58 protein-coding genes, 2 tRNA genes and 1 pseudogene are annotated in these 55013 nt (G+C 63.9%); 45 read left to right on the top strand and 16 right to left on the bottom strand.

Annotated elements, in window-relative coordinates:
* Positions 1-77: 77 nt before the first annotated feature.
* Positions 78-1016, top strand: a complete 939-nt coding sequence (locus ASG57_RS08005) for a dihydrodipicolinate synthase family protein (RefSeq protein WP_057196008.1) — start codon at positions 78-80, stop codon at positions 1014-1016.
* A gap of 115 nt (positions 1017-1131) precedes the next feature.
* Here ASG57_RS08005 and ASG57_RS08000 read toward each other — a convergent pair whose 3' ends face one another.
* The 3 genes from ASG57_RS08000 to ASG57_RS07990 are packed head-to-tail and all read right to left on the bottom strand — an operon-like array spanning position 1132 to position 3707.
* Positions 1132-1830 (bottom strand): DUF1045 domain-containing protein, encoded by a 699-nt coding sequence (locus tag ASG57_RS08000; RefSeq protein WP_024339088.1) that lies wholly within the window; start codon positions 1828-1830, stop codon positions 1132-1134.
* Positions 1831-1848: 18 nt separating this feature from the next.
* Positions 1849-3042 (bottom strand): alpha-D-ribose 1-methylphosphonate 5-triphosphate diphosphatase, encoded by a 1194-nt coding sequence (locus ASG57_RS07995; RefSeq protein ID WP_024339087.1) that lies wholly within the window; start codon positions 3040-3042, stop codon positions 1849-1851.
* Positions 3039-3707, bottom strand: coding sequence for a transferase hexapeptide repeat family protein (locus ASG57_RS07990; protein WP_057196007.1), 669 nt, complete (start codon positions 3705-3707; stop codon positions 3039-3041). The genes ASG57_RS07995 and ASG57_RS07990 overlap by 4 nt, the downstream gene beginning before the upstream one ends.
* A 173-nt stretch (positions 3708-3880) precedes the next feature.
* On the opposite strand from ASG57_RS07990, the gene phnC reads away from it, so the two are divergent.
* The 4 genes from phnC (at position 3881) to phnE (ASG57_RS07970) (ending at position 7484) form a co-directional block, all read left to right on the top strand.
* Positions 3881-4690 carry a phosphonate ABC transporter ATP-binding protein gene (gene phnC / locus ASG57_RS07985; RefSeq protein WP_057196006.1) on the top strand — a complete coding sequence of 270 codons (810 nt, stop codon included), beginning with the start codon at positions 3881-3883 and terminating at the stop codon, positions 4688-4690.
* Positions 4691-4753: 63 nt separating this feature from the next.
* Positions 4754-5683 (top strand): phosphonate ABC transporter substrate-binding protein, encoded by a 930-nt coding sequence (gene phnD / locus ASG57_RS07980; protein ID WP_024339084.1) that lies wholly within the window; start codon positions 4754-4756, stop codon positions 5681-5683.
* A 71-nt stretch (positions 5684-5754) separates the two neighbouring features.
* A complete protein-coding gene (gene phnE / locus ASG57_RS07975; protein WP_057196005.1) occupies positions 5755-6639 on the top strand; it encodes a phosphonate ABC transporter, permease protein PhnE in 885 nt (294 codons plus the stop codon).
* Positions 6636-7484 (top strand): phosphonate ABC transporter, permease protein PhnE, encoded by an 849-nt coding sequence (phnE, locus tag ASG57_RS07970; protein WP_024339082.1) that lies wholly within the window; start codon positions 6636-6638, stop codon positions 7482-7484. The genes phnE (ASG57_RS07975) and phnE (ASG57_RS07970) overlap by 4 nt, the downstream gene beginning before the upstream one ends.
* Before the next feature lie 121 nt (positions 7485-7605).
* Here phnE (ASG57_RS07970) and phnF read toward each other — a convergent pair whose 3' ends face one another.
* A complete protein-coding gene (phnF, locus tag ASG57_RS07965; protein WP_057196004.1) occupies positions 7606-8334 on the bottom strand; it encodes a phosphonate metabolism transcriptional regulator PhnF in 729 nt (242 codons plus the stop codon).
* 105 nt (positions 8335-8439) lie between these two features.
* Between phnF and phnG the strand changes: the two genes are divergently transcribed.
* The 9 genes from phnG to ASG57_RS07920 are packed head-to-tail and all read left to right on the top strand — an operon-like array spanning position 8440 to position 15402.
* Positions 8440-8904, top strand: coding sequence for a phosphonate C-P lyase system protein PhnG (phnG, locus tag ASG57_RS07960; protein WP_024339080.1), 465 nt, complete (start codon positions 8440-8442; stop codon positions 8902-8904).
* 4 nt (positions 8905-8908) lie between these two features.
* Positions 8909-9517, top strand: a complete 609-nt coding sequence (phnH, locus tag ASG57_RS07955) for a phosphonate C-P lyase system protein PhnH (protein WP_024339079.1) — start codon at positions 8909-8911, stop codon at positions 9515-9517.
* 3 nt (positions 9518-9520) lie between these two features.
* Entirely contained in the window at positions 9521-10624 is a 1104-nt protein-coding gene (locus ASG57_RS07950) for a carbon-phosphorus lyase complex subunit (RefSeq protein WP_024339078.1), read from the top strand.
* Positions 10621-11505, top strand: coding sequence for an alpha-D-ribose 1-methylphosphonate 5-phosphate C-P-lyase PhnJ (locus ASG57_RS07945; RefSeq protein WP_024339077.1), 885 nt, complete (start codon positions 10621-10623; stop codon positions 11503-11505). Before ASG57_RS07950 ends, ASG57_RS07945 begins: the two co-directional genes overlap by 4 nt.
* Positions 11498-12295 carry a phosphonate C-P lyase system protein PhnK gene (phnK, locus tag ASG57_RS07940; RefSeq protein WP_024339076.1) on the top strand — a complete coding sequence of 266 codons (798 nt, stop codon included), beginning with the start codon at positions 11498-11500 and terminating at the stop codon, positions 12293-12295. The genes ASG57_RS07945 and phnK overlap by 8 nt, the downstream gene beginning before the upstream one ends.
* Positions 12296-12303: 8 nt before the next feature.
* The gene (gene phnL, locus ASG57_RS07935; RefSeq protein ID WP_024339075.1) at positions 12304-13002 is read left to right on the top strand and encodes a phosphonate C-P lyase system protein PhnL; all 699 of its coding nucleotides are present in this window, start codon (positions 12304-12306) and stop codon (positions 13000-13002) included.
* A 10-nt stretch (positions 13003-13012) separates the two neighbouring features.
* Entirely contained in the window at positions 13013-14170 is a 1158-nt protein-coding gene (locus ASG57_RS07930; RefSeq protein ID WP_057196003.1) for an alpha-D-ribose 1-methylphosphonate 5-triphosphate diphosphatase, read from the top strand.
* Entirely contained in the window at positions 14167-14763 is a 597-nt protein-coding gene (gene phnN, locus ASG57_RS07925; RefSeq protein ID WP_057196002.1) for a phosphonate metabolism protein/1,5-bisphosphokinase (PRPP-forming) PhnN, read from the top strand. Before ASG57_RS07930 ends, phnN begins: the two co-directional genes overlap by 4 nt.
* A 27-nt stretch (positions 14764-14790) precedes the next feature.
* Positions 14791-15402, top strand: coding sequence for a pyridoxamine 5'-phosphate oxidase family protein (locus ASG57_RS07920; protein WP_057196001.1), 612 nt, complete (start codon positions 14791-14793; stop codon positions 15400-15402).
* 56 nt (positions 15403-15458) lie between these two features.
* Here ASG57_RS07920 and ASG57_RS07915 read toward each other — a convergent pair whose 3' ends face one another.
* From ASG57_RS07915 to ASG57_RS07895, 5 genes are all read right to left on the bottom strand, one after another.
* A complete protein-coding gene (locus ASG57_RS07915) occupies positions 15459-16190 on the bottom strand; it encodes an SDR family NAD(P)-dependent oxidoreductase (RefSeq protein ID WP_057196000.1) in 732 nt (243 codons plus the stop codon).
* 81 nt (positions 16191-16271) lie between these two features.
* Positions 16272-16775, bottom strand: a complete 504-nt coding sequence (locus ASG57_RS07910) for a DUF6496 domain-containing protein (protein ID WP_057195999.1) — start codon at positions 16773-16775, stop codon at positions 16272-16274.
* A gap of 68 nt (positions 16776-16843) precedes the next feature.
* Positions 16844-17626 carry an alpha/beta fold hydrolase gene (locus tag ASG57_RS07905; RefSeq protein ID WP_057195998.1) on the bottom strand — a complete coding sequence of 261 codons (783 nt, stop codon included), beginning with the start codon at positions 17624-17626 and terminating at the stop codon, positions 16844-16846.
* A gap of 4 nt (positions 17627-17630) precedes the next feature.
* On the bottom strand, positions 17631-18926 hold the full coding sequence (locus ASG57_RS07900) for an O-acetylhomoserine aminocarboxypropyltransferase (protein ID WP_057195997.1): 1296 nt from the start codon (positions 18924-18926) through the stop codon (positions 17631-17633).
* A gap of 132 nt (positions 18927-19058) precedes the next feature.
* The gene (locus ASG57_RS07895; protein WP_024339067.1) at positions 19059-19862 is read right to left on the bottom strand and encodes an IclR family transcriptional regulator; all 804 of its coding nucleotides are present in this window, start codon (positions 19860-19862) and stop codon (positions 19059-19061) included.
* A gap of 127 nt (positions 19863-19989) precedes the next feature.
* On the opposite strand from ASG57_RS07895, the gene ASG57_RS07890 reads away from it, so the two are divergent.
* From ASG57_RS07890 to ASG57_RS07865, 6 genes are read left to right on the top strand one after another with little or no spacing between them, the layout of a single operon-like run.
* The gene (locus ASG57_RS07890) at positions 19990-20955 is read left to right on the top strand and encodes a Bug family tripartite tricarboxylate transporter substrate binding protein (protein WP_057196081.1); all 966 of its coding nucleotides are present in this window, start codon (positions 19990-19992) and stop codon (positions 20953-20955) included.
* Between the two features lie 3 nt (positions 20956-20958).
* Complete coding sequence (locus ASG57_RS07885) at positions 20959-21576, top strand: flavin reductase family protein (protein ID WP_057195996.1); 618 nt, start codon at positions 20959-20961, stop codon at positions 21574-21576.
* Between the two features lie 52 nt (positions 21577-21628).
* Positions 21629-22489: a fumarylacetoacetate hydrolase family protein gene (locus tag ASG57_RS07880; protein WP_024339064.1), complete on the top strand. Its 861-nt coding sequence runs from the start codon at positions 21629-21631 to the stop codon at positions 22487-22489.
* A 3-nt stretch (positions 22490-22492) separates the two neighbouring features.
* Positions 22493-23296 carry a 2-oxo-hept-4-ene-1,7-dioate hydratase gene (hpaH, locus tag ASG57_RS07875; RefSeq protein WP_057195995.1) on the top strand — a complete coding sequence of 268 codons (804 nt, stop codon included), beginning with the start codon at positions 22493-22495 and terminating at the stop codon, positions 23294-23296.
* Between the two features lie 24 nt (positions 23297-23320).
* Positions 23321-23716 carry a RidA family protein gene (locus ASG57_RS07870; RefSeq protein WP_057195994.1) on the top strand — a complete coding sequence of 132 codons (396 nt, stop codon included), beginning with the start codon at positions 23321-23323 and terminating at the stop codon, positions 23714-23716.
* 13 nt (positions 23717-23729) lie between these two features.
* Positions 23730-24605 (top strand): amidohydrolase family protein, encoded by an 876-nt coding sequence (locus tag ASG57_RS07865; RefSeq protein WP_057195993.1) that lies wholly within the window; start codon positions 23730-23732, stop codon positions 24603-24605.
* A 39-nt stretch (positions 24606-24644) separates the two neighbouring features.
* Here the strand turns inward: ASG57_RS07865 and ASG57_RS07860 are convergent, their stop codons facing one another.
* Entirely contained in the window at positions 24645-25649 is a 1005-nt protein-coding gene (locus ASG57_RS07860) for an LLM class flavin-dependent oxidoreductase (RefSeq protein WP_024339060.1), read from the bottom strand.
* A gap of 252 nt (positions 25650-25901) precedes the next feature.
* Here ASG57_RS07860 and ASG57_RS07855 point away from each other — a divergent pair, with 252 nt between their 5' ends.
* From ASG57_RS07855 to ASG57_RS07845, 3 genes are read left to right on the top strand one after another with little or no spacing between them, the layout of a single operon-like run.
* Positions 25902-26405 carry a peptidase associated/transthyretin-like domain-containing protein gene (locus ASG57_RS07855; protein ID WP_057195992.1) on the top strand — a complete coding sequence of 168 codons (504 nt, stop codon included), beginning with the start codon at positions 25902-25904 and terminating at the stop codon, positions 26403-26405.
* A gap of 12 nt (positions 26406-26417) precedes the next feature.
* Entirely contained in the window at positions 26418-27056 is a 639-nt protein-coding gene (locus ASG57_RS07850; RefSeq protein ID WP_057195991.1) for a ferric reductase-like transmembrane domain-containing protein, read from the top strand.
* A gap of 54 nt (positions 27057-27110) precedes the next feature.
* Positions 27111-27587, top strand: coding sequence for a cyclic nucleotide-binding domain-containing protein (locus ASG57_RS07845; RefSeq protein ID WP_024339057.1), 477 nt, complete (start codon positions 27111-27113; stop codon positions 27585-27587).
* Positions 27588-28507: 920 nt separating this feature from the next.
* Here ASG57_RS07845 and ASG57_RS07840 read toward each other — a convergent pair.
* A complete protein-coding gene (locus ASG57_RS07840; protein ID WP_156402611.1) occupies positions 28508-28858 on the bottom strand; it encodes a RidA family protein in 351 nt (116 codons plus the stop codon).
* A 64-nt stretch (positions 28859-28922) separates the two neighbouring features.
* Positions 28923-28997: transfer RNA gene (locus tag ASG57_RS07835), tRNA-Thr, on the bottom strand.
* A 329-nt stretch (positions 28998-29326) separates the two neighbouring features.
* On the opposite strand from ASG57_RS07835, the gene ASG57_RS07830 reads away from it, so the two are divergent.
* The 14 genes from ASG57_RS07830 (at position 29327) to ASG57_RS07765 (ending at position 39813) form a co-directional block, all read left to right on the top strand.
* Entirely contained in the window at positions 29327-29509 is a 183-nt protein-coding gene (locus tag ASG57_RS07830) for a hypothetical protein (protein ID WP_057196079.1), read from the top strand.
* Between the two features lie 34 nt (positions 29510-29543).
* On the top strand, positions 29544-31259 hold the full coding sequence (locus tag ASG57_RS07825) for an FAD-dependent oxidoreductase (protein ID WP_200948536.1): 1716 nt from the start codon (positions 29544-29546) through the stop codon (positions 31257-31259).
* A gap of 208 nt (positions 31260-31467) precedes the next feature.
* On the top strand, positions 31468-31776 hold the full coding sequence (locus ASG57_RS07820) for an EthD family reductase (protein ID WP_024339053.1): 309 nt from the start codon (positions 31468-31470) through the stop codon (positions 31774-31776).
* Between the two features lie 189 nt (positions 31777-31965).
* The gene (locus tag ASG57_RS07815) at positions 31966-32475 is read left to right on the top strand and encodes a hypothetical protein (protein ID WP_057195990.1); all 510 of its coding nucleotides are present in this window, start codon (positions 31966-31968) and stop codon (positions 32473-32475) included.
* Between the two features lie 130 nt (positions 32476-32605).
* Positions 32606-33430, top strand: coding sequence for an alpha/beta fold hydrolase (locus ASG57_RS07810; protein ID WP_057196077.1), 825 nt, complete (start codon positions 32606-32608; stop codon positions 33428-33430).
* Between the two features lie 382 nt (positions 33431-33812).
* On the top strand, positions 33813-34751 hold the full coding sequence (locus ASG57_RS07805; protein ID WP_024339050.1) for an SDR family oxidoreductase: 939 nt from the start codon (positions 33813-33815) through the stop codon (positions 34749-34751).
* Between the two features lie 24 nt (positions 34752-34775).
* Positions 34776-35435 (top strand): Rossmann-fold NAD(P)-binding domain-containing protein, encoded by a 660-nt coding sequence (locus tag ASG57_RS07800; RefSeq protein ID WP_024339049.1) that lies wholly within the window; start codon positions 34776-34778, stop codon positions 35433-35435.
* A 79-nt stretch (positions 35436-35514) separates the two neighbouring features.
* On the top strand, positions 35515-35958 hold the full coding sequence (locus ASG57_RS07795) for a DUF2948 family protein (protein WP_057195989.1): 444 nt from the start codon (positions 35515-35517) through the stop codon (positions 35956-35958).
* Between the two features lie 153 nt (positions 35959-36111).
* A complete protein-coding gene (hisD, locus tag ASG57_RS07790; protein WP_024339047.1) occupies positions 36112-37407 on the top strand; it encodes a histidinol dehydrogenase in 1296 nt (431 codons plus the stop codon).
* Positions 37404-37901 (top strand): UPF0262 family protein, encoded by a 498-nt coding sequence (locus ASG57_RS07785; protein WP_024339046.1) that lies wholly within the window; start codon positions 37404-37406, stop codon positions 37899-37901. The genes hisD and ASG57_RS07785 overlap by 4 nt, the downstream gene beginning before the upstream one ends.
* 72 nt (positions 37902-37973) lie before the next feature.
* Positions 37974-38441, top strand: coding sequence for an arsenate-mycothiol transferase ArsC (locus tag ASG57_RS07780; protein WP_057195988.1), 468 nt, complete (start codon positions 37974-37976; stop codon positions 38439-38441).
* A gap of 156 nt (positions 38442-38597) precedes the next feature.
* Positions 38598-39227, top strand: a complete 630-nt coding sequence (locus ASG57_RS07775) for a Maf-like protein (RefSeq protein WP_024339044.1) — start codon at positions 38598-38600, stop codon at positions 39225-39227.
* A 143-nt stretch (positions 39228-39370) separates the two neighbouring features.
* Positions 39371-39553 (top strand): DNA gyrase inhibitor YacG, encoded by a 183-nt coding sequence (yacG, locus tag ASG57_RS07770; RefSeq protein WP_024339043.1) that lies wholly within the window; start codon positions 39371-39373, stop codon positions 39551-39553.
* A gap of 184 nt (positions 39554-39737) precedes the next feature.
* Positions 39738-39813 (top strand) — tRNA-Phe (locus tag ASG57_RS07765).
* Positions 39814-40326: 513 nt separating this feature from the next.
* Here ASG57_RS07765 and ASG57_RS39940 read toward each other — a convergent pair.
* The 3 genes and pseudogenes from ASG57_RS39940 to ASG57_RS36175 form a co-directional block, all read right to left on the bottom strand.
* A pseudogene (locus ASG57_RS39940) lies at positions 40327-41484 on the bottom strand (recombinase family protein); the annotation flags it as partial.
* Positions 41485-41579: 95 nt separating this feature from the next.
* Positions 41580-41948, bottom strand: coding sequence for a hypothetical protein (locus ASG57_RS07755; RefSeq protein WP_156402608.1), 369 nt, complete (start codon positions 41946-41948; stop codon positions 41580-41582).
* Positions 41941-42276 (bottom strand): hypothetical protein, encoded by a 336-nt coding sequence (locus ASG57_RS36175; protein ID WP_156402607.1) that lies wholly within the window; start codon positions 42274-42276, stop codon positions 41941-41943. The genes ASG57_RS07755 and ASG57_RS36175 overlap by 8 nt, the downstream gene beginning before the upstream one ends.
* Positions 42277-42741: 465 nt before the next feature.
* On the opposite strand from ASG57_RS36175, the gene ASG57_RS37570 reads away from it, so the two are divergent.
* The 5 genes from ASG57_RS37570 to ASG57_RS07735 all read left to right on the top strand — a co-directional run bounded on the left by ASG57_RS37570 (position 42742) and on the right by ASG57_RS07735 (position 46483).
* Positions 42742-42885 (top strand): hypothetical protein, encoded by a 144-nt coding sequence (locus tag ASG57_RS37570; protein ID WP_156402606.1) that lies wholly within the window; start codon positions 42742-42744, stop codon positions 42883-42885.
* Positions 42879-43016 (top strand): DUF3363 domain-containing protein, encoded by a 138-nt coding sequence (locus ASG57_RS36545; RefSeq protein WP_082528903.1) that lies wholly within the window; start codon positions 42879-42881, stop codon positions 43014-43016. The genes ASG57_RS37570 and ASG57_RS36545 overlap by 7 nt, the downstream gene beginning before the upstream one ends.
* Before the next feature lie 220 nt (positions 43017-43236).
* Complete coding sequence (locus tag ASG57_RS07745) at positions 43237-44379, top strand: nucleotidyltransferase family protein (RefSeq protein WP_057195985.1); 1143 nt, start codon at positions 43237-43239, stop codon at positions 44377-44379.
* 572 nt (positions 44380-44951) lie between these two features.
* The gene (locus ASG57_RS07740) at positions 44952-45527 is read left to right on the top strand and encodes a metallophosphoesterase (protein ID WP_156402605.1); all 576 of its coding nucleotides are present in this window, start codon (positions 44952-44954) and stop codon (positions 45525-45527) included.
* Positions 45528-45586: 59 nt separating this feature from the next.
* Entirely contained in the window at positions 45587-46483 is an 897-nt protein-coding gene (locus tag ASG57_RS07735; protein ID WP_162250040.1) for a metallophosphoesterase, read from the top strand.
* A 134-nt stretch (positions 46484-46617) separates the two neighbouring features.
* Here the strand turns inward: ASG57_RS07735 and mobF are convergent, their stop codons facing one another.
* The gene (gene mobF, locus ASG57_RS07730; RefSeq protein WP_057196076.1) at positions 46618-49284 is read right to left on the bottom strand and encodes a MobF family relaxase; all 2667 of its coding nucleotides are present in this window, start codon (positions 49282-49284) and stop codon (positions 46618-46620) included.
* Positions 49285-49493: 209 nt separating this feature from the next.
* Here mobF and ASG57_RS07725 point away from each other — a divergent pair, with 209 nt between their 5' ends.
* The 3 genes from ASG57_RS07725 (at position 49494) to ASG57_RS07715 (ending at position 54121) form a co-directional block, all read left to right on the top strand.
* Positions 49494-50933, top strand: a complete 1440-nt coding sequence (locus ASG57_RS07725) for a hypothetical protein (protein ID WP_057195982.1) — start codon at positions 49494-49496, stop codon at positions 50931-50933.
* 114 nt (positions 50934-51047) lie between these two features.
* Entirely contained in the window at positions 51048-51737 is a 690-nt protein-coding gene (locus ASG57_RS07720) for a hypothetical protein (RefSeq protein ID WP_156402603.1), read from the top strand.
* A gap of 404 nt (positions 51738-52141) precedes the next feature.
* Positions 52142-54121, top strand: coding sequence for a ParB/RepB/Spo0J family partition protein (locus ASG57_RS07715; protein WP_057195980.1), 1980 nt, complete (start codon positions 52142-52144; stop codon positions 54119-54121).
* The last annotated feature ends 892 nt before the right edge of the window (positions 54122-55013 follow it).

The raw sequence follows: 55013 nt of genomic DNA, 5'->3' as shown, positions 1-55013 counted from the left end.
CGCGCGGCAGGTACATCTGTGCCGCCACAGCTCGCTAGCGGCACCAGACAGAAGACACGTCAGGGATGGAGAGTTCGATGCCGGTCACCCCACACAAGGCCCCGCGTCCCTATCGCGGCGTGTTCCCCGTCGCGCCCACCATTTTCGACGAGCGCGGTGAACTCGACCTCGAAGGCCAGCGCCGCTGCATCGATTTCATGATCGATGCCGGCTCCCACGGCGTCTGCATCCTCGCCAATTTCTCCGAGCAATTCGTGCTCACCGATGCGGAACGAGAGGCCGTGATGCACGCCGTGCTGGAGCATGTCGCAGGCCGGGTTCCCGTGATCGTCACCACCACGCATTTCAGCTCGGCCGTCTGCGCGGCCCGCAGCAAGCAAGCGGAGGCGGCGGGCGCCGCTATGGTGATGGTGATGCCGCCCTATCACGGCGCGACGTTCCGGGTCCCCGAGAAAGGCATCATCGAATTCTTTAAGGTCCTCTCCGGCGCGATCGACATTCCCATCATGATTCAGGACGCACCCGTTGCCGGCACGCCGCTGTCGGTCGAGCTGCTCGCGCGACTGGCGCGCGACTTCTCCAACATCCGCTACTTCAAGATCGAGGTGGCCGGCGCGGCCGCAAAGCTCCGCAGCCTGATCGAGGCCGGCGGCAAGGACATCGAAGGCCCATGGGACGGCGAGGAGGCAATCACGCTGCTGGCCGACCTCGACGCCGGCGCCACCGGCGCGATGACTGGCGGCGGCTATGCCGACGGCATCCGGCAGATCGTGGACCCCTATTTCGCCGGCGATCGCGAAAAGGCCAAGGCCGCCTACGAGCGCTGGCTGCCGCTGATCAACTACGAGAACCGCCAATGCGGCCTGATCGCCTGCAAGGTGATGATGCAGGCCGGCGGGATCATCAAGTCGGATGCGGTGCGCCATCCGCTCCAGCCGCTGCATCCGGCAATGCGGGCGGGCCTGCTGGAGCTTGCGAAGGAGCGCGACGCACTGGCGCTGCGGTGGGGAAAGTAGCTCTCTCCGCCGTCATTGCGAGGAGCGCAACCGAGGAAGTAATCCAGAGCACCTTGCGGAGACAATCTGGACTATCTGGATTGCTTCGCTGCGCTCGCAATGACCAGTTTGGAGGTTACTCGGCCAGCAGCCACTCGCCAATGACGCGGAAGCGCGCCTTGGCATCATCTTGCCTGAACAGCGCGATACGGTCGATCATCAAGCTCTCGAGCTTCAGCCCTGCAAATCGCCCCCGCAGCATCTCGAGGATCGGCCCGCGCCGCTCGACATCCAGCCGCCCGGTCAGCGTCATGTGGAAGCGGAACTCCTCCATCACGTAAGGGTAGCCCCAGCGGTCGAGATAATCGCGCTGCCGCTGGCTCAGCTTCTCGGGCCGTCGACGTGCGCGATCCTCCGCCGTCAGCGCGGCGCGAAACGGATCGAAATCGCGCACGCAATCGGCGGCGAGCTGTTGCAGTGCATCGACCGGTTCGGCCGGAATGACGGCAATGAATCCGCTGATGGAATCCACAATCGGCCGAATCACGGGGCGCGGTCGTGACCTGCCGGCGAATGCCGCGCAGGCGGCCATCAGCTCCACCTCGGTCTTGCCGGACGCTAGCACCATCGGCGCTTTCAGCGTCGCGTGAAAACCGTACTTGCGGGGGTCGGCGGTGACGTCGCTCCAGTCCGCAGCGAGCTGCAAAGCGTCGGCGGGAAAGGCTAGTTCGTTGCCGGTGCAGGCATCATAGCCGAGCAGCTCCGCGCCGAAGCGGGAGAGGGCGCTGTTGCGGCCTGCGGCAAAATAGATCGCGTAGCGGGGAAGACCTGTCATCGCCTCAGCATAGCCAATTTAGGCGGCCACGATAGCCTGGCGCGGCGCCGCTGCCGCGGTGAGCAGCCGAGTTGCATCGCTGAGATGCACGAGCTTGCCACCTGAGATCACCGCGATCAGCCGCGGGCGTAGCGCCATGCTGCCGTCGACGAGGAGAATGTCGGCGCGGCATCCTTCCGCGAGCATGCCGCGATCGGCAAGGCCGGTCGCGCGCGCGGGGCCGGCGGAGACCAGGTCCCAGGCCTTCGCCAGCGGCAGCACGCCGTCGGCAGCGAGCCGGAACGCGGCGAGCAGCTGCGCGGGATAATAATAGTCCGACGCCAGCACCGAGCAGAGGCCCTTGGCGATCATGTCCGATGCTCTGGTCCAGCCGGTGTGGCTGCCGCCGCGCACGACGTTGGGCGCGCCGTAGACGATGGCGTCACCGGCATCCGCAGCAGCGCGCGCCGTCTCCTCGTTGATCGGAAACTCCGCGATGTGAGCGCCGAGTTCGCGAAAATGCCGGCGCATCGCCGGCGTCGCATCGTCATGCGAAAGCATTCGCACCCCGGCAGCGCGGGCGACCGCAGCCAGCCGCGATACCGAGGCCGGCACAGCGTCGGCGCGCGAAACCACGCGCTCGACCAGCCGATCGAACTCGTCGATCGAAAGGCAGGTCCGCTCCACCATGCGGTTGCGCTTGCGGGGCTTGGCCATGTCGGCGACGGTCCCGTCCATGTGGTCGTTGAAGGCGAACAGGTCGACGCGGCCGTCAGCGAGCCACTGGCTGATCTCGGCCTCGGCGTCGAGATTGTAGGTTTCGTGGCGCAGGTGGAAGCGGGTATCGGCAGCGAATTGCGGGCGCTGCCGCTCGATGGCTTCCAGCAGTCCGCGCGCATTGTCGGCGCTGCGCAGGCCCGGCTCCCAGGAACAGGTCGTGGCGTGAAACACCGTGGTGATGCCGTTGCTGATCGCCTGGCGATCGCTGTCGGCAAGCGCGACGTCGATTGGGAAATTGACGCCTGCGCGGGGCATCATCTGCCGCTCGAAGGCATCGCCGTGCAAATCGACGATGCCCGGCAGCACCAGCAGGTCGCGGGCATCTAGCGCCAGCCGCGCACGGCCTCGAGAAGCATCGACCTGGGCGATATCCGTTCCGGATACCAGAAGTGAGGTTTCGACGAACTCGGTGCCGATCAGGGCCCGGCCGCTTTCGAGGACTATGTCTGTCACGCGATCGCGCTTCGTTTGCCGGCGGGAGAATTGGTGAGAGGGCTCGCCTGTGCTTCGTATGTCGCAAGAAAATCTTCAATCCCGAGCTTGCGAAAATCCGGCAGCGCCCGGCGCAACTTGTCGTGATCCCAGTCCCACCACGCGAGCCTGGCAAGCCGCCCAGCGATCTCCTCCGAGAAGCGCCGCCGCACGATCCGGGCCGGATTGCCGGCAACGATGGTGTAGGCCGGCACGTCCTTGGTGACGATGGCGCCGGCGGCAATCACAGCGCCGGTGCCGATGTTGCGACCCGGCAGCACGACGGCGCCGTGGCCGATCCAGACGTCGTGGCCGATATGGATGTGATGCTGGCGCCGCCACTCGAAGAATTCGGCATCGTCGCTCTCGCCCTCGAAATAGGCGCTGGAGCGGTAGGTGAAATGCGCCTGTGTCGCGCGGTGCATCGGATGGTTGCCCGGATTGATGCGCGTCATTGCCGCGATCGAGCAGAACTTTCCGACAGTGGTGTAGGTGATCTGCGAATCGTTCACGACATAGGAGTAATCGCCCATCGCCACTTCATGCAGGATGGTGCGTGCGCCGACCTCGGTATAGGCGCCGAGCCGGGTCTCATGCAGCACGGCCGAAGGGTCGATGGTCGGCTGAACCGAGAGAATTTTGGCCATGTCGTATCCCTGGTGCGAAGGCGGGCGTTCCTCTTCGAGCGGCTTGATGACAATGTCATGACGTCGAGATGACGGGGGATGAACCGCACAGGATCGCCGCACCGCAACGGTACTGTCACACAAGTGTTAAGCACCGACGTTAGCGGTTGGGCCCAGCAAATCTGGAGCCTGGCATGCTGGTGGTGGATGGTCTGACGTGTCGCTTCGGCACAAAAGCCGCTGTGGACGACACCTCGTTTCAAGTGTCCCCCGGCGGCTTCGTCGGTGTGATCGGGCGATCCGGCGCCGGCAAGTCGACCTTGCTGCGGAGCATCAATCGACTGGTGACGCCGACCGAGGGACGCATCCTGTTCGATGGCGTCGACGTCACCGCATTGCGCGGCAAAGAGTTGCGCCAATGGCGGGCGCGGTCAGCGATGATCTTCCAGCAGTTCAATCTGGTCGGCCGGCTCGATGTCCTCACGAACGTCCTGATGGGACGGCTAGCGACCATGCCGGCCTGGCGCTCACTGTCCCAAATTTGGCCGGAGCAGGACAAGGCGCTGGCGATGTCCGCGCTGGAACAGTTCGATATCGCGTCGCTTGCCGCCCAGCGCGCCGACCAGCTCTCCGGCGGTCAGCAGCAGCGCGTGGCGATCGCGCGCGCCCTGGTGCAACAGCCCGATATTATTCTGGCCGACGAGCCGATTGCCTCGCTCGACCCGCGCAACACCAAGGTCGTGATGGATGCGCTTCTGCGCATCAACAAGCATTTCGGCATCACCGTGCTCTGCAATCTGCATTCGCTCGATCTCGCCCGCAGCTACTGCGACCGCCTGATCGGCATGGCCGCGGGCCGCGTGGTGTTCGACGGCGCGCCGTCGATGCTGACCGATCAGGTCGCGCGCGAGCTCTACGATCTCGAAGCCAACGAGGTCATGGGTGGCGCGCCGGCCGCCGCGCCCGAGGGTGTTCCGGCGCTCGGCAGCGCTGCCGCCGCCTGAGCGGCGGGAGCGCACACTCAACGTCTCGCGTTAAACGAACTCCAGCTGAAGAAGAGGGGTATCATGATTACTCGTCGATTGGTTCTTGCCGGTGCCGCGGCCCTGGCCTTCACCACCTCCGCCTCCGCCGAAGACTGGCGGAAGAAATACCCGGAGATCACTCTGGCCGTCGTTCCGGCGGAGAATGCCTCCGGTGTGACCGAGCGGTTTACGCCCTTCATCAACTATCTGTCGAAGGAGCTCGGTACGAAGGTCACGCTGCGCGTCGCCAACGACTATGCCGCCGTGATCGAAGGCCAGCGCGCCGGAAACATTCACATCGGCTATTACGGCCCTGCAGCCTTTGCCCGCGCCCGGCTGACCGGTGTCAAGACCGATGCGTTTGCGATCGAGGTCAATGCTGACGGCTCGAAGGGCTACTACTCGGTCTTTTACGTGCTCGCGAAATCGCCCTACCAGAAGATCGAGGACCTCAAGGGCAAGAACCTCGGGTTGGTCGACCCGAACTCGACGTCGGGCAACAACATGCCCCGCTTCAAGCTGAACCAGATGGGCGTCGATCCCGAGGCCTATTTCTCCAAGGTCGTCTTCACCGGGAGCCATGAAAACGCGGTGCTGGCGCTGGCGCAAGGCACTGTGGACGTCGCCGCCAACTGGTGGAACGCCGAGGATGATTCCAACCTGACCCGCATGCTCAACAAGGGCATGGTGAAGAACGCCGACGGCGCGCCGATGAAGAAGGAGGACTTCCGCGTCATCGTGAAATCGGACATGATCATCAATTCGCCCGTTGCCTATCTCAGCGACCTTCCGGACGACATGAAAACCGCGATCAAGAAGGCTTTCCTGGACGCCGCGCAGAAGGACCCCGAAGCCTTCAAGAAGCTCTCCGACGGCAAGAACAAGCCCTGGGATCCGGTCACCAACGAAGAGTACAACAAAACGATCGAGCTGATTAAGTTCGTCGACCATCTGCGCAAGAAGGCGTCCTGATCGTAGGGACACATCGCCCAAGCCGGGTCAATCGACCCGGCTCTTTCCATGATCGGCTCGCCTCCCACCGAATGACAATTGCGGTTTCGATCCTTCCCGAGCAGCAGCTGACTGTGCTGAATGCGGTCTATCGCAAGGCGGTCGCACGCAAGCGGTTACGGCTGCTGCTTGGCACTGTGCTGTTCATCGCCGCGCTGCTTGTCGCTGCGGTCGGCGCCGAAGTGAACTTGCGCACCTTATTCACCCATTTCGGCAATTTCGTCAGCTACTTCGATCGTATTCTCACGCTCGACACTGGCCAGCGCGTCTGGACCGATCTCGGCGAGTGGTTCTGGGGCTGGCGCAAATGGCTGAAGCTGCTCGCCGAAACGCTTCTGGTGAGCTATGTCGGTACGTTGATCGGGGCTATCCTCGCCTTCGGCTTGAACTTCTTTGCGGCCGCGAACACCGCGCCGGCGCGCTGGCTGCTCTTCGTCGTGCGTCGCCTGCTTGAATTCGCCCGCACCGTGCCGAGCATCGTATTCGCGTTGATCTTCGTCATTGCCTTCGGCCTCGGACCGATGGCGGGCGTGCTGGCGATCGCCATCCACTCGACCGGCGCGCTCGGCAAATTGTTCTCCGAGATCGTCGAGAATGCGGACATGAGGCCGGTCGAAGGCGTGCGCTCGACCGGGGCAAGCTGGCTGTCCTGCATGCGCTTTGCCGTGCTGCCGCAGGTGATCGCAGGCTATGCCAGCTACGCGCTGCTGCGCTTCGAGATCAATGTACGAGAAGCCTCGGTGATGGGCTTTGTCGGGGCCGGCGGCATCGGACAGGAGCTGATTGTTGCGATCCGCAAGTTCTACTATTCGGACGTCAGCGCGATCCTTCTGACCATCATCGTCACGGTCTTCCTTATCGACATCGGCACCGGCTGGCTGCGCGGCCGCCTGTTCGGCAGCGAGGCGCGGACATGAGCCGCCACCCCGAGGTCGATACGGTACAGCTTCGCGCGCGCCACCCGAATGTCTTCAACCGGCCGGCGTCGGCGCGGCTCGCGACGCCGGCGATGCTTGCCGCCGCGCTCGCGCTCCTGGTGTTCGGGCTGGTCGACCTCGACTTTTCGCCGTCGCGTTTCGTTGCCGGCGTCAATCAGCTTGGCTGGATCACGATGATGATGATCCCGCCCGATCCCGGCTCGTCGCTGCCGCTCTATCTGAAGGCGCTCGGAGAGACGCTGTCGATCGCGCTGCTCGGTACCACGCTCGCCGCCCTGTTCGCACTCCCGGTGAGCCTGCTTGCCGCGCGCAACATCGTGCCGTCGGGCTTCTTCCGTTTCCCGGTCCGGCGCTTCCTCGATTCGATTCGCGGCGTCGACACGCTGATCTGGGCGCTAGTCTGGATCAATGTCGTGGGTCTCGGGCCGTTTGCCGGGGTGCTGGCGATCGCGGTGTCGGATTTCGGCGCGTTCGGCAAATTGTTCTCGGAAGCGATCGAGGCCGCCGACCAGAAGGAGGTCGAGGGCATCCGTGCCTCCGGCGGCAGTGCCCTGCACGAGATCCGTTTCGGTCTGATGCCGCAGGTGCTGCCCGTCATCGCCGGCCAGGTGCTCTACTATATCGAATCGAACACCCGATCGGCCACCATCATCGGCATCGTCGGCGCCGGCGGTATCGGCCTGCAACTAGCCGAGCAGATCCGCGTGCTGGAATGGCAGAAAGTCTCGTTCCTGATCCTGATGATCCTGATCGCAGTCGCCGCGATCGATTTCATCTCGGGCAAGCTGCGCTTTGCGATCATCGGGCGAAGGCCGGTGGTGTAGAAGATCCTTTCCGTCATGGCCGGGCTTGACCCGGCCATCCACGCTCTTTTTGTGGGATCGGAACGGAGAATGCCCGGCTCAAGCCCGGGTATGACCGGAACGTGGAACTGGCTGCGGCCGCCTACGACTCCACCAAGAACTCCACCCGCTCCGCCGCGAAGCGCGAATGCTTGGTCAGCAGCGCCTTGCCCGCGAGATCGTGGTCGGTGGCGTCGACCACGAGAATCGGCCGACCCAGCGCCAGATCGAGCCGTACGGCATCGGTCGCGTCGACAATGCCGGCGGTGATTCGGGTCGCGCCGCGGCGGTAGTCGCGCACGCCGTAATGCGCGAGCAGCTTGGTCATGGAGTGCGTGGCTGCGAACACGGCGCCCGCGTCCGGAAACAGTTCCGCCGAGAGCCAGGTGGTCGAGACGCAGATCGGCGTGCGATCAGCGAGGCGGATCGCCTCGATTCGCACCAGCGGTGCGCCGGTCTTCAACCCCAGCTCCCGCGCGAGCTCGCGCGTCGCGATATCATCGCTTGCCTCGATCAGACGCCCATGCGGCTCCCGTCCTCCGGCGCCGACGATCTCGGAAAATCGCGTGCGCGAGCGCAAGGGATAGGCGAGCTTCTGCGCCTCGACATAGGTTCCGCTGCCGCGCTCGGCGCGCACGAGACCGCGCTCGGCGAGCGCAGCCAGCGCGCGCCGCACGGTGTGACGGTTGACGCGATAGGCCTCGGCGATCTCCACCTCACCGGGAAGCTTGTCGCCCGCCGCAAAGCGGCCGTCCGCGATGCCGCGCTCGATGCCGTCGGCGACGAGACGCCAGAGCGCGACGCCCGAAGAGGCTGTGTCCTGCATGCTCATGTCGCGGAAGCCTACTCCAGAAATCACATCATTGTCACGAAACGGTCATGGCGCGTCCGTATGAAGTTGTCTATTATCATAGACAACTTCGGCGCGGCAAGTTCGGTGGAGCAGGTGACGCAGCACAACAATCAGCAAGCCCAGCGCAGGGCCGCGATGGCGGTGCTGGCGCACGCGGAGGCGGGCGAGATCGCCGCTCGCCTCCGCAACCTGGCACTCCCGGCCCATCAGGATCTGCGCGCGCCCGAAAACGGCCTCGTCATGCTGCGCGGCAGGGTCGGGGGCGACGGAGCACCGTTCAATCTCGGCGAAGCCACGGTGTCGCGCGCCGCGGTGCGGCTTGCGACCGGCGAGATCGGCTTCGGCTATACGCTGGGACGCGACGGTGAGAAGGCGCGGCTGATCGCGCTATGCGATGCGCTGGTGCAATCCCGTGAATTCGGCAGCGCGCTGGAGCGCGACGTGATTGCCCCGTTGCGCGACCAGCTCATGATCAAGCGTCAGCGGGCCGCGGAAGAGACCGCTGCGACGAAGGTTGATTTCTACACCATGGTGCGCGGTGAGGGGTGAGATCATGACCACGATTGCAGAACTGCCGCCCGGTTTCGTAGACAAGGTGTTGTCGGCACAGTCGACCTTCCGCTCGGTCATGGATGCGATGGCGCGGCCGGGTTCGGTCCGGCGCATTGTGCCGGGAGCGGGGACGCCAGGGCCGATGATGCGGGGCACCGCTGCGATCGCGCTGACGCTGTTCGATCACGACACGCCGCTCTGGCTCGACGCGCGGATGGCGGAGAGCTCGGACGTGGTGAAGTGGCTCAAGTTTCACACCGGCGCCCCGGTGGTGCAGGACACGTCCATTGCAGGCTTCGCGCTGATCGGCGATGGCGCAGCTTTGCCCTCGCTGGAGCGTTTTGCGCTCGGCACCAGCGAATATCCGGATCGATCGACCACGGTGATTCTCCAGGTCGATTCGCTCGATGCCGGGCGCGGCTTCGAGCTGCGCGGCCCCGGCATCGACGGTGTCGCGACGCTCAAGGCGTCGATCACGCCTTACGATCTATTCGAGCGCCTGCATGTCAACGAGGCGCTGTTTCCGCGCGGCATCGATGTGGTGCTGGTCGCGGATGATGCCGTGGTTGCGATCCCCCGCACTACGCGCGTCGTGAGCAAGGAAAGCTGAAAAATGTATGTCGCAGTCAAGGGCGGCGAACGCGCCATCGAGAACGCCCACCGCCTGCTCGCCCATAAGCGGCGCGGCGACCAGGGCGTTCCGGAGGTCACGCTCGCCCAGATCTCCGAGCAGCTCGGTCTCGCCGTCGACCGCGTCATGAGCGAAGGCTCGCTCTACGACCGCGAGCTTGCGGCGCTCGCGATCAAGCAGGCGCGTGGCGACCTGATCGAAGCGATCTTCCTGGTTCGCGCTTTCCGCGCCACGATGCCGCGCTTCGGCAGCAGCGAGCCGGTGGACACCGGCACCATGCGAGTACGGCGGCGGGTATCGGCCACGTTCAAGGACATTCCCGGCGGGCAGATTCTCGGGCCGACCTTCGACTACACGCATCGCCTGCTCGATCCCTTGCTTGCCGAAGGCCTTGCGCCGGAAGCGCCGGCGACGGCCGACGCGCACACCGCGCCAACGCCGCGCGTGACGGACATTCTCGGGCGCGATGGGCTGATCGAATGTTCGCCGCCGGCCGACGACGGCGCAAGCGTCGGCGATCTTACCCGCGAGCCGCTGAACTTTCCGGCGGATCGTGATTTGCGGCTGCAGAACCTCGCGCGCGGCGACGAGGGTTTCCTCCTTGCGATGGGCTATTCCACCCAGCGCGGCTATGGCCGCAATCACCCCTTCGTCGGCGAGATTCGCTTCGGTGAGGTCGAGGTCGAACTGTTCGCCGAGGACGCCGGCTTTGCGGTGCCGCTGGGCTCGATCGAGCTGACCGAGTGCCAGATGGTCAACCAGTTCAAGGGCTCCGCGACCGAAGCGCCGTGCTTCACCCGCGGCTATGGCCTCGCCTTCGGTCAGAGTGAGCGCAAGACCATGTCGATGGCGCTGGTCGACCGGGCATTGCGTGCCCGTGAGCTCGGCGAAGAGGTGCGTGCACCGGCCCAGGACGAGGAGTTCGTGATGTCGCATTCGGACAACGTCCAGGCGACCGGCTTCGTCGAGCATCTGAAGCTGCCGCATTATGTCGACTTCCAGTCCGAGCTCGGCCTGTTGCGCAAGCTGCGTCAAGAGTTTGCCGATGCCAGCACGCCCGATGCCATGAAGGAGGCCGCGGAATGAACGCGCCCGCCTACAATTTCGCCTATCTCGACGAGCAGACCAAGCGGATGATCCGTCGCGCCATCCTGAAGGCGATCGCGATCCCCGGCTACCAGGTGCCGTTCGCCAGCCGCGAGATGCCGATGCCCTATGGCTGGGGCACCGGCGGCGTACAGGTGACGGCTGCGATCCTCGGGCCCGAGGACGTGCTGAAGGTGATCGATCAGGGCTCCGACGACACCACCAACGCGATCTCGATCCGCAAGTTCTTCGCCAAGACCGCCGGTGTCGCCACGACGACGGCGACGAATGAAGCTACCGTGATCCAGACCCGTCACCGCATTCCGGAAACGGCGCTGCACGAGAACCAGGTGCTGGTCTATCAGGTGCCGATCCCCGAGCCGCTGCGTTTCCTCGAACCGCGCGAGACCGAGACGCGGCGCATGCACGCGCTCGCCGAATACGGCCTGATGCACGTGAAGCTCTACGAGGACATCGCCCGCTTCGGTCACATCGCGACGGCCTACGCCTATCCCGTGAAGGTCAACGCCCGTTATGTGATGGATCCGTCGCCGACCCCTAAATTCGACAATCCCAAGATGGACAATTGCCCGGCGCTGCAATTGTTCGGCGCCGGCCGCGAGAAGCGGATTTACGCGATCCCGCCTTACACCCAGGTGGTCTCGCTCGATTTCGAGGATCATCCGTTCGAGCCGTACCGTTTCAACGCGCCCTGTGCGTTGTGTGGCGCAGAGAACTCCTACCTCGACGAGATCGTCACCGACGACAAGGGAGGACGGATGTTCGTCTGCTCGGACACAGACTATTGCGAAGGCCGTCAGGCCACCGGCCATCACGGCAGCCTCAGCGCCGCGCCGTACAAGGAGAAGGCGCATGGTTGATCAAGCCGCGCTTGAAAGCGACCAGCCGCTGCTGACGGCGAAATCCCTCGGCAAGTCCTTCGGCCGCATCGCCGCCTGCCGCGACGTTTCCTTCGCGCTCTATCCCGGCGAGGTGCTGGCGATTGTCGGCGAGTCAGGGTCGGGTAAGTCGACGCTGTTGCAGATGCTGTCGGGCCAGCTGGCGCCGAGCGCCGGCCATGTGTCCTACCGCATGCGCGACGGCGTCACCCGTGATCTCACGACGCTCGGTGAAGCCGAGCGACGTTTCCTGTTTCGAACCGATTGGGGGTTCGTACACCAGGATCCCGCGCAGGGCCTGCGCATGGCGGTCTCGGCCGGTGCCAATGTCGGCGAGCGTCTGATGGCGGTGGGCTGGAATCACTACGGCCGCATCCGCGACACGGCGTCCGATTGGCTTAGCCGGGTCGAGATCGACGTCGCGCGCATCGACGATGCTCCGCGCACCTATTCCGGCGGCATGCGCCAGCGTCTTCAGATCGCCCGCAACCTCGTCACCGAGCCGCGGCTGGTATTCATGGACGAGCCGACCGGCGGCCTCGACGTCTCCGTGCAGGCGCGGCTGCTCGATCTTGTGCGCAGCCTGGTCGCCGAGCTGCATCTGGCCGTCATCATCGTCACGCATGATCTTGCCGTGGCTCGCCTTTTGTCGCACCGGGTGATGGTGATGAAAGGCGGGCGCGTCATCGAGACCGGCCTCACGGACCAGGTGCTCGACGATCCCCGAGAGCCCTATACGCAGCTCCTTGTCTCCTCCATTCTGCCACCATGAGTGCTTCGATGACCGCGATGATCGACGTTGCCAATGCCCAGAAGACCTTTACGATGCACTTGCAGGGCGGCATCGAGCTGCCCGTCGTGCGCGGCGTGACCTTCCACGTCAATCCTGGCGAATGCGTCGTCCTCTCCGGGCCGTCAGGCGCCGGCAAATCGTCCATCCTGAAGATGATCTTCGGCAATTACCGCTGCGATAGCGGCCGCATCGGCATCCGCCATCGCGGCGTGGTCATCGACCTTGCCACTGCCGAGCCGCGGCAGATCCTCAATGTGCGGCGTGCCACGATCGGCTATGTCAGCCAGTTCCTGCGGGCGGTGCCGCGCGTTGCCACCATCGACGTCGTCGCCGAGCCGCTGATCGCCGGCGGCATGACACGCGCCGAAGCGCAGCAGCGTGCCGGCGCGCTTCTGCAGCGTCTCAACATCCCCGAGCGGCTCTGGCAGCTGCCGCCCGCCACCTTCTCCGGCGGCGAGCAGCAGCGCGTGAACATCGCGCGCGGTTTCATCTCGGATCTGCCGATCCTGCTGCTGGACGAGCCGACCGCCTCGCTCGATGCAGCCAATCGCGCCGTGGTGGTCGAGTTGGTCGCCGCGAAAAAACGCCAAGGTGTCGCCATGGTCGCCATTGTCCATGACGACGAAATCCGTCATCTGATCGCCGACCGCATCGTCGACGTCACCAGCTTTGCCGCCGCGGCCTGAGGAAATGGAAATGAATGCCAAGCCGAAAGAAGCCGTGATCGGCAATGCCAGGATCGTGCTGGGCGACGGGGTGATCGAGCAGGGGTGGCTTGCTCTTGCCGACGGACGCATCGCCGAAATCGGTGAGGGCAGGGCTCCCGTCGGTGCGGAGGATGCCGGCGGCGATCTGATCATGCCGGGCCTGGTCGAGCTCCACACCGACCATCTCGAAGCGCATTACGTACCGCGGCCGAAAGTGTTCTGGAACCCGGTTGCGGCCGTGGTCTCGTATGACGGCCAGCTCGCGACGTCGGGCATCACAACGGTTTTCGATTCGCTACGGGTCTGGCGCGAGGACGGCGCCGAGGAGGTCGATGGCCGCGCCGGCGTGCTCGCTGCCGCGATCACCACGGCGCGCGAGGCCAGCCTGCTGCGCGCGGACCATTTCCTGCATCTGCGCTGCGAGATCCCGATGCCGAGCGTGGTCGAGGAAGCCAAGGAGCTGATCGACCGCCCCGACGTCAAGCTGATGTCGCTGATGGATCACACGCCGGGACAGCGTCAGTTCCGGGACGAGGTCAAGCTGCGTGACTATTATCGCGGGAAGGGGGGCGGCAAGACCGACGCCGAGCTCGACGAGCTGTTCGCAAAGCGCTTCGAGTACCAGAAGCAATATGCGGCGGCCAACATGCGCCAGATCGTGGCGCTGGCGCACAAGTACAACATTCCGCTGGCAAGCCACGACGACACTACCGAGGAGAACGTCGCCGACGCCGTGCGCGATCGTGTCTCGGTTGCGGAGTTTCCGACGACGCTCGAAGCCGCGCGCGGCCTGCATCAGGCCGGCATCGACATCCTCATGGGTGCCCCCAATGTCGTGCGCGGCGGCTCGCACTCCGGCAACATCGCCGCGGTCGATCTCGCGCGCGAGGGTCTGCTCGACATTCTCTCCTCAGACTACATCCCGTCGAGCCTCCTGATGGCCGCGCTGCAATTGCCGGAGCATGTACCGGCGATCAGCCTTCCCGCGGCGGTGCGCACCGTGACGAAGGCGCCTGCCGAGGCGGTCGGCCTCACCGACCGCGGCGAAGTCGCGATCGGCAAGCGCGCGGACCTGATCCGCGTGCATGTCGCGGGTCACATTCCCGTGGTGCGCAGCGTCTGGCGCGAAGGAAGTCGCGTTGCATGAGCGAGATGGTCGCAACCGCACGGGACGAGGCGGGCGCGATCGGCCCCGGCCGGCTCGTGCTGGTGGTCGGCCCCAGCGGCGCCGGCAAGGATACGTTGCTGCGGCTGGCACAAGCAGCCTGCATCGATGACCCCGATATCGTCTTCCCGCGCCGCGTCGTGACACGAGAGTCCTCCGATGCGGAGGACAATATCGCCGTGAGCCCCGACGAGTTTCGTCGCGCGCGCGAACAGGGCGATTTCGCAGTGTACTGGGACGCCCATGGGCATTCCTACGCGCTGCCGCTCGATATCAACGACGATATCCGCGCGGGGCGCACTGTTGTCGTCAACGTCTCGCGCACCGTGATCGCCGCCTTGCGCCGGGCCTATGTCAATGTCGTCGTGGTCGCGATTACGGCGCCGCCGGACGTGCTGGTGCAGCGGCTTGCCGCCCGTGCCCGGCAAAGCGACGGCAACATCGTCGAGAGGCTGTCGCGCAGTGTCGGCGACGTGCCGGCGCAGGCCGATGTCACCATCCTCAATTCGGGGAGCGCGGACTATCACAGCCGCCAGCTGGTGCGCGCGATCAGGAATGAATGCTGGCAAGAGTAGCCGCCGGTACGACAAGGAGAGAGCGGAATGACGGTGATCGAGACGGTCGAACAGCTGGAAGAGATCTACGGCCCCACCAATGATGCCTCGACCGTGAAAGTCGCCGACCATGTCACTCCGCTCTATCGCATCTTTATCGAGAAGGCGCCGTTCGCCGCGCTCGCGACGATTGGACCCGAAGGTATCGACTGCTCGCCGCGCGGCGATCTTCCCGGCTTCGTCCGCATCCATGATCCCAGGACGCTGATGCTGCCGGACCGTCGCGGCAACAACCGGGTCGATTCCCTGCGCAATATCGTGCGCGACCCGCGCGTGTCGCTGATGTTCCTGATTCCGGGCTCCGGCAATGCGGTCCGTGCCAACGGCCGCGCTTATCTTTCGATCGACCCGGAACTCCTGGCCTCGTTCAAGGTGGAGGGCAAGGCGCCGCGCAGCGTCATGGTGATGAACGTGGAAGAAATCTACTTCCAGTGCGCCCGAGCCATCGTCCGTTCCGACCTCTGGAATCCCGACAAGCGGGTCGATCCGAAGATGTTGCCGACGCCCGGACAGATCCTCGCCGAGATGAGCGAGAACAAGGTCGGCGGGGCGGAGTACGACCGCATCTGGCCGGAACGCGCAGCGGCGACGATGTGGTGAGCCCGCTCGCGCCTTTCCCTCTCCCCGGAGGCGGGGAGCGGTGAGGAGCGCGCGCCCTAATTGAACGCCATCCCGCCGCTCAGCGCGACCGTCTGCCCGGTCATGTAGGCGTTGTCGACCAGCAGCATTACGGCTTTCGCTACCTCCTCGGGCGTCCCGAAGCGGCCGAGCGGGATGCGGCTGACGAGCTGTGGTTGATCGCGCATCATGTCGGTCTCGATCAGTGACGGCGCGACCGCATTGACGGTGATGCTCTCCTTCACGAGGCGGGCCGCATAGCCTCGCGTGAGGCCCTCCATGCCGGCCTTGGATGCGTTGTAGTGGGGCCCGATCGAGCCGGCGCCGCGCGCCGCGCCCGAGGAGATGTTGACGATCCGGCCCCATTTTCGGGCCCGCATCGATGGCAGCACCGCCTGCGTGCAGAGGAAAGCGGATTTCAGGTTGACCAGGATCGTTCGGTCGAAATCCTCCTCCGTGAGATCGTCGATGCCGCGCGGGATGGCGATACCGGCGTTGTTGATGAGGATGTCAATGGGCCCGAGTTCGGCTGTGACGTCCTCCACCATGGCAGCCACTTGCTCGCGCTGCGACACGTCGGCAGTGACGACAATGGCTCGGCCGCGCTGCTTGCCGATCTCGCGGGCCAACTGCCCGGCCTCCTCTATCCGCTCGCGGCAATTGATCGCCACGGCCGCGCCGGCTTCCGCAAACGCGCGACAGACGGCGGCGCCGATCCCGCGTGAACCGCCGGTAACCAGCGCCGTGCGCCCCTTGAGTGTCCCTGACATGAATGCTCCGCTTGATCAGACGAGGCGGGGATCGTCAGGCGGCCGCCGCGCGCATTCAATTCACAAGCTCGCTACACGAGATCAGCCTCTGCGCCTCGCTCTGGTGCGCGCCGCCTTCTTCGCGGCCGCGGAGCGGGACCTGGCTCCCTTGGTGCGGCTCGCCTTTCGGGCTGCGGCCGAACGCGATGCGGCGGTTCGCCGGCTCGCCGCACGCTTGCCTTGCTTCGACAGCGCGCTGCGCGATGCAGTCGAACGTGGCTCTTTCTTCAGAACGTTCGCGACAGCGCGCGATACTTTCGGCCGGCGCTTCGGCGTACGTTTGCCCTGGCCGACCTCGTACGCGTATTTGGCACTGCGGCGCGTTGACTTCTTGGTCCGCCCTTTTCGCGGTGGCGGTAGGTCGACGCCGGCGCGGCGCGCCTCGGAGAGGCCGATGGCAATGGCTTGCTTGGTCGACCGCGCACCATGCTTGCCCTTCCGGATCCTGTCGATCTGGTCCTTGACGAATTCGCCGGCCTGCGTGCTCGCCGATTTGCCAACTCGTTTGTCCCGCCTGGCTTTGCGAACAACTTCCTGTCTTGGCATGGGTCGAACTCCCCTTCCTAGTTCGAGGAATATCTGACCGCAACGCGCAAGACAGAAGATCGATCCGTCTAGCTCCTCAGCGCCGCCAGCAACTCATCCGGACGCTCGGCCATGATCATGTGACCGGCGCCCGGCACGATGACTGTTTTCGCATGCGGGATCGCAGCCGCGAGCGCCTTGCCGGCCTTGGCGGGCGTCATCATGTCCCGCTCGCCGAGGATCAGCGTCGTCGGCACCTTCACGCTCGCGGCGGCTTGAAGTGCGTTCGTATAGGAATTGCACGCGGACAGATCCCTGAACAGCACGCCCGGCTCGCAAGCCTTCAGCACCGCCTGCGCGCTGCCATGCATCCACAGGCCCGGCGCAAGGCTGCCGCCGAGTTCGGCCCTGAAGCCGAGGCCCCAGATCGAGACCATGTCGTTTGCATCCTGTGAGTTGGCTTCGGCTTCCTTGAGCAGATCCGGGCCGACTGTCATGGTCGCGGCGGTGCCGATCAGGCTCAGGGCGGAAACCTTTTCCGGGTGGCGCGCCGCCGTCTCCAGCGAGATCAGCGAGCCCATGGAATGGCCTATCAAATGCGCCTTCGAAGCGCCCGCCGCATCGAGCAGCGCCGCGGTCCAGTCGGCCATCTCGGCGATGCTGCCGAGCGATGGCCCCGCCGAGCGGCCGTGGCCCGGCAGGTCGGGCGCCAGCACGCCAAAGCCGTGATGGGCGAACCAGCGCGTATGCAGCGCCCACGTCGAACGATCGAAGCCGGCGCCGTGGATGAAAACGACCGCAGGCAGCGACTTGTCGAAGTCGCGGCCGCCGGTTGCCGCGAACACTTCAGTGCCGTTGACGGAGAGCTTCATGACGTCAGACCTTTTGCGAGATGCGCAGTGCCTGCGCGAGATCGTCAATGATGTCGCTTGCCGTCTCGATGCCGACCGACAGCCGCACCAGCTCCTCGCCGATGCCGGCGGCCTTGAGCTGCTCGGCGTCCATTTGCTGATGCGTGGTCGATGCGGGGTGGATCACCAGCGTCTTGGCGTCGCCGACATTGGCGAGATGGCTGACCATGCGCAAGCTCTCGATGAACTTGCGGCCCGCCGGCCGGCCGCCCTTAATGCCGAAGGAGATGATTGAGCCGGCGCCGCGCGGCAGGAGTTGTTTCGCGAGTTGGTAGTCCGTGTGCGTCTCCAGCGAGGGATGCAGCACCCAGTCGACCGCCTTATTGGATTTCAGCGCTTCCAGTACGAGATGCGTGTTCTGCATGTGGCGGTCCATGCGTACGGGAAGCGTTTCGATGCCCTGCAACAGCTGGAACGCGTTCGTCGGCGAGAGGCAGGCGCCGAAATCGCGCAGACCCTCGGTGCGCGCGCGCATGATGAAGGCTGCGGTGCCGAACTGCTCGTCGAAGACTATACCGTGGTAGCCGCCATAGGGCTCCGTCAGCACGCCGAACTTGCCTGATGCGCGCCAGTCGAAGCGGCCGCCATCGACGATCGCGCCGCCGATCGCGATGCCGTGGCCGCCGATCCACTTGGTCGCCGAATGCATGACGATGTCGGCCCCTAGCTCGATCGGCCGGCTGAGATAGGGTGTGGCAAAAGTGTTGTCGATCAGCAGCGGGATCTTGGCCTCATGCGCGATCGCCGCGACCTTCGGGATATCGAGCACTTCCAGGCCGGGATTGCCGATCGTCTCGCCGATCACGAGCTTGGTGTTCGGCTTGATCGCCGCGCGGAATGCATCGAGGTCGCGCGGTTTGACGAACGTCGTGGTGATGCCGAAACGCGGCAGCGTATGCGCGAGCAGGTTGATGGTGCCGCCATAGAGCGAACTCGACGCCACGATGTGGTCGCCGGCATTGAGCAGCGTCGCGATGGCCAGATGCAGCGCGGCCATGCCGCTCGCGGTGCAGATCGCGCCGACGCCGCCCTCAAGCGCCGCGATTCGCTCCTCGAGGACGCCCGTAGTCGGATTGGAGATGCGTGTGTAGATGTGCCCGGCGCGCTCCAGGTTGAACAGCGCGGCCGCGTGATCGGAATCCTGGAACACGTAGGACGTGGTCTGGTAGATCGGCACTGCGCGGGCGCCGGTGACGGGATCCGGATGCTGCCCGGCATGCAGGCTCAGGGTCTCGAAGGCAGGCGGCTTTGGCGCGGGCATGCGTGGCCTCGTTGGTCGGTCGGCGATGGGGCGTTGTGCCACAAAACGGAGCGCCGCGTCAGCCCATTGATGGAGAGGGTGCGCTCCCTCTCCCGGCAAACCGGGCGAGATGAAGCGAACACCGTCTGCGCCTTAACCTCCGATTGCCTGTTCGATGATCCGCGCCTCCCGCAATAGAACCTCCGCGACCTCCTGTTCGCGTCTTGGCCCGAGCCGTGTTCGCACTGCGGAAACGGTCATGGCCGCGGCGGGGCGGCCGTCGGGGGTCTTGATCCAGGTTGAAATCGACTTCGTGCCCTGCACCAGCCCGATCTCTCGCCTGCCGTATCCCAGCCGTCGTGCGGCGGTCACCTCGCCGAGGACCGTCGCGATGTCGGTTTTGTACGCTTCGAACCTCTTCTCGTTGGCCGCGACGATCCTTCGCGCGTCCTGCGCCGGCATCGCGGCGAGAATGGCGACGCCGGCGCTGGAGACGCCGAGCGGCCTGCGGGCACCGACCTCGATGGACAGCACCTGTATCGGATAGATTCCGATCCGGCGATCCACGCACAGCGTATCGTTGCCGGTCCGCACGGTCAGGAACAGCGTGTCGCCGATCTCGCTGGACGCGCGTTGCAGCGAGGGGTTTGCGGCGATCAGCAATCGCGACGGCCGCGGCCGTGCCAGCGCCAGTTCAGGCACCTGGTTGCCGATCGCGTAGTGGCCGCTCCGCTCGTTTCGCTCGACGATGCCCTCCTCGATCAGCACGTGCACGATGCGATGCACGGTGGGGCGGGTGAGGCCGGTGGCCTGCACCACCTCGGCCAATGGCACACCGGCCTCACGGCCTGCGGCAAGAATGCGCAGCACCGCGAGGGCGCGCCGGATTGCCTGTGCGCCCGAGCGCGGTTCCGATGCACTGTTGCGTGCTGGCCTTCTGGGATTTGCCTTGTCCATAATATGGACAAGAACGCCACAATTCACTCGACAGGACAAGCGCGCATCTGGAGATTGCGCGGCGATCGGGCGCCATGCGCAATGTCAGGCGCTCGAGATGAACTGGAAGCGCCGCCGGGAGGTTAACATGAGATTAATCTGGATTGCCATAGCTGCCGTCACTGCGATGCTGGCGGGACCTGCGTCAGGCCAGGAATGGCCGGCGCGCAACGTCAAGCTGATCGTGCCCTATCCCGCCGGCGGCAACGTCGACAGCGCCGCGCGGATCGTCGCCGATAAGCTCCAGGAAAAGCTCGGCCAGCCCTTTGTCATCGAGAACAAGGCCGGAGCCGGCGGCATGATCGCGGGCGAGGCTTTCGCCAAGTCCGCGCCTGACGGCTACACGCTGTTCGTCGGCGCTAACGGACCCGTGCTGTTTGCGACCGAGATCAACAAGCGCGACGCCTACAACTGGAAGAAGGACTTCCTCCCGATCTCCACGATCTCGATGACGCCGCTGGTGCTCGAGGTTCATCCGTCGGTACAGGCAACGACGCTCAAGGAGTTTCTCGATCTCGCCAAGCGCGAGCCCGGCAAGCTGACCATGGCCTCGCCCGGCCCCGGCACCACCAACCATCTGCTCAGCGAGCTGATGCAGTCGAATCTCGGCCTGCAATGGGTCACTGCGCACTATCGCGGCAATGCGCCGGCGATCAATGATCTGCTCGGTGGTCAGGTCCAGTTCGCGTTCGACCAGCTCACGGTCAGCCTGCAGCATATCAAGGCCGGCCTGTTCCGTGCGCTCGCCGTCACCAGCCCGCACCGCCTGAAGTCCCTGCCTGATGTGCCGACCTTCGCCGAGCTCGGCTACAAGGAATTCGACGGACAGACCTTTACCGGCCTGTTCGCGCCCGCGGGCACGCCGGCTCCCATCGTCGACAAGCTGCACGAGACGCTGGTCGCGATCCTCAAGGACCCCGCCGTGATCGACAAGTTCGAGAAGCTCGGTGGCGAAGCCACGCCGATGACGCCAGCCGAATTCAAGGCCTATCTCGAACGCGAGGACGCCAAGTGGATTCCCGTGGTGCGCAAGGCCAATATCAGGGCGGACTGATCGATGCGGATCGATCCCACCGAGCTCGGCGCGGAGCGCATCTACCGGCTGATGACCGGCATCGTGGTGCCGCGCCCGATCGCGTGGGTGACGAGCCTGTCCAGCAAGGGCGTGCTCAATCTCGCGCCCTTCAGCGCCTTCACCTTCGTTTCGCAGAAGCCGCCGATGCTCGCGATCAGCGTCGGCCGCAAGGGCGCCAACTACAAGGACACCGGGCACAACATCCTCGACACCGAGGAGTATGTCATCCACATCGCCGACACGCCTCTGATGAATGCGGTGCACGATAGCTCGGTCGAGCACCCGCCTGAAATCAGCGAGGTCGAGCATCTCGGGCTCGAAACGCTGCCCTGCGATCTCGTCAAGGTGCGCCGGCTTGCCGCCGCACCGATCGCGATGGAATGCCGCTTCCGGCAGTGCCTCGAATTCGGCGAGGCCAAGAGCCGGCTCATCGTCGGTGAGGTCGTGATGTTCCATTTGCGCGACGGCCTCGTGAACGACGGCAAGGTCGAGACCAAGGCGCTCGATCCGATCGCACGCATCGGCGGCCCGCGCTACGCGCGGCTCGGCGAGATCGTGACGCTCAACACCGTCTTCCAGACTCCCAAATCGAAAGACTGAATGCGCGGGTCTGTCTTGGGCCCCGCTGCCTCACGATCATTGGAGGAATACAATGCGACTCCTGAGCTATCTCCTGGACGGAGAGCCGCGCTATGGCGCGGCCGTCGAAGGCGGCGTGGTCGATCTGACCAAACGCATCGGCCGTGACTTTTGCGACCTGAAGGCGCTGATCGCGGCGAATGCGCTTGGCGATGCGCAGGAAGCGGTCGCCGGACAGAAGCCCGATTACGCGCTGGACAAGCTCGTCCTGCTGCCGCCGGTACTGGCGCCGGAAAAGCTCTGGTGCATCGGCGTCAACTATGCCGAGCGCAATGCGGAATACAAAGACAATTCGGACCTGCCCAAATATCCCAGCCTGTTCGTGCGCAGCATGTCCTCCATGACGGGCTCCGGCCAGCCGTTGGAGAAACCCAAAGTCTCGGATCAGCTCGACTATGAAGGCGAGCTCGTCATCGTGATCGGGCAGGGCGGCCGCCACATCCCGCGAGAGAAAGCATGGTCGCACATTTTCGGCATGACGCTGTGCAACGAGGGCACGATCCGCGACTGGCTGCGCCACGGCAAGTTCAACGTCACGCAGGGCAAGAATTTCGACCGCTCCGGCAGCATCGGTCCCTGGATCGTCACCGCGGACGAGCTCGACCCGCGCGGCCCCCACGACATCGTCACGCGTGTCAACGGCGAGGTACGGCAGCAGGACACGACCGAGCGGCTGATGTTCCCGTTCGATCTCCTGATCTCCTATCTCTCAACATTCGCGACGCTGAAGCCCGGCGACATGATCGTGACGGGTACGCCGACTGGGGCCGGCGCGCGCTTTGATCCGCCGCGCTGGCTCAAGGCTGGCGACGTCGTCGAGGTCGAATCCAGCCGCATCGGCGTGCTGCGCAACACCGTTGCCGCGGAGCAATAGGCCATGCTGGACGCTGCCACGATCGAACGTCTCGCCGCCCGGCTTGACGAGGCCGAACGCACCAAGACGCTGATCCCGATGTTCTCGAAGGAATATCCGGATTTCAGCATCGAGGATGCCTACGCCGTCCAGCGCGCCTGGACCAAGCTGCAGCTCGGCCGCGGCCGGATCATCAAGGGGCACAAGATCGGCCTGACCTCGAAGGCGATGCAGAACGCGGTCGGCATCAGCGAGCCCGATTACGGCGTGCTGTTCGCGGATATGTTCTATGCCGACGCGACGCCTGTTCCGTTCGACCGCTTTCACGCGCCGCGCATCGAGGTCGAGCTCGCCTTCGTGCTGAAGGCACCTCTGCGCGGGCCCGATTGCACCATCTTCGATGTGCTGAACGCCACCGACTACGTCACCCCCGCGCTGGAGATACTGGAGACGCGCATGCACCGCGTCGATCCGGAGACAGGGAAGACCCGCAAGGTCATGGACACGATCTCGGACAACGCGGCCAACGCCGCGCTGGTGCTCGGCGGAAGGCCGATCCGCCCGATGGATGCGGACCTGCGCTGGATCGGGGCGCTGCTGTTCCGCAACGGCGAGGTCGAGGAGACCGGGCTTGCCGCCGGCGTGCTCAATCATCCGGCGAATGGCATCGCCTGGCTCGCTAATCGCCTCGCGCCGCATGACGAGCATCTGGCGGCCGGCGAGGTCGTGCTGGCGGGCTCGTTCATCCGGCCCGTCGACATCCGCCGCGGTGATACCTTCCATGCCGACTACGGCGCCTTCGGCTCGGTGTCGTGCCAGTTCGTCTGACCCAATAACAGGAGGGAGCGTATCATGAGTGCTCACACGCGGCGCAGGAGCATCCACATCGGCGGCTTCAAGCACGTCAACCCCATTCCGAACGCCTGCCGCATCGGCAATCTCGTGATGTCCGGCGTCATTCTTGGCCGCGATCCCGCGACCAACACGATGCCCGAGAGTCTCGACGCGCAATGCGCCAACATGTTCGCGCATATGAAGGCGACGGTTGAGGCCGCCGGCGGCACGACCGACGACATCATCAAGATGACGGTGTGGCTGAAGGACCGCGCCAATCGCGATCCCGTCAATGTCGAGTGGCTCAAGATGTTTCCGGACGAGCATTCCCGGCCCGCGCGCCACGCGCTGCCGATGGACAACATGGATGGCGGCGCGCTGGTGCAGTGCGACTTCACCGCCGTGATCGACTAAAGGAGCTTTGGGCATGCCGACCTATCTGCCGTTCGATCCCAATCCGCGCCGTCCCGGCAAGGCGCCGCCGCCGAAGACCGTCGACAGCCAGTTTCACGTGCTGGGTCCGATCGAGAGATATCCGGAGCGTCCCGGCGCCGCCTATCGAATGCCAACGGCGACCTGGGAGGCGGCGCTGCGCATGCACAAAGCACTCGGCATCGAGCGCGGCATCATCGTGCAGACCACGACCTACGGCGCCGACCACGCCGTCGTGCTCGACGGCCTCGCAGCGATGGGCCCGAACTATCGCGGCTGCGCCAACGCGCTGGTGTTCGCCGAAGCGAGCGATTCCTATCTCGCCAAGCTGGACGATGCCGGCGTGCGCGGCGCGCGCTTCAGCTTCCGCCAGGAGCTCGGCGCCGTACTATCGGATGCCGATTTCGCCCGCGCCATTGCGCGCATCCGCGAGCTCGGCTGGTACGTCAAGATCCAGCCGGAGAAGGACGGCATCATGTCGAGCGTTGCCAAGTACGAGGATCTCGACGTGCCCGTGCTGATCGACCACATGGCGCGCCCGGATCCCGAAGCCGGCAAGAACGATCCGAATTTGCGCAAGATGCTGGAGCTGCTCGGCAAGGGCAATTTCTGGGTGATGCTGTCGCTCGGCGAAAAGACCTCGAAGACCGGTGCACCCTATGACGACGTGATCCCGATCGCGCGCGCCTACATCGAGGCCGCTCCCGACCGCTGCGTCTGGGCCAGCGACTGGCCGCATCCGGTATCGGTCAAGCAGCCGCCGAACGATGCCGACCTGCTCGAGCTGATGTACCGCTACGCGCCGGACCAGGCGGAGCTGGAAAAGATCCTGGTGCACAATCCGGCCAAGTTGTTCGGGTTTGCGGACTAGAAGGTTCTAAGCGCACCTTCATCGCCGCAACAATCGGCCTCACATCGGCTGCTTCGCCAGCCGGTCCCGCACCTCGGCCGCGATCTCGAACGAGCGCAGCCGCGCGGCGTGGTCGTAGATTTGCCCCGTCGTCATCAATTCGTCCGCGCCGGTCTCGGCAATCAGCGCCCTCAGCTTCTCTTCCACGACGGCGGGTGAGCCCACCGCGGAGCACGACAGCGCTTGCGCAACGCCGGCCTTTTCCGCGGGCGACCACAGCGCGTCCATGTCGTCCACCGGGGGCGGCAGCGGCCCCGGCGTGCCGCGGCGCAGGTTGATGAACTGCTGCTGCAGCGATGAGAACATCCGCTGCGCCTCGACCTCGCTGTCGGCCGCGAACACGTTGACGCCGATCATCGCATGGGGCTTGTCGAGCTGCGCCGACGGCTCGAAGCGCGCGCGATATTCGCGCAGCGCCGGCATCATCATCTGCGGGGCGAAATGCGAGGCGAACGCGAAGGGCAGACCCAGCATCGAGGCGAGCTGCGCGCCGAAGGTGCTGGAGCCAAGGATCCACAGCGGCACCTTCGTTCCCATGCCTGGCACCGCGCGGATCGTCTGGTTCGGCTGCACGTCGCCGAGCAGGGCCTGCAATTCCAGCACGTCGTGCGGAAAGTTCTCGGACGTGGTGGCGAGATCGCGCCGCAGCGCCCGGGCCGTGAACTGGTCGGTGCCCGGCGCGCGGCCGAGCCCGAGATCGATCCGCCCGGGATAAAGCGACTCCAGCGTGCCGAACTGCTCGGCGATGACCAGCGGGGAATGGTTCGGCAGCATGATGCCGCCGGAGCCGACCCGGATCGTCTTCGTCCCGCCCGCAACATGGCCGATCACCACAGACGTCGCCGCGCTCGCGATTCCGGTCATGTTGTGGTGCTCGGCGAGCCAGAACCGCTTGTAGCCCCACTTCTCGGCATGCTGCGCGAGATCGAGCGAGTTACGGAACGCCTGGGCGGCATCGCCGCCCTGGCGGATCGGCGCGAGGTCGAGGATGGAGAAGGGGATCATGTGAGGGGACCTGTGAAGGGACGTACTGCGCGCGAGACCTCACATATAGGAGGCCGACGGCGGGAATGCTGCACGAACTCTGCTGCGCGATCCGGATCTTGATGGCGCCGCGTGTCCTCTGAGCTGTTCAAGCAGCCCGCACCCCGGTTCACAACACTGTTATTGCGACCTGTGGCGCCCCTGATCTCGATTGGGCGTTTCTCGCCTGTTGTTGTAACTTGCCGGACAGCAGAGCTGCCAGGAGGAACCGACATGACCACGGTCGCAATCAACCGCCGGAGCCTGCTCGCCGCTGGCGGGTCCGTCCTCGCAACCGGAGTTTTGACTTCGGGCGTTTCCGGGTTGCTGCTGCCGGCACGTGCGGCAGGCCTCGCACCGACCGAAACGATGTCGGGCGGGGCGAACAACTATCGAAAGGGCGCGCCGGTCGTGGAGCGGATTGGCAAGGGCGGCTTCTGGATGAGCGGCACCGTCCGCCGCGCCGGCGACGGCGCGCCGCTCGCCGGGCAGCGCATCCAGATCTGGGCGCACACGGTCGAAGGCCAGGAGCACGAGCCGCAGAGCCACGGGGCCACGCTCACCGACAAGGACGGCAAGTTCCGGCTCGAGATGCCGCAGATCATTCCCGTTTTCGGCCAGCCGCACGGCCATCTCGCCTATGACAGCGGCGAGTTCAAGACCGTGTTCCTGCGGCCGGTGATGCGAAGCGCCAAGGAAACCAGCCTCGAAGCGCACTTCGTGCTTCAGCCGGCCTGACCGGGCCGGCGCATGACGGGGTGGAGATCGGTGCGGGTGGTCCTGATCTGGGCCGCCCTTGCCTTGGCGATTGGCGTGCCGATTGCCGCTGCTGCAGGCAGCGAGCTGCTCGCATGGCGCGGTCCGATCTATATCCTCGCCGGGTTCGCCGGGATCGTTGCGCTTGGGCTTGTGCTTCTTCAGCCGCTGCTGATCGGCGGCTATCTGCCGGGCCTGTCGGCCTATCGCGGGCGGCGCGCGCACCACTGGATCGGCGGCGCGCTGGTGGTGGCGGTCGTTATCCACGTCGCCGGCCTCTGGTTCACCAGCCCGCCCGACATGATCGATGCCCTGACCTACGCATCGCCGACGCCATTCTCGCCTTTCGGCGTGACCGCGATGTGGGCGATCTTCGTCGTCGCGCTGCTGGCTTCCCTGCGCCGGTGGTTGGGATTGCGCCTGCGAACGTGGCGCTTCATTCACATGCCGCTGGCGATCGTCATCGTCACGGGGAGCGTGGTCCATTGCCTCCTCATCGAGGGGACGATGGAGACGATCTCAAAGGCGGCCCTGTGCGTGCTGGTACTCACGGCAACCGCGAAGGTCATGATTGACCTGCAGGTGTGGCGAAAGCGAAGGACGCTGCGCGGGGAGAGTCCAGCGCAGCAGTAGGCTGGTTGCTACGAGCTGCTTGCCGCAGTCGGGGACGGGGCGTAATTTCGCACCATGACGCTCACGGCTCCCGATCTGAAAGCGTTCCTGCTCGCGACGCCGTTCTTCGGCGGCCTGTCGGACGGAAGCCTCGACCTGCTGATATCGATGCTGGCCGAACGCCGGTTCGAGGCCGGCGACACCGTCGTGGCGGAAGGCGAGCCGGGACGATCGATGTTCATCGTCAAATCCGGCCGGCTCGCGGTGAGCAAGAGGACGAGTGCGGGTCGCGTCATCCCGCTGTCCGTTCTGCAGCCTGGTGATTTCTTCGGCGAGATGACGCTGATCGAAATGCAGAACCGCTCCGCCACGGTGGTCGCGGAAGCGCCGACGGTGCTGTACGAGCTGACCGCCAAGAATCTCTACGCCTGCTACAAGACGGACATCCACGCCTATGTGATCGTCCTGCAGAACATCAACCGCGAACTTTGCCGTCGGCTGCGAAGGGCGGACAATCGCCTCACCAGTCGCCAGGCAGGGAACGACAATTGATCATGCGTAGGATGGTCGAAGCCTTGCGAACCCATCATGTCTGGTCATCGCGCAAGGGACTTGTTGGGTTCGCTTCGCGCTCCCTGTCCTGCGAACTGAGATGGCTAGAGCAGCGCCATCGAGTGCAGTGAGTTTCTATGAAAGCCGAAGGCAACGAGGCTGGAGAGAAGCAACACGATTCCAGTAACGATCAGGAAAAACGCAAACACTGTCGGAGCCTCTGGTTCATCATCCGCGGCGAGGACCATAATAGATAAAATTTTACCGACAATCGAAAGGAAGTATTAACCTTACCTGCGGGACCCGATGGCGAATCGTAGGCAAAACGCCCCACCTTCCGCAAAACCTCTTCCTGCACAATATTCGGCTCTGTCGAAATTCTGATTTACAGCATTATTCCGCCTTCCCGGCCCGAGGAGAGCGGCGATCGTACGTCGCAACGAACGTGGACGCGGCTGCGTCTGGCACGGCAAGGTAGGACCAGAGCGGTTGAACTCGTGAGGTCCCTCTCGGTGTGACGAACGGGGCTGCCGCCTACGGCCAAGCCGTGTCGTTCTGGCTGTGGTTGTTACAGCCAAGCCTTCGCGAAGATGCACCGGCCGACCGGACGCGCGGCATCGGTTTTCGCGAGGTGACGGCCAGAAGGAACTCCGGGGAGAGCATGCATAGGCCGTCAACCCATCGCGCAGGGAAGGCCGAGTGTTTTTCCGGTCCACCTGTTTTCCGCCTGCGCATTGCGTGTGCGATTTTCCGCGCGAGCGGACCATCGGTCCCAGCCGGCCCCCGGCCCTGCCTGCGCTCGCTTCAGAAGCGAGGGCGAAAAAGAGCAGCAAGATTCGGGCACTTCGCGCCGCGAAAGCGCTGCTTCATGTGGGAGAGAGGAACGACCGGGCGCTCTCGCCTCGCCGATGTAGCTTGTCTCAGCGACGTGCGGCGATCGCCGTCAGCTCCAGCCTGACGCCGGGGCCGAGATCCGCAACGCCAATGGCGGCACGCGCCGGCAGATGGTCCGCGGTGAAATAGCGCTTCCACACCTGGTTGAACGCCGCCTTGTCGGCGAGATCGGCCATGAAGATGGTCACCTGCAGAACGCCGGAAAGATCGGAGCCGGCTCCCTCGAGTAGGGTCTTCAACTGGCGCAGCACATCGTCGGCTTGGCCCGCCATGTCGAGCCCGGTGTCCTCGGGGACGATGCCGCCGAGATAGAGCACGCCGTTATGCTCGACGATCTCGTGGAGCAGTCCTTCATAGGGCAGGGAGCGTTTGATCACGATGGCATCCGTGGATGTTGCAGGCTCGCTGGCCAGGCAAAGGGGTCGCTTCAATGGGGAGAGATGGTGCTGCCAGACAGGATTGAACTGTCGACCTCTCCATTACCAATGGAGTGCTCTACCACTGAGCTACGGCAGCATGTGCTGGTGAAGAATCGGGCGCCCGAGGGGCCTACCAAGCGGGCCGATATCTGCCACAAGCCCCCCTCCTGCGCAAGCTTGCAAGCTCCATCAAATCGAGAAAATCGGGTCGATATCCGGGCCAAAATGCCCATTTTCGCGCGAAACCATCAGCTTTCCCCCGGTTTCGGGCCGACCTCCCCGGCCAATTGGCCAGTTGCTCCGGACGTCGGACTTGCCTCATTTCGCGTTTCGCACGATCGCATCGCGGCCGCCTCTTGAGCTGCCATAGTTCGGTGGCATCCTGCTCCAGATCCCATGAATGGACCTTTGATGACGGACCAGGTGATGACGGACCAGGACGACAAGAGCGTGGGGCAGGCGAGGGCATCGCGGGACGATCGCCTGAAATCGGCGCTGCGCGAGAACCTGAAGCGGCGGAAGGTGCAGGCACGCGAACGTGCCGCGATGACCGGGGCCTTGGAGAACGACGACGGTTCCCTAGATGAGGGGACCGCCGGCGAGACCTGAAGTTGAACGCCGGCGGCTGAAATCTGGAGTGCATATGGTGGCGATCGGGCAGGACGAACCGCAAAGAACCGAAGGCGACGTGCTGATGTCCCGGTTCACCCGGCCAGAACAGACTTTTCCAAACCTGACACCCGCCGAGATCGAGCGCATCAGGCAGTTCGGCGAAATCCGCACCTATGCGGATGACGCGTTCCTGTTCGAGACCGGCAAGCCCGGCCCCGGGATGTTCGTCGTGCTGAAGGGCCATGTCGCCATCACCCAGCGCGACGGGCTCGGTCATGTCACACCGGTGATCGACCAGGGGCCCGGGCAATTCGTGGCCGAACTCAGCCAGCTCTCAGGCCACCCGGCGCTGGTCGACGGCCGCGCCGAGGGCGAGGTCGAGACTCTGCTGTTGCCGCCGGACCGGCTGCGCGCGCTGCTAGTCGCCGAAGCCGAGCTCGGTGAGCGCATCATGCGCGCGCTGATCCTGCGCCGGGTCAATCTGATCCAGGGCGGCGTCGGCGGTCCTGTGCTGTTCGGCCCGTCGAACTCCGCCGGCGTGGTGCGGTTGCAGGGCTTCCTCACCCGCAACGGTCAGCCGCATCATCTGCTTGATCCCGAGCGCGATCGCGACGCCGCCGAGCTCATTACGCGCTATTCGCCGCAGCCCGAGGACTGGCCGTTGGTCGTCACCGCTGACGGCGCCGTGCTGCGCAACCCCGATGAGACCGAGCTTGCGCGCGCCATCGGCATGATCGGCGGGCCGAAGGGCGACCGCATCTACGACGTTGCCGTCGTCGGCTGCGGACCCGCGGGGCTCGCCACCGCGGTGTATGCCGCGTCCGAAGGGCTGTCGGTCGCCGTGCTCGACACCCGCGCCTTCGGCGGTCAGGCCGGCGCCAGCGCGCGCATCGAGAACTATCTGGGTTTTCCGACCGGCATTTCCGGTCAGGCGCTGACCGCGCGCGCCTTCACCCAGGCGCAGAAGTTCGGCGCCGACATCATGATTCCCGTCACGGTGAAGTCGCTCGACTGCACGCGCAAGGACGGCGCGTTTTCGGTCGCGCTCGAAGGCAGCGACCCCTTGCGCTCGCGTTCGGTCGTCGTTGCGAGCGGCGCGCGCTATCGCCGGCCTGATATCGCGAACCTCGACAAGTTCGAGGAACGCGGCGTCTGGTACTGGGCCTCGCCAGTCGAGGCGCGGCTCTGCGCAGGCGAAGAGGTCGCTCTGGTCGGCGCCGGCAATTCGGCCGGCCAGGCCGCCGTGTTCCTGTCGGGTCATGCCAAACGCGTGCTGATGATCATCCGCGGCGGCGGCCTGGGTGCCAGCATGTCGCGCTATCTCATCGAGCGCATCGAAGCGACCCCGAACATTGAATTGATGTTCAACACCGAGATCACCGCGCTGGAAGGCGACGAGGCTTCGCTGCTGCGTCGGATCCGCTGGAAGAGCCGGTTGTCGGATGACGAAGACTCAGCCGACATCCGCAATCTCTTTCTGTTCGTCGGCGCCGATCCCGCCACCAACTGGCTCGACGGCTGCGGCGTGACGCTCGATCGCGGCGGCTTCGTCGTGACCGGCGCGCAGTCCGAGCAGAACCAGGGCAAGCTGGTGGCGCCGCTGGAAACCTCCGTGCCCGGCGTCTACGCCGTCGGCGACGTCCGCTCCGGCTCGGTCAAGCGCGTCGGTGGGGCCATCGGGGAGGGCGCCCAAGTCGTGGCCTCCCTGCATGGCTATCTCGGCGACGCCGCAAAGCCGGCGCTTTAGGCAAGGACAAGACAAGCAAATGGCAAGTCGAATGAGGCTTGCCATCTCGCCGCATCCTGCCGACTATCCCCTCATCCCGAGGAGCCGCGAAGCGGCGTCTCGAAGGATAAAGGCCCGGGTGCATCTGGGCCGTTCATGGTTCGAGACGGCGCTCACGCGCCTCCTCACCATGAGGATCTACCAGCAAAAAACCCAACGGGAGGACCAAATGGCTGAAGTCGTCGTGCTCTACAAAACACCCAAGGATGCTGCCGCCTTCGACAAGCACTACGCCGAAACGCACATCCCGCTCGCGAAGAAGCTTCCAGGCCTGAAGAAATACGCCGTCAGCAAGGGACCGGTTTCATCTCCCGCAGGTCCCTCCGGAATTCATCTCGTCGCCGTCCTAACGTTCGACAGCGTGGCCGATATCCAGGCGGCATTCGGCAGCCCGGAAGGCAAGGCGACCGGCGCCGACGTGCCGAAATTCGCCAGCGGCGGCGCCGACATCTTGATCTTCGACACCAAGGAAGTGTGAGAGATCGATCCAACTTTCGTCGAAAGCCTGCCGTCGTTTGTGACAGCGGTGCAAAAAAATCAGTCATGCGTTTGTCGTTCGCAGGACGGCGCATGGCTGCGCTCATGCATGTGACGACAACGCATGTAGCAATCCGATGAGGACCGTAATACCATCCTCCGCGTCTCGATGGAGACGAGGAGAAATGTGATGGTCCTTGGGTTGAGCCTGCCTGCTCTTACGCTGATCCATGTCGTCATCAGCCTGATCGCCATCGTTGCCGGCCTGGTCGTGATGTTCGGCCTGCTCGGCTCGAAGCCCATGCCGGGCCTCACTGCGATCTTCCTGCTGTTCACCATCCTCACCAGCGCGACCGGTTTCCTGTTTCCATTCAAGGAGCTGCTGCCCTCGCACATCATCGGCATCATCTCGCTGGTGCTGCTCGCGGTCGCCTGCGTCGCTCTCTACGGCATGAAGCTCAAAGGCGTCTGGCGTCCGGTCTATATCGTGACCGCGATGATCTCGCTCTACTTCAACGTCTTCGTGCTGGTGATCCAATCGTTCCTGAAGGTGCCGGCGCTCGCCGCGCTCGCACCGGCCGTAGCGCCGGCGCCGCCCTCCGGTCCCGTGTTCGCCGTCGTGCAGGGCATCGTGCTGGTGTTCTTCGTCGTGCTCACAATAGGTGCGTGGCGCCGCTTCAGGCCGATGGCGTTTGCCTGATCACACGATTCTCAACGTCCCCTCGTGATGCGGGCCATCGCATTCGGGATCCCGCGCAACTAACTGCGGATCGCCGGCGCGAGCTCGTCCTCGCCTCATGCAACTGATCTTCATCGAAAGAGAGACATCCATGCCCACCATCACCACCAAAGACGGCGTCGAGATCTTCTACAAGGACTGGGGATCGGGCCAGCCGATCGTGTTCAGCCATGGCTGGCCGCTGTCGTCGGACGATTGGGACGCGCAGATGATGTACTTCGTTACGCGCGGCTATCGCGTCATCGCCCATGACCGCCGGGGCCACGGCCGCTCGGCGCAGGTCGCCGACGGTCACGACATGGATCATTATGCCGACGATCTCGCTGCGCTCACTGCACATCTCGATCTCAACAATGCCATCCATGTCGGGCATTCCACCGGCGGCGGCGAAGTCGTGCACTACATCGCCCGCCACGGCGAGAGCCGGGTGGCGAAGGCCGCGATCCTCTCGGCGGTGCCGCCGCTGATGGTGCAGACCGCTGCCAATCCGGGCGGTTTGCCGAAGAGCGTGTTCGACGATTTCCAGGCCCAGCTCGCGGCCGGCCGCTCGGCCTTCTATCGCGACATCGCCGCCGGCCCGTTCTACGGCTACAATCGCCCCGGCGTAAAACCACTCGAAGCGGTGATCCAGAATTGGTGGCGCCAGGGCATGATGGGCAGCGCCAAGGCGCATTACGACGGCATCGTGGCGTTCTCGCAGACTGATTTCACCGAGGACCTCAAGAAGATCAACGTGCCCGTGCTGGTGATGCACGGCGATGACGACCAGATCGTGCCTTACGCCGATTCCGCCCCGCTGTCGGCCAAGCTGCTGAAGAAGGGTATCCTGAAAACCTACAAGGGCTTCCCGCACGGCATGCCGACTACGCACGCCGAAACCATCAACGCCGATCTCCTGGCGTTCTTCAAGGAGTGAGAGAGCTCACTTCAATATTGCCTTGATTGCATCGAAGGTGCGCTAGACGAAAGCTTCCGGCTTCTCTCGCGCACCTTCGCCGCTCCAGCTCTCGCTGCCGACGCGCATCCTCGATGATCGTCGTTTCGAAGTGGCGCTCCAGGAACAGCGCCGGCGCTGTGCGGCTCAGCCGCTCGCAAGTTTTCTGCAATTTCCGCTGGCGCAAGCCGGGATCGTCGTGGGCTTTTGCCCCTGCCGGCAATGGCTTGGCGTGATTCCTGACCGATCTCCCGACGACCTTGGAAGCCTTCAAATCGTTTCCGGCTCTTGCAAATTTGCACTCAGTGCACATTTAGATCCGTCGCGGGCGTTTTCGCCTCGTGAAAGCCGCGGGAGGCATGGCATGATCGACTGGACCACGGCAGGCATCCCCACGCTCGGCGGCATGACCGCCGTCGTGACCGGAGCGACGGGCGGGCTCGGTTACGAGACGGCGATGGCGCTCGCTGGCGCCGGTGCCATCGTCATACTCACCGGACGCAACGACGCAAAGGGCCTGCAGGCGATCGAAGGCATTTGCGAGCGGTTTCCCGACGCGCTGATCGCCTACGAGCATCTCGACCTCGCAAGCCTTGCCTCGATCGCCGATTTTGCCCGGCGCTTTGCTGCCGACAACGAACGGCTCGATCTCCTCGTCAACAATGCCGGCGTGATGGCCGTGCCGAAGCGGCAGCAGACGGAGGATGGATTCGAGATGCAGCTCGGCATCAATTATCTCGGTCATTACGCCCTGACGGCGCGGCTGTTGCCGCAGCTTCGCCGCGCCATTGCGCCCCGCGTCGTCAATCTCTCCAGCCTTGCGCACCGCGCCGGTGCGATCAATTTCGAGGATCTGCAAGGCAAACACTGCTATCGTCCGTGGCGCGCCTACTGCCAGTCCAAGCTGGCGATGCTGATGTTTGCGCTGGAGCTCCAACGTCGCAGCGTCGCCGCCGGCTGGGGTCTGATGAGCCTTGCTGCTCATCCCGGCTACGCGCGGACTGACCTCATTGCGAACGGGCCGGGTGCCAACACGTTCCAAGGGCGGGTCGGCCGGCTGCTGCAGCCTTTGATCAGCCAGTCCGCTGCCGAAGGCGCGCTGCCCACGCTGTTCGCCGCGACCTCCCCTGACGCTGAGCCGGGTGGCTACTACGGTCCAAGCGGGTTTTGCGAATTGAAGGGGATCCCGGGGCCGGCAAGGATCATGCCGCAGGCGGAGGATCTCGCGGTGGCGGCCATGCTGTGGGATGCCTCGGCGACCTTGACCGGTCTATCCTTCGATGAGATCGCGGCGGCCGCGTGAGCGGCGAATCCCTGGGGCATCCCGATGCGAGTCATGATCTTCGGCGCGACCGGCATGGTCGGGCAGGGCGTTTTGCGCGAATGTCTCGTCGATCCGGGCATCGATCATGTGCTCGTGGTCGGCCGCAGCCCGACCGGTGTGCGGAACGCCAAGCTCACGGAGATCATCCACGATGACTTCCTGAATTATTCCGCGATCGAAGGCAGGCTCACCGGCTACGACGCCTGCTTTTTCTGCCTCGGCGTCTCCTCGATCGGCATGAGCGAGGAGCGCTACCGCCACCTTACCTACGACCTCACGCTCGCGGCGGCCACGATGCTGGCACGGCTCAATCCGCGGATGATTTTCACCTATGTCACCGGCGCCGGCACCGATTCCACGGAGCAGGGCTCGCGGATGTGGGCGCGGATCAAGGGCAAGACCGAGAACGACCTTCTCAAACTGCCGTTCAAAGCCGCCTACATGTTTCGCCCCGCAGCGATCCAGCCCCTGCACGGCGCCCGGTCCAAGACCGCCTGGGTGCAGGCCGTCTATGCCGTGAGCGGACCGCTCTGGTCGGTGCTGCGCCGGATATCGCCGCGGCTTGTGACCTCGACCGAGCAGATCGGCCGAGCCATGATCCGCGTGGCCAGAGAGGGGTATCCGCGCAAGGTGCTGGAGGTGGAGGATATCAATAGCCTCTAGGGCGTCGGGCCGCTAGTTTGGACGGAAATTTCGGGGCCTACGCGCGTTGAGCCCCATCCCACAAGGAGAAGCGCCGGCGATGTCGCCCCAGCTCAAACTGATCGCGCTCGATGCCGACGATCTCGCCGTGATCTCGACCCATGTCCAGGATGCCCGCGTCCAGACGTCCGACATCATCTGGCGGCAGAGCGAGAAGCGGCTCGTGGTCGGAATGAGCCGGCTGGACTGGGAGCAGACATTGGAGGGCGAGGCCGAGCCGCGAAGGCTGGTCGCCGCGCTCCGTTTCGACCGTGTGCTCGCCTGCAAGTCGCGCAACATCGATCTCGCCGCGCCGGACAAGGTGCTGGACCTCGTCGGGATCGAATTTCACCCCCAGGACGGGCGTCACGAGGAGCCCAGCGGCAGCGCCCTGCTTTTGTTCGCCGAGGGCGGCGCCATCCGCCTCGACGTCGAATGCCTGGAATGCGAGCTGACCGACCTCGGAGCGGACGCGCTGGGGACGGGACCGGGCATCGAGGAATGAGGCGGTATGCCAGCGCCCGGTAGACCGGTGTCCTTCCGGCGGCCCGCCGGTACGACATCTCGCAAGGGTTGACGGCGGGGGGCCGGCGCGCCATTGAGCAGGGGGTTGGTGCGCCGATCCGCCCTCCAAGACCAGCTGGAAGCCAAGCGAAATATGCCCGTTCGCCTCGACCGCAGCAGCGACGATTTTGACCAGCGATTCGCCGCCTTCCTCGGCGCCAAGCGCGAGGCTTCGGCCGATGTCGAGGCTGCCGCGCGGGTGATCGTCGACGACGTCGCCAAGCGTGGCGATGCGGCCCTGCTCGAAGCCACGGCAAAGTTCGACCGCTTGAAGCTGGATGCCGGGGGCTTGCGCGTTTCCGCAGCCCAGATCGAGGACGCCGTGAAGGCCTGCGAGGCGGCGACGCTGGATGCGCTCAAGCTTGCGCGGGATCGCATAGAGACCTATCACCGCCGTCAGCTTCCGAAGGACGAGCGCTTCACCGACCCGCTCGGCGTCGAGCTCGGCTGGCGCTACACCGCAATCGAATCCGCCGGCCTCTATGTGCCGGGCGGCACCGCGGCCTATCCATCCTCCGTGCTGATGAATGCGGTGCCCGCAAAAGTGGCCGGCGTGTCGCGTCTGGTGATGGTGGTGCCTTCGCCCGACGGCAAGCTCAATCCCCTGGTGCTGGCGGCCGCGCATCTCGGGGGCGTCACCGAGATCTACCGCGTCGGCGGCGCGCAGGCGATCGCCGCGCTCGCGCACGGCACAGCGACCATCGCGCCGGTCGCAAAGATCGTCGGCCCCGGCAACGCCTATGTCGCCGCCGCCAAGCGGCTGGTGTTCGGCAAGGTCGGCATCGACATGATCGCCGGCCCCTCGGAGGTGCTCGTGATCGCCGACGACACCGGCAATGCCGACTGGATCGCCGCCGACCTGCTGGCGCAGGCCGAGCACGATGCCAGTGCACAATCGATCCTGATCACGGACTCCGCGCGCCTTGCCGCCGATGTCGAGAAGGCGGTCGAAGCGCAATTGAAGACGTTGCCGCGCGCCGCGATCGCGGGCGCCTCCTGGGCAGAGTTCGGCGCGGTCATCTTGGTGAAGAACCTCGGCGAGGCGATCCCGCTCGCGGACGCCATCGCGGCCGAGCATCTCGAGATCATGACTGACGATCCCGATGCGCTCGCCGCGAAGATACGCAATGCGGGTGCCGTCTTCCTTGGTCCCCATACGCCCGAGGCGATCGGCGATTATGTCGGCGGCTCCAATCACGTGCTGCCGACGGCCCGCTCGGCGCGATTTTCCTCAGGGCTCTCGGTGCACGATTTCATAAAGCGCACCTCGATCCTGAAATGCGGCCCAGATCAATTGCGTGCGCTGGGCCCGGCCGCGATGACGCTCGGCAAGGCGGAGGGGCTGGACGCCCATTCGCGTTCGATTGGATTGCGCCTCAATCTGTCATGACAAAGCCGCCCGTACAGGACGACTCGACCAACCGCATCGTCGGCGTCACGCTCGACGAGGAATCGATCGGCCGTTCCGGGCCTGACATCGAGCATGAGCGCGCGATCGCGATCTACGATCTGATCGAGCAGAACCTGTTCGCGCCCGAGGGCGCGGAGGGAAAGGGCCCGTTCACGCTGCATATCGGCATCACCGGCAACCGGCTGATGTTCGACATCCGCCGCGAGGACGGCACGCCCGTGGTCGCGCATCTCTTGTCGCTGACGCCGTTCCGGCGGATCGTGAAGGATTATTTCATGATCTGCGACAGCTATTATCAGGCGATCCGCACCGCGACCCCGGACAAGATCGAGGCCATCGACATGGGCCGCCGCGGCATCCATGACGAGGGATCGCGCACGCTCCAGGAACGGCTGAAGGGCAAGGTGCGGGTCGATTTCGAGACCTCGCGCCGGCTGTTCACGCTCATCACCGTCCTTCATTGGAAAGGCTGATCGCGCATGATCCCGAAAGGTGGGAACCGGTTTTCGGATCGGATCATGCGCAAAGATAAAAGAGCGTGAGCGATGGCTGCGCCCTCACGCGCAAGCAATCCGCAATCGGTGCTGTTCGCCTGTGCGATGAACAGCGTGCGCTCGCCGATGGCCGCAAGCCTGTTGCTGCACATGTTTCCCCAGGGCCTCTACGTGAAGTCGGCCGGCACCAGGAAAGGCGAGCTCGACCCGTTCGCCGTGGCCGTGATGGCCGAGCTCGGCCAGGATATCTCGGCTCACAAGCCCCAGACCTTCGAGGAGCTGGAGGATTGGGAGGGGCTGAATTTCGACCTCATCATCACGCTCTCGCCCGAGGCGCATCACAAGGCGCTGGAGCTGACGCGGACGCTCGCGGCCGACGTCGAGTACTGGCCGACGCAGGATCCCACCACGATCGAAGGCAGCCGTGAGCAGAAGCTCGCGGCCTATCGCGAGGTCTGCGACCAACTCCTGATGCGCATCCGGAGACGGTTCGCCAAGACAGGCGCGGCGAGCGGCTAGCACGCGGTGTTCGTAACACCGGCGTCACAGGATGCAGGCACAGCCATGTCGAGAGGCTCGAATCACCAAACCTCGGGTTCCCGGGTTGTGAAATCAGCCCCCTTCCGATAGGTTCCGCGCGCAATTCACCCCCCGCTTCATCTCCCAAATCACCTGATGCTTGGCCGCCCCAAATTCGTACTTGCCTCCGGTTCGCCGCGGCGCCTGTCGCTGCTCAACCAGGCCGGCATCGAGCCGGACGCGCTCAGGCCGGCCGACGTCGACGAGACGCCGAGGCGGGGCGAGCTGCCGCGCGCCTGCGCCAACCGGCTCGCGCGGGCCAAGGCTGACGCCGCGCTGAAATCGGTGCAGCTCGACGACGAGCTGCGCGGCGCCTTCATCCTCGCCGCCGACACCGTGGTCGCGGTCGGCCGCCGCATCCTGCCCAAGGCCAACCTCGTGGACGAGGCCGCGCAATGCCTGCGGCTGCTGTCGGGCCGCAACCACCGTGTCTACACCGCGATCTGCCTCGTCACGCCGCGCGAGGCCTTCCGCCAGCGCCTGGTCGAGACCCGCGTCCGCTTCAAGCGCCTATCCGAGGACGACATCCAGGCCTATATCGGCTCGGGCGAATGGCGCGGCAAAGCCGGCGGCTACGCCGTGCAGGGCATTGCCGGCTCCTTCGTGGTCAAGATGGTGGGGTCCTACACCAACGTCGTCGGCCTGCCGCTCTACGAGACCACGGCGCTCCTCGGCGGCGAGGGCTTTCCGATCCGCTTCGGCTGGCTCAATACCACCGCCGTGTAAGGCCGAAGGCGCGGCCCGAACAAAGCTGCAAAACAACCCCATGCACAGTAGACGGGCCGCGACGGCCCCATGCGCCGGCGCCTCGGGAACCCGTTTCCTGACAGGCGCTTGAAGCCCTTCACCTCGTATAAGCTGCCGACACCATGAATGACCAAGCCGAAAAGCCCGCCACCCCGCGGAAGGCCTGCCCGATCTGCGGCAAGCCGCAGTCGGAGAAGACCCGCCCGTTCTGCTCCTCCCGCTGCCGCGACGTCGACCTGAACCGCTGGCTGAAGGGCTCCTATGTCATCCCCGGCCGCGATGACGACGTCGATGAGGAAGAATAGCAACACTTTCAATCGCTTGTGAGTATCTATGGCGCGCGGCGCGCCAGCCGCAGCCGGGCCGCCGTACCTTGTGCACAGCCGGGCCGCGCCCGGCGAAGACTGTTGGCGAAGCCGGGTGGACAGGCCGCCCCGCGCCCACTATAAACCGCCCGCTCGATGGGCTTTGGCCCCTCTCTTGGAGCACGCCCAGGTAGCTCAGTTGGTAGAGCATGCGACTGAAAATCGCAGTGTCGGTGGTTCGATTCCGCCCCTGGGCACCATTCCTGAACAGATTTACGAACCGGGGTCCTAGGTTCGCCGCTCGGGCCGAGAGTGGCCCTGATGTTGTCGTTTGAGCCGATGATGCGGATGGTACGATCGCTGACCACGATGGCATCCACGATGGCGCTGAGGTAGGCCTTTCGGGCCGCCACATCGCCTGACACGAGCAGCTCGCGCATCAAGCGCGTGAAGCGGTCGACGGCCACAGGATCAATCTCGATCGGCACTGTGCTGGATTTCTTGGCGTAGTCGAGGGCCTCCAGGGCCCGGTCCCTGGTCGTCTTCAAGGCGGCAACGCGTTCCTTCAGCGTCGGGTCTGAGCCGTCGATGATGCCGGCTTCGATCGAGGCATAGAGACGGGAGAGGCGCTCTTCGGCGTCGGCAGCCTGACGGGCGAGATCTGCCAGACGGCGGTCGGCGGAGGCCTGCCGGTCATCGCGGCGGGCCTTAAGGGTGGTCAGGATGGCGGTGACGCGTTCGGGCTGCAGGAGTTGATCCAGCAAGGCCTCCACCACGAGCTTCTCGATGACAGGGCGCGGAATCTTGCGGTTGCTGCAGGAAGCGCCGTCGGCGTGCTTATGCTGCCCCTTTTTGATGGACTGGATGCATTTGTAATAGCTGTAGATAACGCCGGTCCGCGAGGTGCCGGTGGCGGTCGTCAGGGCACAGGACTTGGCGCAGTCGCAACGGACAAGGCCGCCGAGTAAAGACGGCGCCGAAGCGAGCCGCGGCCCGCGAGACCTCGGACGGCGCGACACCAGCAGGGCCTGAACCGCCTCGAACGTCGCTGGATCGATGATGACCGGAATTTCGTATTCGACGATCTCGGACTGCGCCTTGCGCTCGCCGTCGCCCTTCCGATCAAACTCGTTGAAATTCCGCACGCCGGTGTAGGCGCGGCGCGTGAGCATTTCGTGGACGGTGCCGGTCCCGAACAGCGAGCCATTGCGCGAGCGATAGCCACGAGCGTTCAGCCACTCCGCGATCTTCTTTGTCCCCAGCGGGCCGCTATTGCCATCACCGTTCTTGGCCAGATCAAAGGCGCGGATCACAGTTTCCGCTTCGACCGGCTCGATGGCGAGTTTCTTCTTCTGCTTGTTGCCGATGATTTCTGCATCGACGGATTTGTAGCCAAAAGGAATGATGCCGCCGTTGGAGTAGCCGAGCTGCGCATTGGCCTTCATTGTTCTCATGGTGGAACGGGCCGTCTCCTTGGATTGGTATTCGTTGACGATTCCAATGAACTTCCTGAACATGTCGCCCGTGTCATCATTCGCCAAGGGCTCGGCGTGCGAGATCAGTTCGACCTTGTGCTTGCGCAGGGTTTGAACCGTGAGCTCTTGTTCGACCTGGTTCCGGAAGGCTCGCGAAAACGAGTACACCATGATGGCGTCGACAGTGCGCGTACCGTCCGTCGCGCGTGCGATCATCTGCTCGAAGGCCGGACGCTTCATGTTAGTGGCGGTCTCGCCCTCTTCACGGAAGATGCCGGCGATATGGTCGCCGTCGCGCTTGCAACGCGCGATCAGGTGCTCCTCCTGCGAGTTCAGGCTGAGCTGATTATTGGACTGCTTTTCAGTCGAGACCCGAATGTAGATCAGGACATTGCGCGGCCGCGGCCCGGCGGCCTTGTCGGGGATTTCCGACACTTGAAGGTTCTTGCGGGCCATCGGCAGCTTCCTCACGCGATACAGAAGAAAAGAGTCTATCCATGCAGGGAAATCAGGGGAAGTGATAATCGCCTGGCTCCCCTGCACGGTTAAGATCAGGGGAGCGGGACCTCGTTGGCGACCACATTCCACCGCTTCCGGAAGGCCTCCCACAAGAGCTCCTTGGACTGAGTGAGCAGCAGCTCGAACGCTTCCTGGGCGCCGTTGTGAACCCGACGGAAGCCTTCCACGAACAGGTCGTGACGCTGCTCTTCCGTCAGATCCTTCAGCTCACGGATGGCGGGCAGCCGGCCCAGCACCCGGAAGCAGTTCGCCGGGTCCGGATCGAAGTCCGTCTTTTTGGCGATGGCATCCATCGATTCCCGCACCAGCCAGAGCGCGGCCTCGATAGCGAACTCGGCAAAGCGCTCAGCGTCCATGAGCGGGCCAGAGGTGGGATCGAGGGGAAGATCTTGGTCAGTCATCGTCGTAGTCCTCTCGTTGGGTTAAGGAGACGTCTTCACTGCCATCTGGATTTTCCCGACTTCGCGGAAGATCTCTGCCGGAAGAAGCGAAGACGTCATCGAGCACGGCCGAAAAGAAGCGCTCGATGGCGTCGAGCTCGGCGGGCGCGATGGGGGCGGGATCCGCGATCTCATTGATCACGGTCCAAAACTCGGGGTCCGATGGCCGCAGCCGGGCAGAACCGACACGAACTTGCGCGGTCGTGCTCGCGCCGATCGCCGGCGGCACCGGCAAGATCGCGGCCTGTCGCGGTTGCAACCGGACCTTGGCAATGCGTGAATTAGCCACGGGCCGCCCCCGCGAGCTGCGCGGCGTAGCTGAGCGGGGGATTAAGCGTGCCGGGCTTAAATTGGAGCAGGGGCAGCCATTTGGGCGGCCAGACCGCTCCTCGCTCGCTGATACTGCTCTGGGATGAGGCCCAACAGCTCGCAGGCCGGCGGCATTCGGGACCATACCCGGGCCACTGGACGAGCCTGCTCGCCATTGTATCCGCTGCGATTGTCGCAACCACGAAAGCCTCCATCGAAGGAGGCTGTCTGTAGTGACGTTTAGGGGATCAGGTTGCAGGCCAATTGAACAAGATCGGTGCTATCCTGGTTGACGCCTGCAACCTGGCTGGATCGCAAAGCTCGTGGGGAAGGAGCTCGATCAGCTCGGTCTGACCGGCTTCGGCGCGGACGTCGAGACCGCACTACGAGCAAGGCGGCGGTGGCTGATCGAGCAGGGCCTCGCGCGAGAGAGGAAGGCGGCTAAATGCCTTTTGCGCGGAACATGCTCGATACGCTCGAGGCTCGCGAGCTGGCGCGGACCGCGGCGGATATTTCCGCGCGCACCGGCCTTGATCATGTCGGTGCCGAGGCCGGCGACAAGATCGAAGGCTCTACCGGCGCATGCTGACGCTCAACAGCGGACGGTTCGCCCTGATCGAGCGATCCCATGAATTCGTGCGGGTGCCGTGGCGGCCGGTGCTGGAGCGAGCGCGCGGGCAATTGGTCACCGGTCAGGTCGGCGTGGAGGGCATATCCTGATCGATCGGCGTCAAGCCCGGATTGGACGCTAGAGGTTGGATTTCGCCGGCGGAAGCTCACTTTCCCCCGGCGGGCTATTCGCAAGAAGGTTGGCGTCTACCATATAAATAATTGAAAATATAAAAGTTATACTATTTTAGCAATTTTAGTATATCCTCGTTCTCCTTGGGTGCCAGAAGATATACTGTTTTCGCGAAAATAGTATAACGGGGGGTCTTCTATGGCGCCGAACCAACGCCTCGATATCTCCTACCAGACGCTCTATTCGGAGCTCGTCCAGCGGAGCCTGGATGAGAGCTTCACGTCCGAATTCTCCGCCAACGGTCGGTTCGTGGCCGTTGAGGTCAAGGGCAAAAAATACTGGTACTTCGACATGCCCAAACCTGAAGGAGGTGCCCAGGATCGCCGCTATGTCGGTCCGGTGGATGACCCCGAAATCACCAAGAGGGTTGAAGCGTTCAAGGATCTGAAGGCCGATCTTAAAGGCCGTCGCCGTCTCGTTTCCACGCTGACGCGCGAGGCCTATCTGCCGCGTCCTCTGCCGATGGCTGGCCAAGTGGTGGAAGAACTGGCGAAGGCGGGCTTCTTCCGCATGAGAGGTGTGCTCGTCGGCACCGTTGCCTACCAATGCTATCCGGCCGTGCTTGGTCGACGCTTGGATGCGGTCGCCATGCAGACCGGCGACGCCGACTTTGCGCACTTCCACGAAATCTCGGTTGCGATCAAGGATTCCATGCCTCCAATCCTGGAGGTGCTTCGACATGTCGATCCGACATTCCGCGAGGTTCCGAGCCAAGCCGACGGCAGGGTTTCCACGCAATTCGTGTCGAGAGACAACTTCAAGGTGGAATTCCTGACGCCGAACCTGTGGTCCGATGACCAGGCCGGCAAACCAGTCCCAATGCCGGCGCTGGGTGGGGCGGCCGCACTTCCGCTCTGCTTCCTCGATTACCTGATATACCAGCCCATCCGCGCCGTGCTGCTGCATGGTGCGGGCGTGTCAGTCCTCATTCCATCGCCCGAACGCTATGCCATCCACAAGCTCATCATCGGTTCTCGCCGCAGGGAGGATCGCGACGCAACCGCAAAGAGTTCGAAGGATCGGCTTCAGGCCCGATCGATCACTGAGGCGATGATTGCAAATCGGCAGCACGCTGATCTTGCCTCCGCCTTCATGGAGGCATGGGATCGTGGCGATAAGTGGAGAGCCGCGATCCGCACTAAAATTGCGACCTACGACGACGACTTCCCGAAGTTGCTCAAAGCCGAACTTGCGAAGGGTGTATCCGAGCTCGGCTCCGATCCAGCCGATTACGATCTGGTAGATAAGCTCACCGACGAGCTGGCTCCCCCGCCAAAATGAGACCTTCGGACGGCGGGCCTGGTACCCGTCTCCAAGCTTCCTGCTCCAAGGTCGTCTCGACTAGCAGCAAAAGCCTATTAGAATAGGCAACTTCCGTGGCGCATGATCGGGCTGCGCTTCTCGCGCTGATCGGGGTGTTCCGATACGTCATGCCTCGCTGCACCTGAACTTGAGCTGGCTCTAGGCCGCCGGGCTCGAAGTCGCTCGTTGCGGCTCGCCGCCAGGAAGCGGCTGGAGTCGGACAAGATTACTGGGCGTCAACCACGTAGCATTTGCGAGGAATTGCCAACCTTGGCGAGTAACTGATCGTCAATGGTGTGCGCGCTAACGGGGTTGCTGACGCATCGTATTCGCTGACCTGAAGCAGTTTCGGCCATCAAATTGAGAAGACGCGATCAGAGCAAACCAAGAGGAACTAGCGGTGATTGAAGCCGGCCCGAAGAACTGACGCCTCCGTCCGATTTCCCGATAATTTGACTAGGAAGAAGAGCCGCTGTGAGACTATTCGCCTGCGACATCGGGATGGGCGACGCCGATGAAGTTCGAAAAGATCCCAGGGAGGGAAAGCTGCAGTGACGACTTGGTTCTACGCTGATCCACATTTTTTCCACGCATCGCCGGACAAGGCGGACGGCATTATTCGAATGTGTAACAGGCCGTTCGCGAACGGACGCGAGATGAACGAGGCCATGGCTGCGTCGTGGCGCGCCGTCGTGCGGCCGGACGACGAGATCATCGTCGTCGGAGACTTCGCTCACAGGGCCGATCCTGCTGCGCTCCGCAACCTGTTCGACAGCCTACCCGGACGCAAGCATTTGGTAGCAGGCAATCACGACGGCGAGGCCACAAAGAGTCTCGGTTGGGAATCGATCCGCGATGTCGCGTATGAGACGATCGAGAGCACCAAATGCGTCATCTGCCACTATCGATGGGCGAGCTGGCCCGCCTCTCGCAAGCCGACCACGTTGATGTTGTATGGGCACCACCACGGCAAGATGCCAGGCAACCAGCAGTCCGCGGACATCGGCGTCGACGTCATGGGCATCGCTCCGGTCCGCCTCGCTACCATCAAGGCTTACATGGCGAGACTGCCGCCACGCGTGGATCCAGAACACGGCGTTATCGAGAACAATGGAGTGACGCCGTGATCCGCATTAATCCAGTTTCCGACCTGCATGTCGACATCGAGCGCAATGGGCTCGACAGCATGCCGCAGATCGACGCCGACGTGACCGTGGTCGCCGGCGACGCCGCCGCGCCCGGCACGTTGGCATTGCGGCGTGTCCGCGAGCTGTATCCCGATCGCGACCGGCCGCTCATCTACGTCCCCGGAAACCACGATTTCTATTCCTTTCACGACAAGCACAATGCCGAACTTAAGACCACGTGGGAGGAGCAGCGCGCACGGATGCCAGAGGTCGCGGAGGATCTCGGGATCATCTTGCTCGATGATGCCTCCGTCGAGATTGGGGGCGTCGTTTTCATCGGCGCTACGCTGTGGACGGATTTCATGACCCGGTCTCCGTACGTGATGTTCGGCGACGCGGTGCGCGCGGCCACGAAGCAGATGAACGATTACCGTTTGATAAAGACCGGCGCCGGCCGGTCGAAGGACCGGCTCCGCCCCGGCCAGACGATCGACGCCCACAAGGTCTCAGTCACGTACATCGAGAAGGCTCTCGCCAAGCGTCCGGCGGGCCAGGACGCAGTCGTCATCACGCACATGGCTCCCTCGCCGCGGTCGCTGCTCCACTGGCCGACGATCACGGACCTGGACTGGTGCTACGCCAGCGATGTCGAGCGACTGATGACGTGCGACGCCGCGCCGGCGCTGTGGCTGCACGGTCATGTGCACGGCAACCGTGACTATTGCGTCGGCGAAACGCGTGTCGTCTGCAACCCGCGTGGATATCCGGCGCCCGGCGGCAAGCGCGAGAATCCAGATTTCGATGCGGGCATGGTCGTCGAGGTCGATGGGAGGCCTTCCCTTCAGACCGAGGTCGTGAACGGTAGCCAGCATGTGGCAGACATCGCAGCCAAGCGAACTGCAGGCAACGTCTGGCAGGCGCGCGCGCAAAAAATCAGCGCGGCAGCGGAAATGTAGGCCGTCGCACGAATACGTCCCTCTCTGGCTTTCTCTTTGAGGAATTTGACCAGCCGCCTGTTGTTGTTCGCTCTTCACGAAGCGCGTACTCGGCGCTTCGATGAGGACAAGGCTCCGCGCATCCGCGCCTTAGCTTAGCTACGCTCATACCCCGCCGCCAGGCCCCGCTCCGGCAATCGTTCATAGGCGCGCACGGCTTGGTCGAGCATGGGGTCGAGCGTGCAGGCCTTGACCTGCCGTCGCGACAGCCGTGCGGAGAGCCACTCGATTCTCCGCTCCGGCGCAATCGTGGCCTGCAGCCGCTCCGACAGCGGCAGATCGAGTCGGATTTGCGCGTCGATCTCGCGGACGTCTGCAAAGATCTCAAGATGATCACGGGCACGCGAGAATGCGACGTATGCCTCGTTTCTTGTCATTGACGGTCCGGCCCAGACGAAGGCTCGATCGGTGGTCAGACCTTGGGATCCATAGATCGTCGTACTGTAGGCGTGGCCGAGCCGCGCTCGGCCGTGTTCGTCAGCAAGCTCCGACACCCGAAAGCTCGCCCGACGCCCGCTGATGTCTACGTGGACGGCTGGATCCTGCGTGTCGCGATCGTCAATGCCCCTGATAGTAGCCGTGGTGCCGTTGATGACGGCAAGGCGGTCGTGCCGGTCCAGAAACCGGATCTCATCGCCAATGGCGAAGGCAAGCGTCTGGCCGTGGCCGGACGGCGTCACGGCGGCCACCTCGATATCCTCGCCGATGATGCGCCCGTCGCGCTTCAGCCGGACGCGGACCTCGTCATTGATGGCGCGCACCTGGACGTTGGTCTTGGCGATCAACAACACCGACGCGTTCGGCCCAGCGCGCTGGGCGTTCTCCCACGCATCGACAACGCGCGTGACCGTCGCCTTCTCACCGCTCGCAAATTGCAAGAGGCCGCGCTCCTCGAAGGCGGCCAAGCCCTGCGCCGCGCGGCCTTTGGCAAAATCCGTCACTGCGGTACGCATCCAGGCTTCACGCTGCCGCACGATGGTGTCAACGCGGGTCGCCCCCGTGACGCTGGCGAGGATGGAGAGCCCCGGGCCCGCCCCCAACGCAACCAGTTGCTCCCGATCGCCCGTTGCGATAATTTTGGCGCCGGCCTCTTCCGCCCTCTTCACGATCGCCAACATTTGGCGCGAGGATAAAAGCCCGGCCTCATCGACGACGAGCACGGTGTTGGCATCGAGAAATGGCTCCTTGGTTCGGGCAAGCCACGCGTCAGTGGCCATTGCCTCGATTCCGAGTTTCTGCAACTCCCGGGCGACCTTCCAGGATTGACTCGTGCCAATGATGCGCCGCGCAGCGCCTGCAAAGGGAAGTCCGGTACCGTTGTCTCGGGCGTACGCCGCCACGATAGCGGCCAAGGTTGTCGACTTTCCCGACCCGGCGGCGCCCTCAATGACAACGATGGCGGCCGAACTCGTCGCCATTTGCGCCGCGTGGGTTTGCTCCGCGGAGAGCCCCCGCTCACGGCAAAGCCGCAGCACGTATTCCGGATCGGGCGCCGCGCGGCGCTCGCGGGTCAGCCGATCGGCCACCGCGACCAGCTCGCGCTCGATTGCGATCTGCTCCGGCGTCGAATAGACCGGCTGCTGGAGGGCGTCCCGTCCGAGCTCGACGATGCGGCCTGCCTCTACCAGGCGGTCCACTTCGTGCTCGACGCGCTTCGCGGCGGCACCTGTTCCCACCAAGGCCGTCGCGACGGCTGCGTAGAGGTGACGCCGCTCAAAAACACTCTCGTGCTCGGTCAGTTCCGTAGGGACAGCTGCCACGCGCTCGGCGATGAGCTTTTCCTGCTCGGCCTGGCTCAATGTCCGGGGGATGCGCAGATTCGTCACGAGCCGTTCGACGTCCAGAAACGGCGCGGCTTCCTCGGCCCACAGTTCGAATCGATCCGCCGTGCGCGCCTCTTGCTTCGTCGAGCGTGTTCCAAGAGCGATCGCAGCCGCCAGTGTCGGCGCTTCCGCTGTCGACAGTCCTTCAGCCGCGATGGCCTCTTCGATTTCCTTGCGCCGTCCCGAATAGTGGCGCTGCAAGGCCGCAAAACTCTTCGCGAGCGCCGCCGATTGGTCACCCGCCTGCGGGACGATCAGCTCGAATACCCCGTTGCGGCCGATTTCGCCGATTGCGAAACCAATTCTCTGCAAATTTGACGACAGTGCGAGATGGTAGATCGCGCCGGCCGCCATTTTGTGAGCGAACAGATGGCGCGCGTCGAGAGCGCCGACGGTGCCATCCTGACGACGTGAAAAGTTTAATAGAACTGCGTGCGTGTGGAGATTGGGGTCGGCGTAGACCTTGCCGTCGTCATGCTCGACGGGGCGCGCTTCTCCGTGCTGAAACGCCGCAACGGTGAGCGTGGCGCGTTCGAGACGATGACCATCCTTGCCGCGACGGCAAAACGCCGCATTCCTCTCCAGAAATGCGATAGTTGCTTCGCAAGCTTCATGCTGAGCTTTCTCGATGGCGCGACGTGTCTCGGCATCAGCGAGTGCAAAAGCAACAGAAACCGATTTCGGGGCCGACAGCGTCAGGTCGATGCCACCGACGCGCTTTGCGGTGTCGCCGCTGTTGGACAGAAGGGGTTGTCCATCCACATCAAGGGAAGCGTGGAGGCGTTCGAAGAGAGCATTGTCGACTTCGGCGCCATGCCTGACGCCGAAATCATTGGTCGAGGAGATCCAACGACCGGCAGGCTCGCCGCCCCCGAGATAGTACTCGGATTGCTTGCTGTAATATCGGGCGGTCGTTCCAGCCGCGATCGTCGCTACCACGTCAGCCTCCATCGAAGGAAGCCCGTCAGTAGTTCCGTCTACTGCCTCGTGTTGCAGACCAATCGAAGAAGCCGCGCTGGGGGCGCGGAAAACCGCCCCCAGTGCGACAGAAGATCAAATTTTATTCAAAACTGCGGAGCGCGTTTCGCCGACCTGTAATGTCCGCTCGGCTAATCCGCATCGTCACTTTAGTTGGCAGAGGAAGCAATATGCTCTTTGGAAGGCCTGATATTTTTGGACATCGCGACAGCGCGCGAATTTACCTGGACGCAGACCATTTGGCGAATATGGGCGAAGAGCGCCCGGACGTTGCAATTCATGTGATCCACGATCGATTCGGCCTCAGCCGGGTTCCGATCGTTTACTACAATGCGAAGTTCGGCGTTCCGCCGATTCCCAGCAATCCAGGCGTTCTCGCAGAGTGGCGCGCGAAAGACTTTCAAGCGGTCACAGAATTTCAGCTACACGCCCGTGGCGTGAGACTTGAAATAGCTCAGGGACAGGGATTTCAACGGGGGGATTGGATCGCCATCGTTCCGGCGCATGACGACGAAGGTGTAGTAGGCAATCCGGACCAAGGATTGATTACCGAGATCCTGAGGACGGCGCTCCACGCTCAATGTGTGCGAGCGAACCGCGTGCTTCAGATGGCGCAATTTAGAGCGGCGCGGGAAAGAGACCCGCACACGCAGTTCAACACAACTGATCGGGATCAGTTGAAGAACTCGGAACTTGCAGAAGTCGAGAGCGTCTTTCGAGGCATCAGCGATCTATATGATACGCCCGAACTGCGTGAAGATCGTGAGCGCAACGTGACCATGGGCCACGTCGAAACGCAAGGACGAGACCACGTCAAGACCTGGTTCAAGCAGATTCCGACCGGCATCAGGGCGCAGGCCAACGTGGAAATTCTTTGCTATGAGCAGATTTACGGTCCCTTCAGCTACCAGGCGGTCGCCGACCGGGAGCTACCTGTCATTAGCGTACTGCGCCGAGCCCACCTGAGAGCACTAACGGTGCATCGTATCGCGCGGGAAACTGCCGAATTTCAAGTGGCGAACGGCGCAGCCGTGAGTGCCGGAATAAAGGCGCGCCTGGATTACGGCGAAGAATTCGATCTTAACCTCTGGGGCTGCTTTATTGCGGCGCTCTATGGCGGCATCAACCCGACTGCACTGTACGGTGAATTCGAATCGCTGACCGACCTCTTTGACCTTGCCGCGTGGCTCGGCTATTTCGCCCGTGGCGATTATGATGAACTGCCGCCCGAAATCGCTGTGACTTTGATCAATTGCCTCTCATCGAAGCCGAGGTTTGCGGTCATTGAAGATGATATTGAGCATCTCGAAAAGATCTATACAGAGATCCACTATCTGGCCGATCTGCTCGTCGGAGAAGAAAGTCTCCGAGAGGCGGCACAACAGGCCCTTGCAACGCGAACTTCTGTCCCAGTACGTCCACTATTTTACAACGTCGTCATTACGCCAAGAACGGCAAAACCTGACCATCCGGACACCAGGATCGATCCGCGTTTCAAGGTCGGAAAAGGCCACGAAGGCATCAACCTTTCCGTGGATTACGAGAATTTTCCGCAGATGACGAAAGGCGAAAAGCTTCGCGTGCGGTGTTTCCGTCCTCTGTTGTGGTGAGCGCCCTGGCCTAAGGGGCCCAGCCTACATTCAATTGGTCTGCAACGTCGCGTCGGCTCATCGGCCATCCTGCTCGCACGACAACACCGGTTGTCGTTAAAGCAGGGAACAACCATGACTTTCCGCGCCATTCGGACTATCTTGCAAAATCGCCTCGCCGAAATCAGTGAAGATCTCGGCAAAAGGCCCTTAGTTCAGGCTGTTCGCAATCTGAGACAGGGACTGTGCCACCGGAACGCCATTGAGGTCGCTGCTGCGATGCTCGCCCGGTATCCGCATTGCTATCTGGTCAAAGCGGACTATCCGAGCCTTCCGCGTATCGAATTGGCCGAATACAGAACGTGCCGCTTTGATGACGTACCGCTGATCCGCGTCAGCGAGAGGGCTGCGGGCGGGCTGATCGGGGGTCGCCAAGCGTACATGACGACTTTTCTAGAGCATGGTGCGACGTTGGTTGAGGGCGATGGCGAAATGCCGTTCGCGACGGGGCGGGACGTGATCCGTTCCCTCGTGAACAACGGTTGGCATTTCTTGACGGTCGATGACGCACGGCACGTTCTCGATGGCCGCGAAATCGCCAACACGGTGGGCGCCTATCTCACAACGAACGGCGACTGGCTGTCCGATGTGGAGAAGGACGCTGACGCAATCGGGATCGCCGGAAGTCTGTTCCCGTTCTGCGAGCAGGTGATCGCGAGCCGGGCTGCGATCCTCGTGATCTATACGCCGGGGCTGCCGAGGCCGCTGAGGCTGTGGCGTCTGAGCCTGAAGTGGATCATGCCGCCGCTTCCGCCGGTCGCCTAGGCCACTTTCGATTTGCGGGGGCGCCCGAAAGGACGCCCCTGCTTTCTTCTCTTTACCAATTTGAATGGCCGGCCGAGAGTTGCGTCGCAAAGCGGGCTTAGGCGCTCATTCGACCGTCTCGATTTGCGCTCTGCCAACCTGCCTCTCATGGCTTCGGTGCTAAGGGCTCCGCCCTCGCGCGGGCAAGGGTGACGTCCCGGCAGCGCCGGGACCGGCCGGGCCGGTCTCCCCGGCCTTCCGCGCGGGCCCAGTTTTCGTGAGGCCCATCCCCAACATCCGCTTGTGCAGGCTGGGTGATCCCCCTCCGCCCCGGCCGCCCTTGCCCTTGCTACCCCGGTCTCGCCGACGGGCAGGGCTGCAGCGCGTGCTGCGCTTGCAACCCATGCCTGAAAGGAGAATGCCCCATGTCTGCCAAGAAATTTCAAACACTCGCCGCAAGCGGCGCGGAAGTCCTGATTCCGCTCAACAAACTGAAGAAGTCCCCGAAAAATGCGCGCAAGACGCCGCACAGCGAAGCGTCCATCGAAGCCTATGCGGCCAGCATCGCCGTAAAAGGCATTCTGCAAAATCTTGTCGTTGAACCGGAATTGGATAGCGAGGGCGCGGCCACCGGGTTTTATTTCGTCACCATCGGCGAAGGCCGCAGGCTTGCTCAACTCTTGCGCCTCAGGCGCAAGGAGATCAAGAAGACCGAGCCGATCCGCTGCGTCATCGATACCGCCAATGATCCGCACGAGATCAGCCTCGATGAAAATGTCACCCGCGAAAGCATGCATCCCGCCGACCAGTTCGAGGCCTTCAAGAAGCTCGCGGACGAACGGGGGTTCGGTGCGGAAGAAATCGCCGCCCGGTTCGGCGTCACGCCGCATCTGGTCCGGCAGCGGCTGCGGCTGAGTAGCGTGTCGCCGCGTTTGATCGATGCCTACCGCAACGGCGACATGGGTTTTGAGCAGCTGGTCGCATTCGCCCTGATCGACGATCATGACAGGCAGGAGGAAATCTATAGCCGTCTGACCTATAGCCGCGATCCCGCTACGATCCGACGGATGCTGACAGAGACCAATGTCGCCGCCGCCGACCGGCGCGCGATCTTCGTCGGGCATGAGGCCTACATTGAGGCGGGCGGGACCATCCTGCGCGATCTCTTTACCGAGGATCGCGGCGGTTATTTCGAGGATGCGGTGCTGCTGGACCGGCTTGCGCTGGAAAAGCTGCAACAGGTCGCAGCCACCTTGCAGACGAATGAGGGGTGGAAGTGGGTAGAAGCCAACCTCGATTTTCCGCACGGTCACGGTCTGCGGCGGGTCTATCCCCGGGAAGCCGAACTTTCGCCGGAGAATCAAGCCGCCTATGAGGCCGCCCAGACGGAATTCGACCTCCTCACCAAGCAGCACGAGAGCTTTGAGGAACTGCCCGACGATGTCGATATCCGCTTCGGCGAACTTGAGGCCGAGATCGAGCGCTTTGAAGTCCTGCGCAAGGCCTACAACGCCGATGACATCGCATGTAGCGGTGCGTTCGTGGTTCTCAACCATGACGGTGGCGTCCGCATCGAGCGCGGCTTTATTCGCCCCGAAGACGATATCAGGCAGAAGGCCACGGCCAGAGGCGCCGCACAAGACGATGAGGAGGATGCGGCCGAATGCGAAGACGATATGGAAACCGGCCTTTCGGACAATCTGGTTGCCGACCTCACGGCGCACCGGACCCTTGGCCTTCGTCTCGCCTTGTCGGGGCAACCCGACGTCGCCCTTATCGCTGTCACCCACGCGATGGTCGCCCAGACGTTCTATCGGGGAGCCGAGGCTAATGTCCTCGATATTCGTCCGGGCAGCTTGTTCCTGGGCTCTCATGCAAACGGCATCGGGGATACCGCAGCGGGCCGATCTTGGTTGGATCGCCATGCGCGCTGGGCGGCGCAGTTGCCGCGAGATGTCGCCGATCTCTGGGCGTTCGTCGTTGCCCTCGATTACGACAGTCGCATGGCGATCTTTGCGCATTGCGTGGCTTTGACCGCCAACGCGGTCAAATTGCCGCGCGGTCATCGCCCGCGTGCGCTGGCAACCGCCGACAGACTGGCCGAAGCCGTAGCTCTCGACATGACCGGCTATTGGCGACCGACAGTGCGAACCTATCTCGGGCGCATCACCAAAGCGCGAATCCTCGAAGCGGTGCGGGAAGCCGTCGGCGCTGAGGCAGCGGACCGCATGGCCGACATGAAGAAGCCGGACATGGCGGACGCTGCCGAACAATTGCTGGCTGCAACGGACTGGCTGCCTGCGCTGCTGCGGACACCGCAAGCCGGCCAGCAGGACGTGACAGCATCAGCGGTGGATGCTCCCACCGACGGGTCTGCGAACGCCTGTGCCAACGCGGCCGAGTGATCGGCAAGGCCGGGACCCTGTTGCGGTCCCGGCCTTCTCACCCGCAACCGCCGAATTTTTCGGCCGCGCGCCCTCGGCGCGCGGCCATCATCACGATACCTATATTCCGACGGGGCGCATTTCGAAAGCAAGGACAGGAAGAGGCGCGTCGGCTGTCATCCCGCACCGGGAGAACCGATGGTCGATCGTTCCCGCTGAATTAGTCGCCATCTCGACGAAACCAAATTAGCATGCCGCGGTCACTGCCGCCCCTTTAGCAAGGACGATCGTCTGGGTGATCGGAGTCTCGCCAAGATCACATTGCGGGCTCAACGCCGCGAGGTCTCTCCAGGGGCCTCCGAATGCGTGCGCGCAGGATGCAACATCGGACACGGTCGTCCTCATCTCGGAGCTTTGTCATCATTGATGCGCCAGCGAACGTCCTTGTCCTCAGTGAGGCCGTTTCCTTGTGACGGTCGGATGATCGCAGCCATGATATTTCGATCAGTTCGTTGATGTGCCGCGTCCTCTGCAACCTCGAATGGACGGAACAGGCCCGAGGGACGGCAAGTGCCTCGATCGCCTTCCCGCAACAGCTTCTCCGGCTTTTTTCCCCTGCCGCTAAGGGGCGGCATTCCTCGCGGAAGACAAAAAAGCCGTCTCAGCTGTCCTACGCTCTGCTGCGGGCCTGACGGCTGCGGGCCGATCGCTCCTCAGGCCAAGGACCGCCATCGAGGTTGCGACGGTCGCGGCCCGACAACAGAACGGAGACACCATGGCTACCATCGGCACCTTCACCGCATCGAACAACGGCTTAGGTCATGCGCTGAGAAGTGTCCTTTAGCGCCATTGTCTGAGGGCTTGGCACGCAGACGTCCGAGTCAAGCGTTCCCGCAGCGTAGCGAGGACAACG

This window comes from Bradyrhizobium sp. Leaf396, from assembly GCF_001424605.1.
In the GTDB taxonomy this organism is placed as follows: Bacteria; Pseudomonadota; Alphaproteobacteria; order Rhizobiales; family Xanthobacteraceae; genus Bradyrhizobium; species Bradyrhizobium japonicum_C.
This window is presented reverse-complemented; position numbering and strand designations above follow the sequence as displayed.

Coding starts and splice junctions, on each gene's coding strand:
- ASG57_RS08005 (WP_057196008.1), top strand. CDS start 78: ATGCCGGTCACCCCACACAAGGCCCCGCGTCCCTATCGCGGCGTGTTC.
- ASG57_RS08000 (WP_024339088.1), bottom strand. CDS start 1,830: ATGACAGGTCTTCCCCGCTACGCGATCTATTTTGCCGCAGGCCGCAAC.
- ASG57_RS07990 (WP_057196007.1), bottom strand. CDS start 3,707: ATGGCCAAAATTCTCTCGGTTCAGCCGACCATCGACCCTTCGGCCGTG.
- phnC (WP_057196006.1), top strand. CDS start 3,881: ATGCTGGTGGTGGATGGTCTGACGTGTCGCTTCGGCACAAAAGCCGCT.
- phnD (WP_024339084.1), top strand. CDS start 4,754: ATGATTACTCGTCGATTGGTTCTTGCCGGTGCCGCGGCCCTGGCCTTC.
- phnE (WP_057196005.1), top strand. CDS start 5,755: ATGACAATTGCGGTTTCGATCCTTCCCGAGCAGCAGCTGACTGTGCTG.
- phnE (WP_024339082.1), top strand. CDS start 6,636: ATGAGCCGCCACCCCGAGGTCGATACGGTACAGCTTCGCGCGCGCCAC.
- phnF (WP_057196004.1), bottom strand. CDS start 8,334: ATGAGCATGCAGGACACAGCCTCTTCGGGCGTCGCGCTCTGGCGTCTC.
- phnH (WP_024339079.1), top strand. CDS start 8,909: ATGACCACGATTGCAGAACTGCCGCCCGGTTTCGTAGACAAGGTGTTG.
- ASG57_RS07950 (WP_024339078.1), top strand. CDS start 9,521: ATGTATGTCGCAGTCAAGGGCGGCGAACGCGCCATCGAGAACGCCCAC.
- ASG57_RS07945 (WP_024339077.1), top strand. CDS start 10,621: ATGAACGCGCCCGCCTACAATTTCGCCTATCTCGACGAGCAGACCAAG.
- phnK (WP_024339076.1), top strand. CDS start 11,498: ATGGTTGATCAAGCCGCGCTTGAAAGCGACCAGCCGCTGCTGACGGCG.
- phnL (WP_024339075.1), top strand. CDS start 12,304: ATGACCGCGATGATCGACGTTGCCAATGCCCAGAAGACCTTTACGATG.
- ASG57_RS07930 (WP_057196003.1), top strand. CDS start 13,013: ATGAATGCCAAGCCGAAAGAAGCCGTGATCGGCAATGCCAGGATCGTG.
- phnN (WP_057196002.1), top strand. CDS start 14,167: ATGAGCGAGATGGTCGCAACCGCACGGGACGAGGCGGGCGCGATCGGC.
- ASG57_RS07920 (WP_057196001.1), top strand. CDS start 14,791: ATGACGGTGATCGAGACGGTCGAACAGCTGGAAGAGATCTACGGCCCC.
- ASG57_RS07915 (WP_057196000.1), bottom strand. CDS start 16,190: ATGTCAGGGACACTCAAGGGGCGCACGGCGCTGGTTACCGGCGGTTCA.
- ASG57_RS07910 (WP_057195999.1), bottom strand. CDS start 16,775: ATGCCAAGACAGGAAGTTGTTCGCAAAGCCAGGCGGGACAAACGAGTT.
- ASG57_RS07905 (WP_057195998.1), bottom strand. CDS start 17,626: ATGAAGCTCTCCGTCAACGGCACTGAAGTGTTCGCGGCAACCGGCGGC.
- ASG57_RS07900 (WP_057195997.1), bottom strand. CDS start 18,926: ATGCCCGCGCCAAAGCCGCCTGCCTTCGAGACCCTGAGCCTGCATGCC.
- ASG57_RS07895 (WP_024339067.1), bottom strand. CDS start 19,862: ATGGACAAGGCAAATCCCAGAAGGCCAGCACGCAACAGTGCATCGGAA.
- ASG57_RS07890 (WP_057196081.1), top strand. CDS start 19,990: ATGAGATTAATCTGGATTGCCATAGCTGCCGTCACTGCGATGCTGGCG.
- ASG57_RS07885 (WP_057195996.1), top strand. CDS start 20,959: ATGCGGATCGATCCCACCGAGCTCGGCGCGGAGCGCATCTACCGGCTG.
- ASG57_RS07880 (WP_024339064.1), top strand. CDS start 21,629: ATGCGACTCCTGAGCTATCTCCTGGACGGAGAGCCGCGCTATGGCGCG.
- hpaH (WP_057195995.1), top strand. CDS start 22,493: ATGCTGGACGCTGCCACGATCGAACGTCTCGCCGCCCGGCTTGACGAG.
- ASG57_RS07870 (WP_057195994.1), top strand. CDS start 23,321: ATGAGTGCTCACACGCGGCGCAGGAGCATCCACATCGGCGGCTTCAAG.
- ASG57_RS07865 (WP_057195993.1), top strand. CDS start 23,730: ATGCCGACCTATCTGCCGTTCGATCCCAATCCGCGCCGTCCCGGCAAG.
- ASG57_RS07860 (WP_024339060.1), bottom strand. CDS start 25,649: ATGATCCCCTTCTCCATCCTCGACCTCGCGCCGATCCGCCAGGGCGGC.
- ASG57_RS07855 (WP_057195992.1), top strand. CDS start 25,902: ATGACCACGGTCGCAATCAACCGCCGGAGCCTGCTCGCCGCTGGCGGG.
- ASG57_RS07850 (WP_057195991.1), top strand. CDS start 26,418: ATGACGGGGTGGAGATCGGTGCGGGTGGTCCTGATCTGGGCCGCCCTT.
- ASG57_RS07845 (WP_024339057.1), top strand. CDS start 27,111: ATGACGCTCACGGCTCCCGATCTGAAAGCGTTCCTGCTCGCGACGCCG.
- ASG57_RS07830 (WP_057196079.1), top strand. CDS start 29,327: ATGACGGACCAGGACGACAAGAGCGTGGGGCAGGCGAGGGCATCGCGG.
- ASG57_RS07825 (WP_200948536.1), top strand. CDS start 29,544: ATGGTGGCGATCGGGCAGGACGAACCGCAAAGAACCGAAGGCGACGTG.
- ASG57_RS07820 (WP_024339053.1), top strand. CDS start 31,468: ATGGCTGAAGTCGTCGTGCTCTACAAAACACCCAAGGATGCTGCCGCC.
- ASG57_RS07815 (WP_057195990.1), top strand. CDS start 31,966: ATGGTCCTTGGGTTGAGCCTGCCTGCTCTTACGCTGATCCATGTCGTC.
- ASG57_RS07810 (WP_057196077.1), top strand. CDS start 32,606: ATGCCCACCATCACCACCAAAGACGGCGTCGAGATCTTCTACAAGGAC.
- ASG57_RS07805 (WP_024339050.1), top strand. CDS start 33,813: ATGATCGACTGGACCACGGCAGGCATCCCCACGCTCGGCGGCATGACC.
- ASG57_RS07800 (WP_024339049.1), top strand. CDS start 34,776: ATGCGAGTCATGATCTTCGGCGCGACCGGCATGGTCGGGCAGGGCGTT.
- ASG57_RS07795 (WP_057195989.1), top strand. CDS start 35,515: ATGTCGCCCCAGCTCAAACTGATCGCGCTCGATGCCGACGATCTCGCC.
- hisD (WP_024339047.1), top strand. CDS start 36,112: ATGCCCGTTCGCCTCGACCGCAGCAGCGACGATTTTGACCAGCGATTC.
- ASG57_RS07785 (WP_024339046.1), top strand. CDS start 37,404: ATGACAAAGCCGCCCGTACAGGACGACTCGACCAACCGCATCGTCGGC.
- ASG57_RS07780 (WP_057195988.1), top strand. CDS start 37,974: ATGGCTGCGCCCTCACGCGCAAGCAATCCGCAATCGGTGCTGTTCGCC.
- ASG57_RS07775 (WP_024339044.1), top strand. CDS start 38,598: ATGCTTGGCCGCCCCAAATTCGTACTTGCCTCCGGTTCGCCGCGGCGC.
- yacG (WP_024339043.1), top strand. CDS start 39,371: ATGAATGACCAAGCCGAAAAGCCCGCCACCCCGCGGAAGGCCTGCCCG.
- ASG57_RS07755 (WP_156402608.1), bottom strand. CDS start 41,948: ATGACTGACCAAGATCTTCCCCTCGATCCCACCTCTGGCCCGCTCATG.
- ASG57_RS37570 (WP_156402606.1), top strand. CDS start 42,742: ATGCCTTTTGCGCGGAACATGCTCGATACGCTCGAGGCTCGCGAGCTG.
- ASG57_RS36545 (WP_082528903.1), top strand. CDS start 42,879: ATGCTGACGCTCAACAGCGGACGGTTCGCCCTGATCGAGCGATCCCAT.
- ASG57_RS07745 (WP_057195985.1), top strand. CDS start 43,237: ATGGCGCCGAACCAACGCCTCGATATCTCCTACCAGACGCTCTATTCG.
- ASG57_RS07735 (WP_162250040.1), top strand. CDS start 45,587: ATGCCGCAGATCGACGCCGACGTGACCGTGGTCGCCGGCGACGCCGCC.
- ASG57_RS07725 (WP_057195982.1), top strand. CDS start 49,494: ATGCTCTTTGGAAGGCCTGATATTTTTGGACATCGCGACAGCGCGCGA.
- ASG57_RS07720 (WP_156402603.1), top strand. CDS start 51,048: ATGACTTTCCGCGCCATTCGGACTATCTTGCAAAATCGCCTCGCCGAA.
- ASG57_RS07715 (WP_057195980.1), top strand. CDS start 52,142: ATGTCTGCCAAGAAATTTCAAACACTCGCCGCAAGCGGCGCGGAAGTC.